Genomic DNA, 57,671 nt, shown 5'->3' on the forward strand with positions numbered 1-57,671 from the left:
TTGAATGCACATTTCAAGCAAAATTTGCTCAATTTTTGCCACCAAATGTTTGGGATAATAGTCATCCTCATACATCTCTGCCAAAAAGTTGTGATTTTTTAAGGTTTGATTGTTTAAAGTATCTTTGTTTGGCATGGAGTTTCCTTTTAATCGCGGTAAGTTTATCATAAGAGATTTTGTATCAAAAAAACAAGTCATATAAAAACCGATAACTTACTGAAAATTATCGGTTTTTATATGATGATTTATGCTTGATTTAAAAAACTCGGCAAAGATTTATTCACTTCTTCTAGCTTTTTGAGCTTCTTTTTGCCCAGTCCGCCCAAAACTTCACAGGCGTGTCTTAGACGTGCCAAAGTCATGTCCGCCCCAATCACATACATAGAATTCATCACGGGCGTGGAGCTGGTAGAGCCTGCAATCGCCACAAAAAACGGCTGCATAAAATCTTTAAGTTTAATCTCAAAATGAGCTGCCAAGCCTTTGAGCGTGGCATAAATATTCTCTTCGCTCCACACAGGCAAGCTCTCCAACTGCCAAGTGGCAAGGTAGAGAATTTCTAAGAGTTTGTCATTATCTAGTGATTTGTGGGTAAAATCATCTGCACTGATGTTTGGCAGATTTTGAAAATAAAAGCCTGCCCAGTTTACCGCATCTGACAAAACGTTAATGCGTGGGGCAATGGCTTTGGCAATGGCGGTGAGTTTGTCATCATTGCTTGCCCATGCCAAAATCTTAGCCTTTAATTCGTCTGCACTCATGGCACGAAGATACTCGCCATTGAGCCAGTAGAGTTTTTCAACATCAAACACAGGCCCACCCAAAGACACTCGCGTGATGTCAAAGCTTTCTATCATCTCATCAAGGCTAAATTTCTCCGCTTCGTTTGGCAGGCTGTATCCCATACGCCCCAAATAGTTAAGCAGAGCTTCGGGGAGCACGCCTGCGTCCCGATAATAGGTAATGGACGTGGGGTTTTTACGCTTAGAAAGCTTGGATTTGTCAGGGTTACGCAGCAGTGGCATGTGGCACAGCACAGGCATCTCCCAGCCAAAATATTCATAAAGTAGCTTGTGTTTGGGGGCAGAGTTAATCCACTCTTCACCACGAATCACATGGCTGATTTGCATCAAATGGTCGTCCACCACGTTGGCTAAATGATACGTTGGTAGACCATCTGTTTTTAGCAAAACTTGCATATCCACCGTCTCCCACGGAATGCTAATCTCGCCACGCAGCATATCGCTAAACACGCAGTCGCCTTCGGTTGGTACACGCATACGAATGACAAAGGGTTTACCACTTTCTGCCAGTTTATCGCTCTCTTCACGGCTTAAATTGGCATAACGCCCATCATAACGCACAGGCAGGCCTGCCGCTTCTTGCTGTTTACGCATTTCATCTAGCTCATCAGGGGTGCAAAAACAGCGAAAGGCATAACCTTTGTCCAAAAGCTCTTGGGCGTACTTTTTGTAAATCTCGCCACGCTCGCTTTGGCGATAAGGAGCAAACTGACCACCCACATCAGGACCTTCACTCCATGACAGCCCTGCCCATTTTAGGGCGTCCAAAATCATTTGTTCAGATTGGGCGGTGGAGCGAACTTGGTCGGTGTCTTCAATACGCAAAATAAACTCACCGCCTTGGGATTTGGCAAATACCATATTAAACAGGGCAATGTAGGCAGTGCCAACATGGGGAAAGCCTGTGGGGCTTGGGGCAATACGGGTGCGAATTGGGCGTGTCATAAACTTATCTCAATGAATATTTTGGTATATTATAGTCAATTTTGATACCATTGTGGCAAATTTCTAGGATAATTCATCTATTTTACCAAACCAAACAGCTCTTTTATCTAAATAGCACTTATGGCTTAACTGATGATGAAATTGATGTTTGCACACTCATCACACCCCAATTATCCAAGGTGTTATATCTTTATTATCAATAACTTGGGCAAACCATGTCATAAATCACACCCAAGACAACCTATTAGCCCCAAGTGAGCTTTATTTTTCAAAAAAATGGTGATTATTTAGTATTTTATGCCAAAAATCAAAAAGCGTGCATTTGGGGCATTCGCCAAGATGAGTTGTCGTTGGATAGTCCACCTGTTTATCACCATGATGATGAACAAATTTGGCAAAAAGAGCATGGGACGTTGAGTGATTTTGTATCTTATGGCAGATGTACAAGTAGTGTTTGGCTTGTCTTATAACAATGAAGAATTTATCGCGATTGATAGCAATGCCAAAGCTATGATACAAAGCCAATTTAGAAAAGTATGGGGCATTTGTTTATTGGCTTGGCATAGAAATGTTTGGTAATCGTGCTGATGATGTGATGATATTTGGCAAAATGATGGTGATTATGATGTGGCGTACGACTCAGCAGTCAAAGAGCAATTTGATGAGCTTGATAAATACTTAGGGCAGTTAGATTTATCTTCACGACAATGTCTTAGACTAATGTCAATCTTGCCCCTATTGGCAAATGGTCAGACAAATCAGACCACGGCACACCGCCATAAACTTGGGCAGATAGCACCCTTAGATGACGCACATAAATGCGGTCAAGACTGAGCATGGGTAGCTTAGCAGGAAAAGTGGCAGGGTGTTTGCCGTATTTGCTATAAAACACTTCGTGCAAACCCAACCGCCCCAAAAACTGCCCTGACTTTTTTGCCCAATCATTAAAATCCCCCGCCAAAATCAGTGGCTTATCTTTATCAATCTCACTGGCGATATACTCGCTGATGGCTTGGTATTGTTTGGCACGGTCGCTCTCTAACAGATTTAAATGAGCGTTTAGCACCACCACTGGTACGCCCCAATCACTGGGCGTAATCTCACTATGTAGCACGCCACGCTTTTCCAAGGCAGAGACGGTGATATTGACATTGTGTTTGGGGTCAAGGCGGTGGCGTGATAGCGTGGCGTTGCCGTGATGTCCGTGTCCATAACTGGCGTTTTGTCCATAGCTGTGCGACAGCGACAGATACTCGCCAAACCAATCATGTTGTGGGTTGTCAGGATATTCATTAAAGGCAATCGCACGTTTTAGATTTTGCCCTTGTACTTCTTGCAAACACAAAACGTCTATGGGCAAATCTGACAATGCCTGCCCCATGCTTTGCAATTTAACCAAGCGGTTTAAAGGCGACATGCCTTTGTGGATGTTATAAGAAATGACGTTAATGGGAGTCATGATACAGCAGATAAAACATAAGATGACGCATAAAGTATCATCTTATGGATATGATGGCAAGATGGTTTATTTAATGCCACACTTAGTAGCGAGTTACCAAAGCAATATCATCTTGTGCCAAATCTTGTGGTAAAAACACCACATCACCGCCATGACTTGCCACCAGCTCAATGATATCACTCACCACATCATCAGTAACGCCATCACCTGCTGGGTCGTCTGCCAAAGTTAGGCTTTGCATGCTTTCATCAACCAGTGCAGGCTGAATGTAACCAATACGCACATACAAACGCTCGCCCAATCCTTGATAAGCTGACTGATAAATGCTTTGTAAATCGGTACGTAATAGCCCACGAGATTTAGCAAGCCCAATGCCTTCTAGGGACTGTTTTTGACGCTCATCGTGATAGGCTTTGACTGCGTCTTGCACGCCTGCAATGATATGTGCTGACGAGCCGTTTTCTAAGTCAGTGATGTTATCAGCTGAGCCTGCAATGATGTCAGGACGGTCGCACACGTCTTTATAAAACGAGATGTTGCGGGCATCACCCACCACAAACAAGGGGATTTTTTCGCCAGATTTGCCAATCAGCTCTTGAACACTCTTATCCACACGATTTAAAAACTCTTTGAGATAATTATCTTCGTTGGAAGCGGCTGAACGGTCTGCCCCACTGGTGGTGTATAATGTGGTGTTTTCAATCGGAAACGGCAGGTTATCAAACACGCCACGCTCTTGCTCAGGACTGTTTTGGTCAAACTCACGCACCACACGGTCATTAACCGCTTCTATCAGGCGAGCGTGCGTGCGAGTTACCACCACCACATAATAATGCACCGCATGGCTTAGCTCACGCACCAGCTCTCGGGTGGCAAATTTTTTGTCCACCACCACACGTGGCGTAACATCTAAGGGCAAACGCAGCACTTGAACGTCATCTTTGGTGGCAAAAATCGCCAAAGTATCCAAATTATAATTATGGTCAAAGTCAGTCAAAGCGTCTTGGATTTTTGTCATCAGCTCATCGCTGGTGCGTTTGTCATATTCGCCAGTCAAACGAGCAGACGCATCAGATAACGCATTTTTTAAAGCAATGGGGTCTTGCTCATTTTGTGGGTGGGTGCGATGCGTTTTAAGTAGTACCGACAAGGCGGGGTCAGCAGTTACTGCACGCAAATTTTTTAGGGTGTGTTTTAGGTTGACAGTCATCATAACTCCTAGTTGTGTCAATGTCCAAAAGAAAATACCTAATCACAGCTTCATACTGTTAAAACCACTATAACAAAAAATCCCTACGCTTATGGTGGCATTGTATGGCTTTTTTATCACAGACTCTAAAAAACTGTTGATAATAAGTAATATACGCTCACATTGACTTGTAAAATCACCCATCGCCCCCATTTACCGTCCAAAACAAGGCAAACCCAACGGACACAAAACATGATAACATTTACTAGCCCCGCCTTTGATTCACGTTTACAGTTGGTGGATTTTGACAAAACCGATGCTGGCACACTAAGCACACTCATACACCAAGATTTACAGATGGCTGATGAGTTTTTGGATGCCCTGCCCGCCACTGACGACCCACAAGTTGCTCTTGATGTGATTAACCAGTTTAATCGCCTAATGCTGGCTCTAAATCGCAGTTTTGGCGTTTTGTCGCACCTAAACAGCGTGGTCAGCACCGCCGACATTCGCACCGCTCATCATGAAGTACTGCCAAAGCTGTCCGCCTTGCACACCAAAACGGGGCAATCAGTGGCACTTTATCAACTATACAAATTGGTTGATGGCGACAAAAATTTACTCAAAGATGCCACTTTGGCACGAGCCATTGTGTTATCTTTACAAAGTTTTGAACTGTCTGGCGTGGGCTTAGATGATGATAAAAAAGCCCAGTTTGCCAACATTGCCAGCAAACTATCCACACTCTCTGCCAAATTTTCAGACAATGCCTTGGATGCCAGTCAAGCCTTTGCCCTACCCTTGACCGAGCAGCAGCTATCAGGCATTACCCCAACAGGACTAGCCCTACTAAAATCAGCAGGCGATGCCTACAAAGCCAAGCACCCAAACACCGTCCTTGCCACCGACTATGTCGCCACGCTGGATGTGCCAATGTATCTGGCGGTCATGCAGTACGCCGATGACAGAGCCCTGCGTGAAACGCTTTATCACGCCTACAATACCAAAGCAAGCGACCAAAGCACCTTTGGCTATACACAGTTTGATAACAGCCAAATCATGAGCGAGATTTTGTCGCTACGCCAACAAAAAGCACGCCTTTTGGGCTTTGATGACTACACCCAAGTCTCCTTAGCCACCAAAATGGCAGACAGCAAAGAAGAAATTGAAGCGTTTTTGCTGGATTTGGCACACCACGCCACCGCCTTTGCCAAAGCTGAGCTTGCCGAAGTGAGCATTTTGGCAAAAACGCTTGGCATAGATAACGTTGAGCCTTGGGACGTGCCGTATTTGAGCGAAAAAATCCGTAGCGAAAAATACAACCTAAACAGCGAAGAGCTGCGCCCTTATTTTCCTTTGCCTGTGGTGCTGTCAGGGCTGTTTGGTATCATTGACAAACTTTTTGGTGTACAATTTGTAGAACGCACCAGCGAAGTGCCACGCTGGCATACAGACGTGCAGTTTTTTGAGCTTATCCAAGACGGTCAAGTCATCGGCGGCATTTATTTGGATTTGTTTGCTCGCAATGGCAAACGTGGCGGAGCGTGGCTATCCACTTTCCAAGACAAACACAAAGACCAACATGGCGAGAGTCTGCCTGTTGGCTTTATCGTGGGCAATTTTTCGCCTGCGGTGGGAGATTTGCCAAGTTTGTTAAGTTTTGATGAAGTAACCACCTTGTTTCATGAGTTTGGTCATGGGCTGCATCATCTTTTGACTACCGTCAGCCTAAGCGATGTGGCAGGCATTAACGGCGTAGAATGGGACGCGGTGGAGCTGCCCAGTCAGTTTATGGAAAACTTTGCCATTGACAAGGACGGTATCGCCCTTATCAGCCGTCATGTCCAGACAGGTGAGCCACTGCCCCAAGACAAACTAGACGCCCTAATCAATGCCAAAAACTTCCAAAGTGGGCTACAAACCTTACGTCAAGTTGAGTTTGCTTTGTTTGATTTACGCATTCATGGGGCAGATTTACGCAGCTATGATGATATTTTGGCAACACAAAACGCTGTCCGCTCTGATGTTGCGGTCATCATCCCACCTGCCAACAACCGCTTTGCCAACACATTTAGCCACATTTTTGCAGGGGGCTATGCGTCTGGTTATTATTCTTATAAATGGGCAGAGCTGTTGTCAGCGGATGCGTTTAGTAAGTTTGAAAACAACCCAAATCTTGCCACACAAGGCGTGCTTGACCCCGCCACAGGGCTTGCCTTTAAAAGCGAAATTTTGCAAAAAGGCGGTTCTCGCCCTGCCAAAGACAGTTTTGAAGCCTTTATGGGTCGCCCCAAAGACGTCAATGCCCTACTCAAACAAAGCGGTTTTGTTCACTAAACTGACACTTAGACCAACCCTTTTGTCAGGTTGGTCAAATTTGGAAATACTATGCGTTATCAATCCAATCGTCCAAAACGCCAATTTTTGGCAGGGGTAAAATGCTCATCGTGTGGCACGCTAGATAGCACGGTGCAGATACAAATCTTTGAGCCTGCGTTTGATGAATATATTGAATGTGTGCAGTGTGGGCATAGTGAGCGTCGTCCTACCGCCGATGATTTACCAAACATACACAGCGAAAATGACCATAATGGTGTAAGTGTTGTGCGATTTGTGCCAAAATGAATTTTTTGGCATATTTTTTGCTATAAAAATAACATCTTTTATGGATAAACTTGTATTTATTTTATTATTGTGGGTTTGCTGATAAACACCACTCATCATCAGCCCAAGCGAAAAGGTTTATTATGTCAGACCAAAAAAATACCACCGAGACACCAAATATAGATGACTACCTTCTTAACATTGATACAGAAGGCAGTAACGCCCCATCACAGACGATGGAGCAAGGACTGGACATGGATTTTTTAAATCAGTTAGGTGGCGACAGCCCTGACATCTCTACCCAGCCTGATAATACCAATCAAGATACCCCTCTTGATGAGTTTGACTTAGACAGTTTGGAGCTAGATAAGCCAAATGAACCCATGTCGTCTGATGATTTTTTGAACAACAGTTCTGCACCCACCAACGAACCAATGGCTGATTTTTTAGCCACAAGTCCCCAAAATAGCGACACCGACAAAGAAGCTGTTGCGGTTGCAGGTGCAACTGGTTTGGGCGTTGCATTGGCAAAAACTGCCAGTACCGCCAAAAACACACAAAACACAACAGATGACACCAAAAAAAGCAAAGGCTTTTTTAGTGGGCGATTTGGCAAAAAAGAAAAGCCCGCCCCACAGTCTGCCCCAACTGACAGTAGCGAAAATCTGACTGAAACCCTACTGGCAAATAAAGCCCCAAAAAAAGGCTTATTTAGCCGTCTTAACAAAAAAGAACCCACCACAAAGGCAGAAGCCCCCAAGACAGCACCTACCAAAGAAAGCACAAAAACCTTTGGTGGTTTTGGTAAAAAAGCAGACGCTGCCAACACACAAAGACCATCAAGAGCATCCAAAACACCCAAAACCACACCACCTAAAAAAACAGCAACCCCTGATGCCAAAAAGAAACAACAGCTACTTCTTGGTGCCTTGTTGTGCTTGGTGTTATTGGCGGTTGTGGCATATTTATTTTTAAATAACAACACCCCAGAGCCAGCCCCCATCGCCACGCCTGACCCCGCTCCTGCTCAGGTAGAACCAACGCCAGATGAACAGACACAGAGTATTTTGCCAGAGAACAATATTCCTGCGGTGAATCCTGATGAGATTTTAAATGCTGAAATTCCATCAGACCCTGCATTGGTCAAAGAAGAGATTGACCGCTTAAATGACACAGGGGCAAGACTTGATGAGCAAGGCAAAATCATTGAAGAACAACTGACGCTGATGGAAGATTTGACGACTGCCAAAGCTGAGCAAATCGCCCTGCTAGAAAAGCAAATCGCTGAACTAGAAAAGCAAAAAGCTTCTGTTGGTACGCCCGCCCCAGAGCAACCTGCCACCGCACCCCAACCGCAACCGCAACCACAGCAATAAAAAAATAGCCCATCTGGGCTATTTTTATGAGCTCAAAACTATAAGATGCGTATGGCTTGCTCGTTTTTTTGAAGCGCTTTGCCTTCTAGGACAGATTTGGCAACTTGACGCTCTTTGTCCGTCTCAAAACCTGAAATGTGCCAACTTCTGCCCAAATCAGCAATGATGAGCGTGGTATCTGTCAGTGTGATTTGAGCATTATTGGTAAGCTTGATGTGCTGACCGTTTGTAATAAAGGCATGGTTTTTGATGGTGATTTGACCACTTGCAACATGACTTTGATATTGTAAACGGTTTTTGTAGATATTAAATCCAAAAATCAGCACCGCAAATACCGCCATCACACCAATCGTTATTTTTACAGGCATGGTCATTGCCACCACCGCCACCACAACAGCAAGCACAATCAGCCCACTTGCCATCATAAAAAGCGGATTTTTATCCTTACCAACCAGCGTGATGGACACACCATCATCAACAACTTTTAGCATGACAAGCCCAATGTTTGCTGTTGCAGTTTAAAAATCTCTTGAATGCCCACTTCGGCAATATCAAGCATGGCATTTGCTTGCTGACGAGTAAAATGCTTATCTTCTGCCGTGCCTTGAATTTCAATAAATCCGCCTGCTTGTGTCATCACCACATTTAAATCAGTATCACAAGTAGAATCTTCGGCATAGTCCAAATCCAAATACACCTGTCCATTTTTAATACCCACCGACACCGCACCAACCAGCCCAATCAGTGGGTCAGCAGTCAGCTTTTTGTTTCGTTGCAAGTCATTTAGTGCATCAATCAATGCCACCGCAGAGCCTGTAATGCTTGCCGTGCGTGTGCCACCATCTGCTTGTATGACATCACAGTCCACATAGATGGTGTTTTCGCCAAGTTTGGACAAATCCAGCATGGCACGCAATGACCGCCCAATCAGACGCTGAATCTCTTGGGTACGCCCTGACTGCTTGCCACGAGCTGCTTCTCGTTGCGTGCGAGTGCCTGTGGCCCTAGGAAGCATGCCATACTCAGCAGTCAGCCAGCCTTGACCTTGCCCTTTTAACCAACGTGGCACACCTTGCTCTATACTGACGTTGCATAATACTTTGGTGTCGCCAAACTCCACAAGCACCGAACCTTCGGCGTGTTTGGTATAATGACGTGTAAAGCTAATGGGGCGTAAAGCGTTTAAGGGGCGGTTATTTAGTCGCATAAGTTCTCTTTTGATGGTCGTTTATCGCTATTGTAAACCACAAAAAGCCTTTTGACAATTCTCAAAAAAACATTACAATACAATTAAATCAAACCCATCACAAGGACATCTCATGACCGCCCCTTATTTGATTTTTGACATTGAGACCATTCCTGACTTGGTTACGGGACGTGTGCTGTACGGCATAGACATAGAAGATGATAACGATGCCCAGCAAGCACTCATCGCCACACGCCAAGCCGAAGCAGGTAATGATTTTATGCTTTTGCCTTTGCATAAAGTGGCGTGTTTGTCATTTTTGTGGGTGGAGAATAACCAGTTTACTTTACGCTCCTTGTCGCTTGAAACCATGAGTGAAAAGGAAATTTTAGCCACCTTTTTAAGAGCCTTCAAAAAAAATCCCACACTCATCTCATGGAATGGTGCAGGTTTTGATTTGCCTGTACTGCTATATCGCATGACCCATCACAAACTCAACGCCCAACCCCTTGCCAATGCAGGTGTTGGAAAATATGATTATCTAAATCGTTATAGCGAAAAACACATTGACCTGATGGATAAATTTAGCTTTGGCACATGGGGCAACAAACAAAAACTAGACACCATCGCCAGTTTGTGCGGTTTTGCAGGCAAAGGTGAAGTAGATGGTTCACAGGTTGTGCCAATGGTTCAAAATGAAGCGTGGACACAGCTTACCACCTACTGCGAATCGGACGTGTTAAACACATGGCTGATTTATCTAAGATGGCAAATATTAACCAGTAAAGTTGCCCCAATGGCATTTGAAGAGCAGATTCACCAAACCTTAGATTTTATCAGCACACTCAAAAATCCAGATGACACGCCAAGACATCCTAGATTTTTAGAGCAAAAATAGTAGCAGTCTTGCCTTGACATCAATGGTGATTGTGATGGCTGTGGTCGTCATGATGACCTTGATGATGGTGAGAATCATGAGCATCGTGATGACCGTGCATTAGGTGCATGACCGTAGGCGACAACATCACAAACAGTCCAGACACCAACATGACCGCCCCACTAAACTTACGCAGGTTAAATGCTTTGACTTTGCTTTGTAGCCACGATAATGCCGTTCCTGTCAAAACCAACATCGGCAACGTCCCTATCCCAAACGCCATCATAAACAGCATACCCATACCACTAATTGAGCTGGTCGCTGCGACGCTCATTGCCATCACCAACGCTCCATAGACCAAACCACAAGGCAACAAACCCCACAGCAGTCCTGCTGATAACGCTTTGGGAATGCTATCCATTGGTAGCACCTTTTGGCGAATGGGTGCTAAGGCATTCCAAACCCCCAAACCAAGCCTTTCAAGGCGATTTAAAAACGGCACACCCAACATCAGCAAAGATGCAAACACCAATGCCAAACCAAGCACAATGCGTGGCAGGGCGTTATTTGTCAAAAACGGTGCCAACACTTCTTGACCAAACAAACTGGCAAACAGCCCAAGCCCCATATAGCTCATTATCCGTCCAGTGTGATAAGTCGCTATCAGCACACCACGTTTTTTGGGGTTCAGTGATTTCATAGAAATCCCAAACGCCGTAACAATACCCCCACACATACCCATACAGTGCGGTGAACCCAAAAACCCTATCAGCAAAGCAGGAATTAATAAAGTCATACTCATTGGCTATCTCTTATTTATTGACTGGCGTATCGCTTGTCTCTATTTGTCGTCTTGATTGACGGTCATCTAGGATAATCTGGTCAGGTGCGTTATCTAAATCTTCAAACTGATTAGATTTTACCGCATAATAAATCGCCCAAATTCCCACCACAAAAAGCATTAAGCTCAGCGGAATGAGCAAATAAATACTAATCACAACAATCACCCAATTATTATTTTCATGACACATATGGTGATTTACAAGAACTAAATCACATCTACCATTATAAAACCAAAAACACACAAAAACCACCAAAAACATTGGCTTGTGCCAAAAAAATCCCCAATTTTTATGATTGAAAAATAACCATTATTTTACTAAATCGTAAAATATTGTAAATTTATTAGCCAAAATATTAACAAAAAAGTGTATTTTTTACCATTCATTCAACAAATCAACACCGCTTGTCTTGACTTTTTCTCAAACTACAATAAAGCAACAAATCCGCCACTTTTTGTACAAGATTAACGCACGAATAAGTGTTAAAATTACTAGCATAAATAATCACTTAGCTCATTTTTTGTCATACCAAAAGAAGACCCATCATGAATCATCTATGGACGAACTTACCCCACTTTTTGCGTACGGCATCATGGCGTGCGACAACTTGTGCGTCCTTATGTCTTGTTCCGATGATGGGGGGATTTGTGGCAGGCTGTGCAGACACTCAAAACGCCAAGCAAATCCACGCCATACAGCATCCATCAGAGGCTGAGTTTTCACCTTTGGCAACTTTCACCGCCCCAAATCAAGTCGTCATACAAGGTCAAAAAAACGCCTTGATACATTTTATGGCAAAAAAATGGCGATTAAAAAACATCAATCACATTCCCGTTGGTCAAGAAGTCATTGTTGATTTAAGCCATTTTACCCAATCAACAGGGGTGGTTCATACTGATTGTGATGAGATTTTTTTTGAGATGGACACTCAAAAGGTGCTTTCAGGCAGTCTTAGCACCATCAGTTTAGAACGTAAAATGAAAGATTGCACTCATGATTTGGGAGATGACATCATGCGAATTTTGGGAGATTTGCACAGTTTTTCTCACAAAGACGGTGTACTGACCTTGATTAGTCTCAAAGACAAAGTAGAGCTGGTGGCGATAAATTAACCTACCCATTTACCCAAAAATCTGCTAAACTCCTTATGTGAAGTCCACAAGGAGTTATTATGAAAGTTGTTGCTATTTTTATTGATGCTGATAACATCTCTGCCCACTATTCCCAAGACATCATCACAACCGCCAAACGTTATGGCACAATTAGCATAAAACGTGTTTATACCAACTGGATAAAAACTCAAACTCACACTTGGAAAGATGAATGCATCAAATATGGACTAAGTGCTGTTCAACAATTTGACCATCTTAGTGGCAAAAACTCCTCCGACATGGCGGTCAGCATTGATGTAATGGAAGCCTTATTTACCAAGCAGATTGATGTATTTTGTTTGGTATCATCTGACAGCGATTTTACGCCTTTATGCACCAAACTTCAAGAATATGGCAAAACAGTCATTGGCATGGGTGGTAAAAATGCCTCCAAATCACTCATCAATGCCTGTCATGAGTTTCATTATCTCACCAAAAATGACATTCCGCCACCGCCTGTGTTTGTCAAACCCGTAGATGCTCACCACCAAAAACACCGTCCCAACCCCAATAACGACCAAAGACTCATCAAAGCCATCATGCAAATGATTAACGAATATGGCAATGATGGCAAGCTGACCACCGCAAAACTTGGGCAGACACTGCGTGCACAACACCCCAACTTTAACCCAAATTTCTACGGTTATGATAAAATCGGTGAGCTGTTGCGTGTGATGAAAGATTTTGACGTTGAAAACGTTGGCTCTACTCAGTATGTCAGCCTGCACCAAGCCAAAACGGTCAATCTGCCTTATGACGAAATGACGCCATCTGCCACCATACAATCTGCCACAGATGCAACCGCTCTTTTCAAAGACACCGTACTTACCAACGCACTGTCTAATGCCATCGCCCTGCACCAAGACGCAGATGGCTGGGCACCTTTAAATGATGTAGAACCTTATTTAAATGACACTTTTGGGATTTTAAGCCAAAATTATGGCTACGCTAATATCAGCGACCTACTAAAAAATCTCTCCATGCTCTTTAACACCAAAAAATATGCTGGCGTTTATTATGCCCAAGACAAACGCACCACCCCCACCCAAAAAACCGCCATCTCAAATGCTCGCCTGCCGACCGATGAGCTCCAACAAGACACCCATCTTATCCAAATTCTGCGTCAAGGCATCCGAAACCACGCTGATAACCACGGCTGGGCAAGCTGTGCAAATGTGGGTAAGTTTATGCGTGAACATCAGCTCTCCCCAAAAAACTATGGCTATCGCAATTTGACCGAGCTGGTCAAGGCATTGGACATTTTTGACATTAAAATTGACAACAACGCACACTACCTAAGCGACCCTAATGCCAAACCCAAGCCCACACCACCTGTTACACCAGCAAGCTTTGAGCATGAGCAAGCAGATGACACCAATACGCCAATCACACAAGAGCTGTTGTCTTTATTGAGTGAATCAGATGACGACGAGGACTTAAACGACATTGTCAAAGACATCATCAGCACCCTAAGCCCTGATGGCGACTGGGTAAGAGCTTCTAGCGTTACTAGCCACCTACGCCGACGTCATGAAGTCAAAGCAAGTGATTTTGGTTTTAGCACATTTGCTGAGCTTTATGAGCAGTTAGATGGCATACAGTGCCAAAAACAAGGGCGTGTCTTACTCATCAAAACCATCTAAATCAAAAAACAGTTGCCACAATGGGCAGAGTTTGAGAAAATAGACACTTAAATGAATGCTATTTAAGCAAGTTTCATTTTCTCATCTGAACTTATGCCCAAATCGGGATAACTGACAAAAAGAGCTGACTTTTGAGTTTATCATCATTAAAAATCCAATCTCTGCCCAGATTTTCGCTCAACTTTGCCGCTAACATCATGGCAAGCTTGCTTATGCTCATCGGTTCTATCAGAGCCTTTGAATGGGTTAAGCCAAGTTTTAGTCAGTTTTTACTGTTTTGTGGATTAGCATTAAGCTCTAACATCTTGTTTTCTTGGCTGGTTGCAGATACGGGCAGTCATTTTAACAAACAAGGTCTGATTGGTTATTTGATTTGGCCAATGGTCATGCTGATTGCTGGCATTGTTTTATCCAAACGCTATCAAAACGACACCTTGTTATTTGTCCCTGCAATACTGTGGCTGACTGCTGACACCATGTTGATTTTGCTCCAAAGTAGCATTCAGTTTATGGAGCTGCAAGGCTGGTTGCCAATTTGGACATACGACATCATCGCCATTTCATTCATGTTATTATTTGTGTGGCAAACGGCGTCTTTGTTTTGGGTGTTTGCAAAAAAATTAGGCTGGCGGTGGTGGGAGCAGGTCAGTATGCTCATCGGAGCAGTTGCGATGCTGTGGGTATGGCAACAAAACATCAAAGACCAGCCCATTTTTAAAACCGATGACACAGCCCCAACCATCAGCGAAACTGCCTTTTATGTTCAGCCACTTATCCTAACAGAACAGTTATCCGCCCTACAAAAAAACAACGAAGGGGTCAGCGATTGGTATTTTGTTGGCGTAGCAGGTTTTGGCGGTCAAAATGTTTTTATGAATGAAATCAATAAAGCTCGCCAGCTTTTTGATGTTCGCTTTGGCACGCAAGGCAAGTCCATCACGCTCATCAACAACCCCAACACATGGCAATCTGAACCCATTGCCAGTCGCACCAGTTTAGACAAAACATTAAAACACTTGGGACAAACAATGAATCCCAGTGAAGATGTGTTATTTTTGACCATCAGCTCTCATGGGGCCGTGTCAGAAAGTGGAAAGATTTTGGGGGATTTGGTGCTAGATAACGCCCCTTTGGAGCTTGATGACATTGACCCTGATTGGCTAAGACAGGCTTTGGACGACTCAGGCATACGCTGGCGAGTGATTGTGATTTCAGCGTGCTACTCAGGAACTTTTATAGAAAAACTTAGCTCACCAACCACCACCATCATCACCGCTTCAAGAGCTGACCGTGCGTCTTTTGGGTGTAGTGATGATGCGGATTTGACCTACTTTGGGCGGGCATTTTTTGCCGAAGCCCTAAGAGACACCACCAGTTTAGAAGACGCTTTTAAATACACCACCGAACGCATTGCCAACCGTGAAGCTTTGATGGGGTTTTCTCCCAGTGAGCCACAAATGGTGTCAGGCAGTCTGATGAAAAATGCCCTACCTGAATTTGAAAAAGCACTATTTATCCAAGACAATGTTGAGCTTGGTGATGACAAAAAATAGATTATTGACGTCTTTGTAAAAACCACATTCCAAACAAAGCACTCACTAAAATGGGCAAAATTGCCATCACCAAAGGCGATATGCCACTTGCTAATGCCACAAAGCCCGATAAATCTGTCAAATAACTAAATAGCAACCCTGTCAAAAGTGCCATCACCACACGAATGCCTAAGCCTTGTGAGCGAAGCGACCCAAACACAAAGGACGATGCTACCAACACAAGCGACAGCACCGCAAAGGGGGACAATAGCTTTTGCCAAAACGCAAGCTCATGACGAAGCGACCGCCCACCTTGCTCACGCATGAGTCTTTGGTGAGCATACAAATCCGACAGCGACAAATCATCGGCATCTGTGGTTAATAAATGCACATCTGTTGGAGCAATTGACAAAGCAAGCTGACTGCTGTCTTGATGTTCACGCACCACCCCTGCCCCATCAATGGTGATTTGACTGACATTATTTAGCCGCCATGTGTAGCCATCTTGGTTTTTGCTTTGGTATGTATGCTGGTATTCACCTGTTTGGGCGGTGAGTGCATGGGTAAGATTGGCATGATTGTCCAAATGATAGCGTTTGGTTTGCCCCAGTTTGCCTGTGTTGTCCGCATAACTGATATAAGTAATGTCCATGCCATCATCTTGACTGTTTACTGTCCAATAGCCTTGTACTGAAATCAGCTTGGTATCAGCGACATGACCGGCAATGGCGGATGCTTTTTGATTGGTAATTGGCAAAATAAACTGGTTTATCCCAAGTGATACCAACACAAACAAAAAAGCTGGCAACATCGTCCAACCAATAATCCGATAAATGCTCACCCCACCTGCTCGCATGACCACCAGCTCACTGTTGCCCGCCAATAGCCCGAGCCCTATTACCGCCCCAAGTAATGCCCCTGTGGGGATAAACTGCACCAAAAAATAAGGTGAGCGATACAAAATAAATTGCAAAGCATGAACAAAAGTATAAGTATCTGACAGATTTTCAAGCTCAGACAGATACGCAAACACCATCTGCAACAGCCACAATCCGACCACCGCCCCCACCATTGCCAACAATGCTGAGCGTATCACATAACGTGGTAAAATTCCCATCACATCGCTCCTGTTGCTTTATCTGCCTGGGTGTGAGCAGACAGCCTAAGTCTTGCCATCAGGTGTTCATGATAATTCAAATAAACCGCAAACATCATCATCGCCAATACCGCCACAGGATACACCCAAACACCGATTTTGCCTTTGCTGATGGTTTCTTTTAAAGAGATGAGTATCAAAACATTTGCCACAAAAATAAAAATCGCAGGGATAAGTTTGAGCCACCTACCTTGACGGGGGCGTACAGTGGCAAGCGGTGTGGCAAGCAGCACAGCAATCAGTATCAAAAATGGTAAAGACAAACGATAACCCAGCTCAGCATAAGCATCATCATCAGTGCGAACAAAAAGCTCTGTGGTAGGCACGCCTTCTATTTTCATGGATTTTGGGTCTTTGTCTGTATTTGCCACCAAGCTGATACGATACCGCCCAAAACCCACTTGACTGTATTCACGGGTCTGGCTGTCCACTTCGTATCGGCGACCTTCATGCAAATCCAAACGCACCACACCATCATCGCTATCTACTTGGGTGGCGGATTTGGCATAGATGATGGCGTCCTTTTGGCTGATGAATGCTTTGGGGATTTTATCAGTTAAATCAGTGGTTTGGGTGCCTGAAATATCATCTACGTTGTCTTTTTTGGCGGGAGTTTCTATCAGTGAGCCTTTGCCATTCATGCTGATGACAATCACGTCTTTGAGATAATCTTTGTTTTCGCCCACTTCGCCAACATACAAATGATAATCACCACTGCTGATAAACTGTTTTGGGCGTATCAACTCAAAAATCTCCACCACCGACTGCTCTTGCCATAAATTTGTCGCCTTTGCCACGCCCCACGGTTTACCTACAAGCACAATCAAACCATGTATGATAAACACAATCATCACCAACGGCAAAATCTGTCTTGACAATGCCCCACGGCTGATACCCCCTGCATTTAACACCGCCATTTCATGGTCAGCATACATTCTGCCAAAAACAAGCATTAGCCCAATAAAAAACGACAAGGGTAAAATCAGCTCCAAAAAGTAGGGCAGATTGTAACCAATGAGCGTCCATAACACGCCCACATCTAGCCCACCTTCGGCAGCGATACCAAAGTAGCGTATCAAACGCCCACCCAAGAGCATGACTACCAAAAACCCCAGCACAAGGGCGGTAGTCATGGCAACTTGATTTATCATATAACGGCGTAAAATCACAACCCATTTCCAACAAATAAATCATTTATTATAACAAATTTTACGTTACTTTTAAAAATTCATACAAAAAACCGCCCAAAAGAGCGGTTTTATTTGACTGACGGTGTATCAAAAACTATCGGCTGGCACCCACACTTCACCCGTCATCAGCCGTCTTGCACTTCGGCTCATAGACACCTTTTTGGCAAGCCATTTGCCGTCCACGCACTCAGACTGACCACCAACCAGTAACGTACCTGATGGGTGTCCAAAACGCACCTCAGATAAGGCTTGTCCGCCTGCCGCTTCATTGACAATCGTTCCCACAATGGTTGCCGCCGTACCAATCGCCACGCTTGCCGTTCCCATCATCGCATGATGCAGTTGCCCCATGCTCATCGCTCGTGCTAAAAGGTTAATCTCGCTTGCCTTGACCTGTTTACCGCTAGACGCTGTGTAGTCGGTGGGAGGTGCCACCCAAGCGATTTTGGGTGTGTGCTGGCGTGTCTCAGCTTCTTTCACATCTGAAATCAAACCCATTTGCACCGCACCATAGGCACGCACTTTTTCTAATTTGGCTAAAATTTCGCTATTGGTATTGATGTCTTTTTGTAGCTCTGTGCCTGTAAAACCCAAATCAGATGCTCGCAAAAAGATGGTGGGAATGCCTGCGTTGATAAAGGTTACGTCAAACTCGCCCACATCAGGCACGGCAAGGTGGTCAATCAAATTGCCAGTGGGAAACATATCGCCATCAGCGTCCACAGGGTCAATAAATTCAATCTTAACTTCTGCGGCGAGGAAAGTTACGCCGTCTAGCTCAAAATCGCCAGTTTCTTGTACTTGACCATCGGTGATAGGCACGTGGGCGATGATGGTTTTGCTGATGTTTTGTTGCCAAATTTTGACTTCACAAATGCCGTTATCAGGGATTTTGGCTTTATCCACCAAGCCGTTCATGATGGCAAATGAGCCAACCGCCGCGGTGAGATTGCCACAGTTGCCCGACCAGTCAATCATTGGCTTGTCAATCGCCACTTGCCCAAACAGATAATTGACATCGTGGTCGGCTTGGTCTGACTTGGATAAAATCACCACTTTGGACGTACTTGATGAGCCATTGCCCAGTCCATCAATTTGCTTGCCGTAGGGGTCAGGACTGCCAACGACACGCAACAAAAAGTTATCTCGTGCTTGCCCTGCCACTTGGCAAGGCTCGGGTAAGTCGGATAGTTTAAAAAATGCACCTTTGGAAGTACCGCCACGCATGTAGGTGGCTTTGGCTGATGTTTGCATAAAAACTCCTTTGCTGGTGAAATGAATTATTTTGCCAATTTTAAAATATTTCTGGCACCAAATAATACAATGACAAAGACAATCATGCCAATGATTAAATCAGGATAGCTAGAATGAGTCAATAACGTCAATGCTCCCGCCGCTATCACACCGATATTGATGATAATGTCATTGGATGTAAAAATCATGCTGGCTTTGATATGGGCTTCTTTATTTTGATTTTTGCTCAGTAGATATAAGCACAGCCAGTTTGCAATCAATGCCAAAAATGCCGTGCCAATCATCAGTTGATAATTGGGCAGCTGCTCAGCACCGATAAAACGCCTAATCACTTCTATCACCCCAAATAACGCCAATATTATCTGCGTTATCCCCGCCAAAAATGCCACACGTTTTTTATACGCCAGCGTCATACCAATGGCTGATAGCGCCAATATATAGACAAAGCTGTCCGCCAGCATATCTAAACTATCAGCAATCAGCCCCATAGAATTAGCAAAAATACCAACCGAACACTCTATGATAAAAAATACAAAGTTAATCATGAGCACTTGATATAATAATCTTTTTTCTAAGTGCTCATCAGGCTTATTAAACACTATCTTATCAACAATCACTTCGGTGGAAATGATATGACTATCAAAATTAAGCGGTTCAAGTACTTGTAAAATCGTTGTATCTTGATTATCGTGATAGACGGTTAAGCACCGCCCAGCAATATCGAACTGTAATTCATAAATATCAGATACATCTTTTAAACGCATGCGAATGAGTTGCTCTTCGGACGGGCAGTCCATTTTGGCAATGTTAAAAATGGTCTTTTTCATCTATTTAGTGCCTTGTTTTGATTAGGTTGGCTCAAATAAATCTGTGTTTATATTGCTGCTTGGTAATTTTTGGATGGTTTGAGTAAATTGATTAGGTTAAAATTTACCTTTGGAAGTACCGCCACGCATGTAGGTGGCTTTGACTGATGTTTGCATAGCTACTCCTTAACTGTTTTAACATTATCATTATTTTGACCATCTTTACCCTGATTATCCACACCATTTTGCTCGCCAACAGTACGTTTAGCTATCGCCTGATGTGCCAAGTTATGCTCTCGCTTACCAACGGCAATCACATAGACCACCAGCACCTCATCAATCACTTCATAAACCAAATGATAACCAATAGCTTTTAGCTTGATTTTTAGCGATTGATACTGCCTGATAATCATGCTGATGGTACATATGGATTTTCTGGGCGTTCAGCCAATTTTTTAGCAAATTGAGTTTGATATTGGGAGCAAGTTTTCACCATTCTTTTTGAGTTTGCGGTATAAATTTAAGCTCAAAAGTCATCGCTTCACAATTCATCTAGCGTTACCGAAACAGCTTTATTCAATCCTTTGTTCGTTCATCACACAAGCGATTAAGCTTAATACCATCCAATAACTCCATCATTTTTTCAAAAGTTTCACTAGGTACAAGATAGGCTGATAGCGTGTTGTTATTTACAATCACAATTGGTTCGCCCATTGCTTGTTCAATTAAGGCGGATGGATTACGTTTGATTTCAGAAATACTGGTGATTGGCATGCGTATAAAGGTTGCATAATTTCCCTAATTTTGGTTGAAATTTATTGCTAATTTTAGTATAGCTTTTTGGTTTATTAAATCATTTTACAAACCAATCTTAATTTTACAAAAACTCAGCTTCTTTAATCTTACCATCCTCAATTAAAACTTTCATGGATACATCGCCAATTTGATTTAAGCCTTTTTCTCTTTCCAAAAGAAATTCTTTAAATTGTTTTATTTCATAAGTTCTGCTTTGAAAAAATACTTGGTTTGCTTTGTCTGTTGAATCAAAATTCGTGATTGATTTACTATTATTTTTAATTAATTTAATATGATTTTCTAGGTTTTCAAATAATCCATTAAAATAATTTCTCGATTCTAAAACAAAATCTTTTGTTATATCAAAATAATAATTATCTTGGTCTTTTTCCAACTTTTCCAATAAATAATTTATGGTATAAATTGTATCTAGACACATGATATTTTGCTGAAAATAATCTTTAAATTTATTAAATTTTTCATAAATTTTTTCCAAATCTTTGGTATTATTCCTATTGAAAAAAGTATCAAATTTAATTGATATAATTTCATTAGATAAAACTTTTAAATCTACCTTTAAATGCTCATAAATACCGGCAATTATTGTATAATGATTTTTTAACGATATTTTTTCAGAATCAGGGATATTCTTACCTTCTCTAATCACTGTAAATATGCGATGACAATCTTTATATGCTGATATTATTTTGGCATTTCTTTCATCTTCTTGAAATTTAAAAACTTTATTTACCAAAGATGCAATTTCATCTAACTTTTGACTAATATCCGCCAAATGTTTTTGTGCTAAAATCGTTGAGGCGAAACCCATGACAAGATTGGCATTAACCATAGTTGTCAAATTATCTGGTTGAAAAATCCTTACATTTTCTAAAATACCAAAATGCCCATCTTGATTATATCCATGAACCATACCACGCAAACCATGACCATCTTTTGCAGATGTTAATTTATCCAAGCTAATATTTAAAACAGCATAATTGTTATTCATGGTTTCATGCTTAATGATTGCTGTTGGTAAATTACCAAACATTTGATTCAATGCCGTAATATTTGTTTTATCCAACTTTTCTTTCATTTTATTATTATCAATATCTCCTGTAAAATAGCGGATATTTATAACTGATTCTTGCGATTCATTTACCAACAAATCTTTAACTTCACTATATTCAATTTTATTATATTTTTGGTATTTTTTCTTTAACCAAATTATTTGAAATATAAAAGGCAAAGTTATTCTATCAGCACTAGCACCGTCTGTAAATGCCATTATTTCTATTTCTATGATGGTTGATAATAATTTTCCTAGAAATGGTATATTTAATAACTCCTCCAAATTTTTATAATTTTTCCTTTGAAAATTAGAAATTTTTTCAAATCTTTTTGAAAAATCTAGTGATAAATAATTATTATCAAAACAACTTAATAATAAATCATTTTCTTTTTCATTCAAAGATTTTTTATCATTAATTTCAATCAAATCCTTAAATGTTTTTTCTATTAAGGATTTTTTCAGATTAAATATATTTGAAAAATTGATTCTTTCTGCAATTATCAAACTAACTTTTCGAAAAACAATATACTTTGTGTATATCTCATTAAAAATTTTGCTATACGAGACATTATTGTCTGTAAACTGATTCATGATTGTATTGCCTGCAAATTTGTAAAATTCATCTACCAATAATTCTATGGCTGATTTATGATACATAGGTGTGTTGCTTTTCTCTCTCAAAAGCACATCTTTAACCGTAGAGTTTAGGGCAATTCTACCATTACCAAAGTCGGTGAGTATGTCTACCAATTCATCCACATATTGCTTATCAACAGTTAATAGAAAATCGACCAATTCTTGCTTTTCCATAAAAATCCCTAATGATTTGGTTTTGACATATTTTAGCACAGCCAATACTCTGTAACTATAAACTTATTTATAAAAAGGCGTAAAAATTACGCCTTTTTAAACATCTATTTTAGATTGCTCACCCCTTCAAAAACTCCCCCGCAAATTGCTGTAACACCCCGCCTGCTTTATAAGTCTTGACTTCGGCATCGCTGTCTAGGCGGCAAGTTACAGGCACTTTGACCACATCACCATCACGCTTATTGATAACCAAAGTCATCTCACAGTGTGGGGCAAGCTCACCAACCACGTCATAAGTTTCGGTGCCATCAAGTCCAAGCGTGTGGCGAGTCGTGCCGCCCTTAAACTGCAAAGGCAACACGCCCATACCAATCAAATTGGTGCGGTGAATGCGTTCAAAGCCTTCTGCCACAATGGCTTCCACGCCTGCCAAACGTACGCCTTTTGCTGCCCAGTCTCGGCTTGACCCTTGTCCATAGTCCATTCCGGCAATGATAATCAGTGGCTGTTTGCGATTCATATAGGTTTCAATCGCTTCCCACATACGCATGACTTTGCCGTCAGGCTCAACACGAGCCAGCGAGCCTTGACGGGTGGTGCCGTCATCATTTTTGACCATTTCATTAAACAGTTTGGGGTTAGCAAAGGTGGCACGCTGAGCGGTCAAATGGTCGCCACGGTGGGTGGCATAGCTGTTAAAATCTTCTTCGGGCAAGCCCATTTTTGCCAAATATTCACCCGCCGCCGAGCTTGGCAAAATGGCGTTTGATGGCGACAAATGGTCGGTGGTGATGTTGTCAGGCAAAATCGCCAAAGGACGCATGCCTTTTAAGGTACGCTCGCCAGCGAGTGCCCCTTCCCAATACGGCGGACGGCGAATGTAGGTGGACATGGATCGCCAGTCATACAGTGGGCTATCCGCCTTTTGACTGCGGTCAAGGTTAAACATCGGAATGTAAACTTCACGGAACTGTTCAGGCTTGACGTATTTGGCGACAATGTCGTCAATTTCTTCGTCGCTTGGCCAGATGTCAATCAGGCGAATTTCTTTGCCGTCCACCACGCCAAGCACGTCTTTTTCAATGTCAAAGCGGATTGTCCCTGCAATGGCATAAGCGACCACCAGCGGTGGGCTTGCCAAAAAGGCTTGTTTGGCATAAGGGTGAATGCGTCCGTCAAAGTTGCGGTTGCCTGATAATACGGCGGTGGCGTACAAATCACGGTCAATGATTTCTTGTTGGATTTTAGGGTCTAAGGCACCACTCATGCCATTACAAGTGGTACAAGCAAAGGCGACAATACCAAAGCCCAATTTTTCAAGCTCAGGTAACAAATTGGCTTCTTTTAGATAAATTTCCGCCACTTTTGAGCCGGGGGCAAAGGACGATTTGACCCAAGGTTTGCGAGTTAAACCAAGCTCGTTCGCCTTTTTGGCAAGTAAGGCAGCGGCTACGACATTGCGTGGGTTTGATGTATTGGTACAAGAGGTAATCGCTGCGATAATCACCGCCCCATCAGGCATCAGTCCATCAGTACGGTTTTCTACCACGCCTGCAATGCCTTTTGCTTTTAAATCAGCCGTTGAGACACGAGCGTGCGGATTGCTTGGACCTGCGATGTTGCGAGTTACGCTAGATAAATCAAAGCTCAAAACTCGCTCATACTCTGCTGTTTTTAGGCTATCCGCCCACAGTCCTGTATGTTTGGCGTAAGTTTCAACCAGTTTCACCTGTTTATCATCACGTCCTGTCAATCTTAGATAATCAATAGTTTGCTGGTCAATGTAAAACAACCCTGCGGTCGCTCCGTATTCAGGGGTCATGTTGGAAATCGTGGCTCTATCGCCGATGGATAAATCGCTCGCCCCTTCACCAAAAAACTCCACATACGCCCCAACGACACGCTCTTTACGCAAAAACTCGGTCAAAGCAAGCACAATATCAGTGGCGGTAATGCCTGCCTGTCTTTTACCTGTTAAATGCACGCCGACAATGTCAGGCAATCGCATCATGGATGGCAAGCCAAGCATGACGCATTCGGCTTCTAGTCCGCCCACGCCCACACTAATCACGCCCAAAGCGTCCACGTGGGGCGTGTGGCTGTCTGTGCCCACACAAGTATCAGGATAAGCCAAGCCGTCTTTGACTTGTACCACAGGCGACATTTTCTCTAAGTTGATTTGGTGCATAATGCCGTTGCCAGCAGGGATTACGTCCACGTTCTCAAAGGCGGTCTTTGTCCAGTTGATAAAATGAAAACGGTCATCATTTCGGCGGTCTTCAATGGCACGGTTTTTGGCAAAAGCGTCAGGGTCATAACCACCATGCTCCACCGCAAGTGAATGGTCTACAATCAGCTGGGTCTGCACCACAGGATTGACCTTGCTTGGGTCGCCCCCTTGCTCAGCGATGGCGTCTCGCAAACCTGCCAAATCCACAAGGGCGGTTTGCCCCAAAATGTCGTGACACACCACACGGCAAGGATACCAAGGAAAATCGGACGTGCGTTCACGGTTGATGATTTGTTTTAACGCGGTGGTGAGTTCGTCTTTATCGCTCACTTTTCGCACCAGTTGCTCTGCCAAAATGCGTGATGTATAAGGCAGTTTGTCATAAGCGTTTGGCGTGATGTCATTGATGGCTTGACGGGTGTCAAAATAATCAAGCTCGGTGTTAGGTAGGGGTTTACGGTATTGGCTATTCACTGTCATATTGGCTACTCCGTGGTTAATAAACTTAGTTTACAAAATAAATTTTGCCATAATCTATTGGCATATCTATGGGCAGGGCTGTCTTGCTTTGGGTATTTAGCAGTCGTATTTTTTCCATTGCCAAATCTAACTCACTTTGCTGATGTGTCAATTCATCAATGATGACAAAAATCGGCGATGACATTTGATGGATTTTTAATAAAAATTGATGATAAGACGTTAAAACTGTTTGCGATTGCGACAAGACATTGCCGCCCATGCGTCCATACACATACGTCTCACTTTTACCGTCTGCATAAATCAGCTCATGTTTGTGATATCTGTCTTTACTGATGTCATCTATTGATTGTTTGCTGATGATTAAGCTACATAACGACATATTTTATTTTCTTTATTTAAATCATGACTGGCATTTAAAATTTACGATGTTTAACGCTTGGTCGCCACCACAAACAGCCTTGGCAATGCCAATAAAATACAGCCATCCGCTTGAGTGGGATAGGCTTGACTAAGTGCCTGCACATACTCATCAATAAACGATTGCTGTTGGTCATCATCAAGCTTTGCCAAATACGGACGCATTGCCGTACTGCCAAACCACTGGGCAATACTTGCCACACTTGGTAACACATGATAATAAGTGGTACGCCAAATATCCACACCACAGCCTGCTTGTGTCAAAACGCCATAATAATCATCAACGCCCAACATCACAGGACGCACCGCCACATCGGACAGCTTGGCACGCCATTTGGGATGATTGGCAACATCACGCATCAAACGGTGCGATGGCTCATTTAAATTATCGGGCATTTGCACCGCCAGCACGCCACCATCTGCCAAATTTGCCACCAACCTAGGCAACAGTTCACGCTGGTTAGGCGACCACTGCAAAGACGCATTAGCAAAAATCACATCTTGGGGCGTATCTGCCTGCCACTGATGAAAATCAGCTTGGATAAAGCTAACTTGTGGCAATCTGGCTTGGGCGGTTTTTATCATGTCTGGGGAGCTGTCTACACCGATAATGTGAGCATCTGACCAGTTTTTGTACAAAAGCTCGGTGCTATTGGCAGGACCACAGCCCAAATCGGTGATAAAACGCGCCTGATGATGAGCGATAAAAGCCAGTAGCTCCTTGGCAGGGCGAGTGCGTTCTTGTAAAAATTTGCTGTATTGTTTGGCGTTCCAGTCGTTCATCATCACTCCTATTGTCAAATCTAAATCCATTATCAGCGTGGCTGTGTAACTTCATAAAACACCCACTGCGACTGTGCCAAAGGGGCATTTTGGCATGGTTGCATGGACAAGGTTCGCCAGCGATGGCTTGGGTCAAAGGTGGCATCAGAATCCGCCCCTGCTGTTAAGCAAAGCCCAGAGCCAACAAGCTCAATACGTCCATCCTCACGATAGTTAAAATGCTGTAAATATTGGCTCTCCAAAAACGGACTACGCTCACCACACGCTCGTGGCATGACCGCCGCCCCAGCCAGTACGCTTTGATTGACCCCTGCGGCGGTGGCACAGGCGTTATAAGCAGGAAAGCGGATTTTGCCGTCCGCTTGCCATGTTACCGCTTCATCTTCGTACAAGCCGGGTTTGCAATTATGCACCGTCATCGGCATATCAAAACGAACGTACTTGCCAGAGCCTAAAATATCCAAACAATAGCCATCATCACGGTCAAGATTGTTTGCCAAACGCAGCTGCCCGATTTTGTCAATCGGTGGCGGTGTGTGCTTGGTTTTGGTTTGGGGCTGTTTGGCACACGCCATCAAGGGCAAAACTAGTGATAACACACACGCCATCAGCACAGGATAAGAAAAAGATTTCATACATTACTCATCAAATTGATTAAAAGTGCTGATTGTAGCAGGTTTGTTGGCTTTGTACTTAATCACCAAACCACAATTATAAAATTAACAGATAATTTAAGTTAAACTGTGTTTGTCAGTTATTTTGACAAACCCACCAAACAAACATTAAAACACAAGTTTCATTAGCAAAGCTAATAATCCGAATATTCTTTTAAAGATTTAAATTCATAAGGTGGATTAAACAAATCCATTTCATTGCCATATTTATCAAACCAGCCTGTGCTTATCATACCAATGCTTTCATCGGCATCACGCTGGGCGATATTATAACCAACCAATTGACCTTGATTATCATAAAAGCCAGTTTTGGCGGTGTCGGGGTCTAGCCATTCGCTCTTTCTGGTTTGCACCAAACACAATTTCCCATCTATCAAGCGATAATCTTCACTGCCATTATCTGTATATTTTCTCATGCCAATGATGGTAATATAATCCGAAGCAAAAACAACATCTGCAACTTGTTTGCCTTGACTGTCATATTCACACATTTCATCTTGAATGACATTGTCATTCAAATCTAAAATCAAAACTCGTTGAGCTATGCCATCTTCATTTCGGTATAGGATTTTTTTAAAATCATCGTATGTTAAAATCTCTACTTGCATATCAGTTTAAATATTAAAACCAAGTCAAGACACAGAAAATTAGGTGTTTGCCAGCCAATCAAAACAACTTATAGCCAAAATAGGCTACCCTGTGTTGAGTAGCCCATTTTTTTATTAGCGTTTTTCCATCTCCACAAACGCCAAATCATCAGGACCTGTGTAGTTGGCAGATGGACGGATAATTTTGCCATCAGCACGTTGTTCTAACACATGAGCTGACCAACCAGTCGTACGGCTAATCACAAACAAGGGGGTAAACATCGCTGTCGGTACACCAAGTTTTTGATAGCTGACCGCACTAAACCAGTCAAGGTTGGGGAACATTTTTTTCTCATCCCACATCAAGGTCTCTAAACGCTCAGCAATGTCAAACAAACGCATATCACCAGTCTCAGCCGATAAGTCTTTGGCAACTTGTTTAATGACTACGTTGCGTGGGTCGCTGATGGTATAAACAGGGTGTCCAAAGCCAATGATGATTTCTTTTTTGGCGATACGCTCACGAATGTCAGCTTCTGCTTCGTCCGCATTGCGATAGCGTTTTTGAATGTCGTACGCCACTTCGTTAGCACCACCGTGTTTTGGACCTTTTAAAGCCCCAATAGAGCCTGTGATACACGAGTAAATGTCCGAGCCTGTGCCAGCAATCACACGACTGGTAAAGGTGGACGCATTAAACTCATGCTCAGCATATAGGATAAGTGAGATGTGCATGGCTTTGATGTGCGACTCGCTTGGGCGTTTGCCGTGGAGCATGTGCAAAAAATGTCCACCAATGCTGTCTTCTTCGCTTTCAACGGAGATACGCTTGCCATTATGGCTGTATTGATACCAGTACAGTAGCATAGAGCCAAGAGATGCAATGAGTTTGTCAGCGATATCACGAGCCTCACTGGCAGGCTGGCTTTCACGCTCAGGGTGCACACAGCCAAGCATGGACACGCCCGTACGCATCACGTCCATGGGGTGCGTGTGAGCAGGTAGGCTTTCTAACACTTCAATCACCCGAATGGGCAAGCCACGCAAAGATTTGAGTTTGGCTTTGTAGGCAGCAAGCTCAAATTTGTTGGGCAAATGACCATGAATTAAGAGATGTGCCACTTCTTCAAACTCACAATGCTTTGCCAAATCCAAAATGTCATATCCACGATAAGACAAGTCATTGCCTGAGCGACCAACGGTACACAGGGCAGTATTGCCGGCTGGCACGCCAGAGAGCGCAACGGACTTTTTGGGTTTGAAGGTGGGGGCTTGGGTGGTGGTTTGGTCTGTCATGATAAACTCCTTGTTTGACAGGTGGGCTGGTATTAAAATTAATACTGGCGATAATCCAGATGATTGTTAAAGGGTGCATTTTAAAATAAAACACCCATTCACAGAATGATTGTAAAAGATTTGCCCAAAGCACGCAAGGGCAATATTGGTTATTTTTTAGTGGCAAATAAATTATCTAACTTTTGCTCAAAATCATGATAACCCAAGAAGTCATACAATTCAGCACGAGTTTGCATGCTATCCACCACATTTGCCTGCGTGCCATCTCTCATGATGGCTTCATAAACATTAAGGGCTGCTTTGCTTGCCGCTCTAAATGATGACAGCGGATATAACACAAGCGACACGCCATTATCAGCAAGCTCTTGTTGTGTATAAAGTGGCGTTGCCCCAAATTCGGTGATGTTGGCAAGCACAGGCACGCCCACCGCTTCGCTAAATTGTTTATACATGGCAAGGTCAGTGATGGCTTCGGGGAAAATCATGTCCGCTCCAGCTTCCACGCATGCCACCGCACGCTCTATGGCAGACTCCAAACCTTCCACCGCTAGGGCATCAGTGCGAGCCATGATGACAAAATTTTCGTCCACACGAGCATCTGTTGCTGCTTTGATTCTGTCCACCATTTCATCTTTGGCAACGATGGCTTTGTTGGGGCGGTGTCCACAACGTTTTTGGGCAACTTGGTCTTCAATATGTACCGCCGCCACGCCTGCTCGCTCAAAGTTACGAATGGTGCGTGCAATGTTAAACGCCCCACCCCAACCCACATCAATATCCACAAGCAAAGGCGTATCAACATTGTCCGTGATACGGCGAGCATCAATCAGCACATCTTCCATGGTAGTAATGCCCAAATCAGGAATGCCGTTTGAGCAAGCCGCCACACCACCGCCTGACAGATAAATGGCTTTAAAACCACTGGCAGTCGCAAGGCGAGCAAAGTAGGCATTAACACAGCCAACAACAGCTAAAGGGTTGGATTGGGCAACAGCTTGGCGAAAACGCAAACCTGCGGATTGATTACTCATGGCGATTATCCTTAAAACTTTTAACCAAATATTTTATCAAGTTGCTGTGAGCATGATGGGTTTAGTATAACGATAAATGATGGGTTTGTCTTGTAAAAATTTTGGTTAAAAAATACACAAATGCAAGCAAAAAATCTTTGATACTATTTGTTTTTTGCATATTAAATAAGAAATTTTACATAATATATGAGATGTTTTATAAAAAATCTGCATAGTTTTCAGAGATATTGAGAATTACTCTTGATAAATTGAAATGTTTTGTTACAAATTTGCTGAATATGCCATCTTTTTGTAGCTAATGTTTTGTTCATCATATACCGCATACACGGCGTGTAGCAGTGCTTTGATGTGAGGGTGCGGGTCGGACGCTTTGGTGTTTAGATAAATGGGTGATGTGGCATGAAAATGGCTGATGGGACGATAACATAGCTCTTCACTGCGGATGCTTTTTAAACCATCAGGAACAATGGTAATCCCCACACCGACTGACACCAAGCCCAAAGCAATCTGAATATCACGGGCTTTGGTGGTCTTTGTGGGCGTCAAATGGTGTGTATAAAATAAATGCAAAATCGGGTCTTGACTGTGGTCAGGAGCAAGCGTTAAAGGCGTGCGATGATACAAAATTATCGTCTCTTCTAACAACTCAGACAAACTTAGGGGCGTCTTGTTTTTTACCAAAGGGTGCGTGTGGGGTAAAGCGACCACGAGGCGTTCATCTCGCAAAAATATCTGATGGATAAAGCGGTCATGGCACGCAAATCGCCCAAATCCCACATCAATTTTACTTGATTTTAGGGCATAGACTTGTTCATCAGAGCCAATCTCCATCAACCGCACGTCTAAATTTTGGGCGTGCTGTTTTAAGGTTGCCACGATTTTTGGCAGCAGTCCATACAGCACCGAAGCAACAAAACCAATGGTTAATACGTCCGTCTTTTTGCTGTTAAAATTTTGGGTTAATGTGATGGTTTGTTTAATGTCATCTAGGCTTGGTGTGATATGCTCCAAAAAAAACCACCCTGCATCCGTCAATCTCATGGGGCGATGATGGCGGTCAAACAGTGCCACACCAAGCCTGCTTTCAAGTTGGGAGATGTGGCGTGAAAGCGTGGGCTGTGAGATGTTTAGAGCGTGGGCGGTCTGTGAAACATTGCCTGTGTGAGCCAGCTCAATAAATGCGGTCAGTTGGTCAAGAGAGATAGTCATTTGAGTCTCATTGTTTTTGGTCATTTTATCACAACTATTGGCAAATTTACGCCCCAATTTATCACACCAACGCCCCAAAATATGCTAAAATCCAAACAATCCCTTTTTATCTGCAAACAGGAGTTTGTATGTCAAAATCCCCCCTGACTTTGAGTGTTTTAGACACGTTTAATCCAAAAGCCACCAAAAATCCCCCCCACCTAGTGCTATTTGCTGACAAAGACGGTAAGATTTTAGGCAACCTAGATGGCGAGCATATCAGCCGTGCCAATGCTCTTATTAAAGCGTCCGCCTTTAAAGGCACACTAGGCAGTACAGTCAGCGACCACGCCTTAGATAGCGGCTATCCCTTGACGGTTGTCGGTGTGGGTGCATTAGACAAACTGGCAAACAACATCAAAAAACTTGGTAAGCCCACCTACGCCGCCATCAAATCTGCCAAAAAAGCGGTGATTTTATGGGGTGATACCATTTGCCAAAAACACTTTGGGCAGTTTGTATTAAGCCTGCTTGGAGCAAGCTACCACTTTGGCTATCAAAGCGAAAAACCCAACAAAGACACCATCAGCCAAATCACCTTTATCAATAATCAAGCCGATAATGATTACGCACAGGTTTTGGAGCTGACCCAAGCGACCTTTGTTGGTCAAAGTTTGGCTCGCACCCTTGCCAACGAAGCACCCAATATCTGCACCCCAAGTCATGTCGCCAAAATCGCCAAACAACTTGGCAAAGACCATGCTGACAGCGTGAATGTTCAGGTACTTGGCGAAAAAGAGATGCAAAAACTTGGCATGGGCTGTTTTTTGGCGGTATCCAAAGGCTCAGAACAAGAAGGTCAGCTTGTGGTGATTGAGTATTTTGGCAAATCAAACAAGAAAAAAGGCAAGCTAAAAAATCCCATTGCCCTTGTTGGTAAAGGCATCACCTTTGACACAGGGGGAATTTCTTTAAAACCTGCTGCTGGCATGGACGAGATGAAATTTGACATGGGCGGAGCTGCTGGTATGCTTGGCACGATTAAGGCAGCTTGTGAAGCCAAACTTCCCCTTGATATCGTGGTGGTATTGGCTTGTGCTGAAAATATGCCATCAGGCAGAGCCACTCGTCCCGGAGATGTCGCAGTCGCCATGAATGGCATGAGTGTTGAGATTTTAAATACTGATGCCGAAGGTCGCTTGGTGCTGTGTGATGCCCTATGCTACACCCAAGATACCTACACACCACGCACCATCATTGATGCTGCCACTTTGACAGGGGCGTGCGTGATTGCCTTAGGTAGCGTGCGTTCAGGTTTATACACCAATGATGAAGACACTTTGTTTGCCCTACAACAAGCCAGCGAAACATCGGGCGACCTTGTGTGGCAAATGCCCCTAGATGATGACTATGACGCACAGCTTAAATCCCCCATCGCTGATGTGCAAAACATCGGTGGACGTGAAGCCGGCTCAGTAACGGCGGCGTGTTTTCTAAAACGCTTTATCAAAGACAACCAAGCATGGGCCCACTTAGACATCGCAGGCACAGCATGGCAAAGTGGTGAAAATAAAGGAGCAACAGGTCGTCCTGTGCCTTTATTGATGAGCTATCTATACAGCCAAATCTAACCTTAAAAAGCGATGACTGATGTTGTCGCTTTTTATTTTTATCACACACAAAAAAAACAGCCATGATTTCATGACTGTTTTTTTTGGTATTATATAACCATCTGCTTAGAATGCCAAGTGAGCACCCACACCCCAGACACTTGCATCAGAGTTTAGATAGTTATAAGTAGCTTCTACACCTAAGTTTTTGGTTGGTTTAAAGCCGACACCCACGCCACCTGCTAGGCTGGTTTTATCAGTTTCGTGGCTGTAACTGTTATCACTGATACTTTTGTCTTTGACTTCGGTTTTTGCCACACCCAGTTTACCTTTCACATAGACAGGCGTGTTCGCAAACTGATAACGGTAAGTGCCATAAGCACCATAAGTTTTGGCTTTTAGTTCGTATTCAGTGCCATTAAATTTATATTTATCGCTGTCAGCACCTTGATACTCTGCTTCAATACCAAGATTTTGGTCAAAGTTGTAACCACCATAAACACCATAAGCAGTCAAATCACCTTTATGACCTTGAATGCGGTCAATGTCAAACTGACCTGCTTTAACACCCACATAAGGCTCACCTGCATTGCCATAGCTAATCTTAGCATTAGCACTTAGCGTCATGACTGATGCAGCAGTTAGAGCTAGGATTGCTTTTGTTAGAGTTTTCATCTTCTTCTCCTAAATGGTGCAAGCACCGAGTTGTGATGGCAAGCCATCGTTTTGTTGATGGATTTATAGTAACAAAATATTTCTTAAAAATTGTGCGTCTTTATAGATGAATATGTAAAGTTTTGCAAAGATTACAACTTTTTCGCCCAAAAATTCGCCAAATTATTACAAAGACCGCTCTATTATTGCAAAATAAGCCAAACATTACGCAAAAATTGCGTATTTCTCCAAAAATAACGTAAAATAGGTCAGTTTTTCTTTGATTTTTGATTAAAAACGAGCAGGTCATCATCAAACAAGTATGTTGATTAAAAAATTTTAGAAAAATTCACCCAACATGACCCAAGTTTGACATTTTTTGTTACAAATTAAAGGCATTTATAAACTGGGCTGTTACATTCTTATTGACGATTTAGGAGCAAGCATGGTTGTTCAATCCCCCAAAAAACTCATCATTTTTGACCTAGATGGCACATTGATTGATAGCGTGCCTGATTTGTCAGTGGCAACTAACCAAATGTTAGCCACACTTGGGGCAAACGCTGCTGACACAGAGCAAGTGCGTACTTGGGTGGGCAATGGCTCTTTAAAACTGACCGAGCGAGCATTGGCATGGGCAGGACTGCCAACCGACATGTATGCGTTAAAACAGGCACATCAGCTGTTTTTGACCGCTTACCAAACCCACATCAAAACCCATAAAACGTGCGAATACCAAGGCGTCAGTATGGGGCTGGACAGACTCAGACAAGCAGGACTGATACTGGCGATTGCCACCAACAAACCGATTGCTTTTGTGCCAGAGATTTTGACAAATATGGGTTGGACAGATAAATTTGCTTGTGTGCTAGGGGGTGATAGCCTGCCTACCAAAAAGCCCGACCCCGCCCCACTTTTGCACATCTGCAACAGCCTAGATATAGGCACAGCACAAGCGGTGATGGTTGGCGATTCGGTCAATGACATACAAGCAAGCAAATCAGCAGGCATGACCGCACTGGCACTTAGCTATGGCTATAATTATGGCAAGCCCATCGCTGATAGCAATCCTGATGCGGTATTTGATGAGTTTGGGGTATTGGTGGATTTTATCTTACAAAATTTGGTCAAATAAAAAGGGCAAATCGCCCTTTTATCATAAGTATCTGTCATCAAAATAGCACACTTCATCAAATGCCATGTGGGTTTTTTGGCTAAAATACCAACAAGTATAAGGTCGTATATTTAACTCACCTTCATAGTACTGGTTTTCTTGGGCTTCATTTAACAGCACAAAAGTCTTTGGCATACGCAGTCTGATGTTGGCAGGTTTGCCATTTAAATTTGTCCATGATTCATCTTCGATGGCTTCTCCGTGCTTATCAACCATCAGCTCATCATTAGCATCTGTCTTAAATGTTGTGCCAGCATCTAAGCGGATTTTACCATAGCCTTGTACGTTAAAACTCCAACCATAACCACCACCATACATATTACCATGCTCAAAGCCACTTGCCAGACAGATTTGTTGTTTGAGTACCTTGCCGTCTTTTAAAATGGCACAAGGCAGTTTGACATTATCATACTCGCTGGCACCTGCTAACGCCATCTGACCAAGCCCCAAACCAATGCTAGCAACGACCATTGCTTTTAACAACTTCATAAACCACTCCTTTTGTTGGGTAATTTGGCGGTATTTTTATTTTATGGCAAAAATTTATCAGTTGGTGTGATGATATTGTTAATTTTTGTCAATCAGCGGTAGCTGAGTGCTTCTGCCAAATGCGACACGCCCACCTGCTCTTCCCCTGCCAAATCGCTGATGGTACGAGCAACTTTTAACACACGATGGTAGCTTCTAGCAGACAGATTTAGCCGTGTTTGGGCAGTGGCTAATAGTTGTTTTTGGGCAACGCCAAGGGGAATAAAGCGGTCAATCTCACTTGGCAAAAGCTCGCTGTTGGCTTTGCCTTGGCGGTCTATGGCGATTTGCCTTGCTGTTATCACACGATGACGCACGACAGCAGATGATTCGCCTTGTGGGGCATTTTGTAGGTCATCTATCGGCAAAGCAGGCACATGAACGTGTAAATCAATGCGGTCAAGCAATGGTCCTGACAGTTTGTCTTGGTAGCGTTTGATTTGCTCAGGTTTGCAGCTGCAACGACCTGACGGGTCGCCATGATAGCCACATGGGCATGGATTCATTGCCCCCACCAGTTGAAAATTGGCGGGATATGCCACTTGACTGTTAGCACGACTAATCACAATCTCTTTGGCTTCTAAGGGCTGACGCATGACTTCTAGGGTTTTACGGTCAAATTCAGGCAATTCATCTAAAAATAAAACGCCATGATGAGACAAAGAAATCTCTCCGGGCTTAGGTCGTGAGCCACCACCTGACAGTGCCACAGCACTCATGGTATGATGACAAGAACGAAACGGTCGCACACCAAACTGATACGCCACGCCTGCCACCGAATAAATGCTCGCCACTTCTAGGGCTTCATCATCGCTCAACGGTGGCAATATGCTTGGCAATCTGCTTGCCATGAGCGTTTTACCAGAACCAGGTGAGCCTTTAAATAGCATGGAATGTCCGCCTGTGGCACAAATCTCCAAAGCTCGTCTTGCGTGGTGCTGACCTTTTACATCAGCCAAATCCAAAGCATAAACTGGCAGGGCTTTTTTGGTTGGTTTGGGCGTAGGAGCAAGTTTATCATCAGCACTGCCCATGCCACAGACAGCATTTAAATGGCGACATACTTGTGTCAGATTATCCGCTCCCAACACAATGGCATCCATCGCTTGCAGTGCTTCATCTGCATTAGATTTAGGCACAAACAACGTACGGCTTGACTTTATCGCACAAGCCACTGACAAAACTCCTGTTACGCCACGCAAATCACCATTTAAAGCGAGCTCGCCAACAAACTCAAAATCATCGAGCACGCTTGCATCAATCTGACCACTGGCTGACAAAATCCCAATGGCAATCGGCAAATCAAGCCGTGAACCATCTTTGGGCAAATCAGCAGGGGCAAGGTTGATGGTGATACGCCGATTTGGAAAATCAAAACCACTATTAATAATCGCTGAACGTACACGGTCTTTGCTTTCACGTACGCTGGTCTCTGGCAAACCCACAATCGTCAAAGCGGGCAAACCTTGTGAAATATGCACTTCTACCGTAACAGCAGGTGCAACCAAACCAATGACGGAGCGAGTATGGACTTGGGCAAAACTCATGGGATACTTATCATGTTAAAATTTATACAATCGCTTTTTGGTAAACGTCTGCAAGTTCGGTCAAATTCACCGCATATTGCACGCCTGCCACATGGGGGCTGATGTAATTTTGCAAAGTCGCCATGACACACCCCACCAACTTCGCCTTAATCTCATCAGAGCGACCTTTTAAAATACACAAATGAGCCACAACAAAATGCTCGCCGTCTTGGTGTGTGCCATCATTACCAAAACCAATCAGGTAACCATCAGTGCGATACAAGCGACTTTTGATGTCTTTGCTGTGTTTGAATTGACCGCTTTGGTATAAAGCAGTATTGAGTTTAAGTAGCAACTCTGTTTCATCTGCAATGGGCAAATGTTTAGAAACTTCTAAGGTCAAATGTGGCATGATGTTCCTTGTTATGTGTACTAATTCGGCTTGACCGCCACCAACACTCGCACGCTGTCAGGCACCAGTGACAGATGACTAAATGCAGACAGCCCTTGGGTTTTCATGTCGTACAATGCTTTAATCTCATCATCACGAACATTAGGATTGATGGCTTGTAGTCGTTGCAATCTGCCAATCTCTTTGTCCATATATTCGCCAAACTGACTGCTGGCAAGCTGCCCAATATCAGCAAGCTGTCCGCCTGCCAAGCTTTTGGCTCGCTTAGATAGCTCACTGATGAGCGTTTGGCGGGCTTTGATGACTTGGCGGGCTTTGGTTTTGTCAAGGCGTTCTATGAGTGGCAACAGTTTTTCGGTGGTGGCAACGTTTGTCAAATCACTGCCATTTTCAGCAATCAGCACTCTGATGACTTGTTTTGACAAATATGCAGATAAATTAAGATGACTCGGAGCAACAACCTCCACACGAAACTGACTTTCCACCATCAGTGTGCCTTGGGGTATGGCAGATGAGCGAAGCAAAGCAACTTGGGTGTTGCCAAAGGTGCCTGTTTTTATCATCTCAATGATACTGGTGATGAGTGGGTGCTCCAAAGTCATATAAGCAATGTCTTCACGAACCAATGCTTGTTTGCGGTCAAAGGTCAAAGTCATGCCTTCTTCATCAATCGGCAAAGCATCCACACCTGTGCCCTCGCTTTGACTGGCATCAATGGGATGTATCACCCATGAGCCATCTCGTTGCACGCTATAATCCACGCCTGCTGCTTCTAAATAATTTGCTAAAAATACTGGCAAAAGTGGCGTTTTATCAAGCTCATGCATTGCATCACAAATGCGAGTTGCCACGCTGGGGCGACATGAATTATACTCCAACAGACGGTCTCGCCCTTGTTGTAGCTCATCTTCCAACTGTAAACGCAGCGTAGTCGCTTGTGCCACCAAAGTCGCAAACTCATCAGGCGTGCCTTGCCCTTCTAATAGGGGCTTTAACTGGGCAATAAAATGTTCTTGCACCGTTTGGGCGGTGGGGCTGATGTGATTAAAAATGTTTAAAGCATGGTCATACCAATGATACAAGCGTTCTTGGGCGGTGTTCATGATAAATGGCACATGAATGACGATTTGGGCAATTTGCCCAATGCGGTCAAGCCGTCCGATACGTTGCTCCAAGGTGTCAGGGTTGGCAGGCAAATCAAACAACACCAAATCTTGGGCAAACTGAAAATTACGCCCTTCTGAACCAATCTCAGAACATAGCAAAATTTGAGCTCCGTGCGTGTCCGCAAAATACGCCGCCGCTTGGTCTCGCTCCAACAGATTCATCTGCTCGGTAAAAATCGCCGTCTTAATGCCAGCATGCAAACGTAGCACCATCTCCAAACTTTCAATGGTCGCCCCAGAACGAGCAATCAGTAGCACTTTTTTGTGTTTTAGCTCACCTTTTAATAAACCCATCAGCCACGGCACTCTTGGGTCAGTTTCTAGCCATGAACCATCAGGGGAGCTTTCTTCGCCCCACAACTGCTGTCGCAGTTTGCCCTGTGTGTATAGGGTGTTTTGCCAAGCGGTTGGTAGCGGTAAAGGATAAGGGCGTGCCACTCGCCCAAAAAATCCTTGCACGCTATCACGTGTATTGCGAAACAGTACCCGCCCTGTGCCGTGGCGGTCAAGCAGCTCATTAAGCACAAGCTGACGGACACGGTCATCATCATTGATGTTTGCCAACTCATCTGATGTAAAATCAATCAGCCCTGCGATGGCTTGGATTTGTTTTTGGCTCAAAGGTTGATTGTCAATCAGTACTGTTGCCACACTTGCCACATCAGCAAAAGCATCTTGACTGGCTAAAAAATCATCCAAATCATCAAAACGGTGCGGGTCAAGCAGCCTTAGACGGGCAAAATGACTCTCCACCCCAAGCTGTTCAGGCGTGGCGGTCAAAAGTAGCACGCCATCAATCACACTTGCCAGACTCTCCACCAGCTCATATTTATCATTACCGCCCACATCCATGTCCCATGCCAAATGGTGAGCTTCATCTACCACCAACAAATCAAAGTCCGATGCGTAAGCTTGTTCATACAAATCAGCATGGTCAAGCAATAAATCAATACTGGCAATGATGAGCTGTTCTGTGCCAAAGACGTTTTCATTGGGGTTATGTTCTTTGATAGATGCAGTACGCACCAAATCAAAAATGGCAAAATCCAAATTAAACCGCCGTTTTAGCTCAATCAGCCATTGATATTGCAAGCTATCAGGCACCAAAACAAGCACACGTTTTGCCTTAGCAGTGATGAGCTGCTGATGAATAATCAGTCCTGCTTCTATCGTTTTGCCCAGTCCCACTTCATCCGCCAGTAGCACGCGTGGTGCAAGGCGTTTGCCCACTTCATGAGCGATATATAGCTGATGGTCAATGATGTCCACCCTAGCCCCAATCAGCCCACGCAAAGGGTGGCGTGAATGTATGGCGGACAGCATTAACGCATCTTGACGCAGATTATACCATTCGTTGTTTTCAATACGCCCCGCCAAAAGTCGCTCCAAAGGCTTAGCCAGCGTGATGTTCGCCCCAAGTCTGGTCTCCATGAGTGTCTTACCACAAGTTAGGTGGTATTTCATCACATTGGCAATCTCTTCACAATGAGCGACAATAAACTCATTGCCATCTTGGTCAGTAATGGCGTCCCCTACACCAAACACCACACGAGACAGCAAGGCAGATGCTTTGGCATAAACACGAGTTTCATCACTTTGGGGAAACAGGATATGAACAGAACGTTCGTCCATATCAATGACCACCCCCAGCCCCAGACTGCTTTCGGTGTCGGAGAGATAACGCTGACCTATGGCAAATTGATTCATGATTGACCTTTTGTTTATTTTTATATAAACTGTCTATTTTACTAAAAATGAGACCTTTTTACACTTAATTTTTTAAGTCGCCCCACTCTTTATTAAGACCATCACCCCACAAAAATCACCCATTTAATTTTATTGATGATTGTATCCATTATAAACCCCTAAAATACTGCATTAAACACGGTATCATTACCCCAAACCAAGCGATTTATTGTATTTTATTTGTACTTTTTATATAATAAAAGTATAGATAATGTCCGTGCTTTTAAACCAAAGGGGATGATGATGAACAAATTATTAATGTTGATGGTTTTAACAAGCCTGAGCGTGGGCAGTGCTTATGCTGCCGACTGGACGCCTTATTTGTCAGACATTAAGCACAACTGCAACGTAGAAAAAATCCACAACACGCTATTTACCCAAAGTTTTGCCAACAAAAAACTACCCCAAGCCCTACACGCCGACCTTGTCAAACGCACAGGCAAAATCAACCCTGACAGTGCGTCAGGCGAAGTGGTATTACAACTTAAAAACGCCACCGCTTTTGGGCAACCCCTAACCAAAATCAGCTATATGGTAGGAGACAGCCAAGCAGAATGGCATTTTTATTTTGCCAATGATGGTTTTATGAAATTATTGCCTACTTTTTATACAGGCGAAGGCAAACACACCAAACCAGCAGGCACACAGCATTTTTGGCTACTTGAATTTAAATACGCAGATGATGACACTTTTAAGATTGCCCACACTCACAACCGACCTTATAAAGACGCTGGCAAATGGTGGGATGACGAGCTAAACATTACCTCAAGCGATGATGAACATCTCATCAAAGGCTATCAAACCACCAAAACAGGCTTTGTCTTTGGTACAAACTTTGCCAACACCACTTTGAGCTTTAATCCACAAACCAAAACCATCAGTTGTGAAAGTGCTTATCAATAATCACGTTCATCATTTATCACAAGGCAAAAGCCATGAAAAATTTTGTTGCTGATGGTGGTCGCCATCAGCAATGTCGGTCAATAGAGAAAGGTGCTTGCCACGCTCCGTTTTAAGCATCAAGACAGCAAAACATGGTGGCAAACATAATGATGTCTTTCATATTCAAAACACCAGCAAAGACAACTATTTGATAGGCTATCAAACCAACAAACAGGCTATTGCTTGACAACTACTTTGCCAACACCACTTTGACATTTCATTCACAAGCCAAAACCATCGGTTGTGAAAGCTTTGGGGATTGATAAGCTCATCATTAAGCGTTTTTATGCTGATTTGGTGGGTTTTGTTTGACATTGGTGCAAGTGGGAAAATTTACCCAATCAGCACAAACTCTTATCAGCCATCAGTCGTCTTAGTGTTGGCGATTGCCTTGCACAAATTTACCCTTTATCACCGTCTGTGTCTGCCAAATGTATCAGCCATAACACAAAATAACGTTGCGTTTTTTGTGATAATCATTGTATATTAAATACACATCCACCAACCCCAACCAAATCAGGACATCTCATGAAAGCGGTATTTTTAGACCAAGCAACTTTTTCACCCGAAGTCGCCCTATCCACCCCAGATGGGGTCAGCGAATTTGTGCGTTATGACAGCACCCCAAACGACTCTGACACCATCATCGCTCGCACCATTAATGCTGACATCATCATCACCAATAAAGTCATCATCAGCCGTGATGTCATCGCTCGCCTGCCAAAACTTAAACTCATACAGCTTACCGCCACAGGCACAGACAATGTAGATAAAACCGCTTGCGATGAGTTCGGTGTGGCTTTGTATAATGTGGTGGGCTATTCAAAAGACAGCGTGCCTGAACACACTTTCATGCTCATGTTGTCTGCCATGAGAGCAGTTAAAGATTATCACAACAAAGCCACTGACGGCAGATGGCAAGCAAGTGGCAAATTTTGTCTGTTGGATACGCCCATTTTTGATTTGGCAGGCAAAACGCTTGGCATTATTGGGCGTGGGGTCATCGGTCAAAAAGTTGGGCAAATTGCCAGTGCCTTTGGTATGACTGTCTTATATGCCGAACGCCAAGGCAAAGCCCCAAGAGATGGCTACACCGCCTTTGATGACGTACTGGCAAATGCTGACATCATCAGCTTGCATTGCCCGCTTAATGATGACACTCGCCATCTTATCAATACCGACACCATTGCCAAGATGAACCAACGCCCACTCATCATCAATGTCGCTCGTGGAGCGGTGGTGGATACTCATGCGATTACATCTGCCTTAGTAAATGAGCAAATTTTAGGTTATGCCACCGATGTGTTAGAACAAGAGCCCCCTGCCGATGAGCCATTATTTGCCCTAAAAGACCACCCTAGGGTCATCATCACGCCGCATAACGCATGGGGCAGTCTGTCCGCCCAACAGCGTATGTGGGATATTGTCTGCCATCAAGTTGGCAAGTTTATCCAGTCGCATCAGCCCCATCATTAACACAAAAAAAGCATTGGCACACACCAATGCTTTTATCAATTTTAGTCTGTTTAGATGTTTTGGATTTTTTCACGAAGCATGGGCAGATGACGGCGAGAAACTGCCAAAGTCTCACTCATGCCACGAAAACGCACTTGGTACTGACCGCTATCCACGGTTTCCAATAAATCCAAATAATCCAGATTAATCAGTGCATTACGGTGAATGCGAAACATCATGCCTTCAAACTCTTGCTCTAAGTCTTTGAGCGTTTCATCAATCAGCACCATGCCATTTTTATGGCGAACTTTGACATACTTTTGGTCAGCGGTAAAATAATACACATCAGCCAAAGCAATCAGCTCCACACCACGATGCGTACGGGCGGCGATATATTGACGGGGGCGTGCCGTCTTGCCTTCTTTGATGTTTAAAGTGGTTTGCTGGGCGGCGTTAAGACGGCAGGCTTTTTCCAAAGCGACTTTTAGGTCATTTTGATTGACGGGGATAAGCAGATAGTCCACCGCACCTGATTTTAAGGCGGTTAATGTGGAAGTAACGTCATCAAGTCCTGAAAAGATAAGGGCAGGTGGGTTATTAAATTCACGATTTAGCACTTGATAAAAATCATGTACATTTGGGGCGTGAGCACTTAGCAGCACCACATCAGGCTGACGCACTTTAATCTCAGGGATAATCTCGTCCAATCGTTCTAATTGAGCAGTAACTTCATGACCTAGGCTCTCAACAAGACCTGCTAAATGCTTACGCACGGCCAGTTCAGAATCGCAAATGATGACTTGCATATAAAACACCTATAAAAAATAAAAAATTATTTCATGGTTTTAATTCAATGACCCAGTCAGGCAATTTCCCTAAAACTCACATTTAAGAACAACCACCAAAAAGGAAGTATGTTCACCATTTAATAAACGCATTCTGCACTTTTACAAAAGGATAACAGAACACACCATAAAACCGATAAAGTCTATAAAAACTTGGCGTTAATGGATTGATTAATAATTGAGCATTTTAACGCAATGCTACAATCAGAACCAATTTAAAGCCGTTCGGTTACATTTTTATTTTAGACCACCTTACAAAGGGCAACAAACTTCCGATGTGTGGTTATATTTATGTCCATGCAATAACTATACCAATTTTTTTTTAAAAAGCAAATATTTTAAAAAAACTTTACAAACTGATGAAAAAATAGACATTTTTTCTTTGATAATTGGTGGCAAACTGTGGATAACTGGTTGTTTTGGTGGATTTTTTATAAGAAAAAATTCAACTTATCAAAAATATTTTTTGTGTAAAATACAAAAAAACCAACCCATCAGCCCTGATAAATTTCCTGCCAAAAAATGAAATATGCTAAAATATGGCAAACTTTTTTGTGAGAGACACCATGACCAACTTAGCCCAAACCGCCCAAATGTGGGGTGGACGTTTTAGTGAAGCGACTGATGCTTTTGTCGCTGAATTTACCGCTTCGGTAAACTTTGATAAACGCATGGCAAATCAAGACATACAAGGCTCCATCGCTCATGCCACCATGCTCGGGCAATGCGGCATCATCAGCCAAGACGAAAGCCAGCAAATCATAGAAGGTCTCACCCAAATCCAAGGCGAGATAGAGCGTGGTGAGTTCGTCTGGTCGGTGGCCTTAGAAGACGTTCACATGAACATTGAGAGCCGTCTGACCGCACTCATTGGCGATGTTGGTAAAAAGCTACACACAGGACGTAGCCGTAACGACCAAGTGGCAACCGACATTCGTTTGTATCTGCGTGATGAAACTGATAAGATTGTAAGTTTGATTGGCAAACTACAAATCGGACTGTTGGATTTGGCAGAAAAGCACACCCACACCATCATGCCAGGGTTTACCCATCTGCAAACCGCTCAACCTGTGTCGTTTGCTCATCATGTGATGGCATGGTTTGAGATGCTTGTCCGTGATGGTGAGCGATTTGTTGAGACAAGAAAACGCATTAACCAAATGCCCCTAGGCTCGGCGGCTTTGGCAGGTACGACTTATCCGATTGACCGCACAATCACTGCCAAACTTTTGGGCTTTGAAGGCATTTGCCAAAACTCACTTGATGCGGTAAGCGACCGTGATTTTGCTATTGAATTTACTGCCAATGCGTCCATTTTAATGATGCACCTATCTCGCATGAGCGAAGAGCTAATACTGTGGATGTCGGCACAATTTGGCTTTATTCACATTCCTGACCGCTTTTGTACAGGCTCATCCATCATGCCCCAAAAGAAAAATCCTGACGTGCCAGAGTTGGTGCGTGGTAAGGCAGCTCGGGTATTTGGACAGCTCACCACCCTACTGACACTCATGAAAAATCAGCCACTTGCTTATAATAAAGACAACCAAGAAGACAAAGAACCGCTCTTTGACTGTGTGGATACTTTGACAGGCTCACTACTTGCCTTTGCTGATATGCTACCAAACATCACCCCAAATGCGGACAATATGCGTACTGCCACCATGAAAGGCTATGCCACGGCGACTGATTTGGCGGATTATCTGGTCAAAAAAGGTCTGCCGTTTCGTGATGCTCATGAAGTGGTGGGTTCTGCGGTGGCACTGGGCGTGGCAAAAGGCGTGGATTTGAGTGAATTATCGCTTGAAGAATTAAAAGAATTTAGTCCGCTTATCGGCGATGATGTCTTTGAATGCTTGACACTAGAAGGCTCACTCAATGCTCGCAACCATATCGGTGGTACCGCCCCAAATCAAGTGCTATTGGCAATAGAGCGAGGACGGGAAAGACTGGCAAAAATTTAATCATGCTGTTATGATATATTTACCGTCAATGATAGATTATTGGCGGTATTTTTATACCATCAAACCACAAGGACACACCATGAATAATCACTTTGAGCAAGAATGTCAAGCCCTAGCTGAAAAAATCATCAAACAACAAGAAGTCATGAATACCATCTTAACAAAAAATAACAAACTCAACATCATTCCCCATAAAGACTTAGAAGACCTTAAAGACTGTTACCAAAAAAATGATATATTGTTACATAAATTACAAAGCAAAGAATTTGAGATTGCCATTGTGGGATTGGAAAAAGCAGGTAAATCTACATTTGCCAACGCTTTGATAGAAAGTAATATTTTGCCATCTGCCCCTGAACGTTGTACATTCACATCAACTCGCCTAATTCATGGTAATGATGAAGCAAAGGTTACCTTTTATACCGAACATGAATTTAACGACATATTTATCAATTTATTAAAAGAAATTAATTATCCTATCGATAACACAACCAGTTTTCACAACTTATCTGTTTCTCAATTTGAAAGATATTTTGAAAATCTAGAACAAAAAGACAATCAGCTGTACAAAAATCATGTTGGAAAAACTGATGAAGAAATCAAAGACATTTTAAAATATCGCAAGGAGCTGACATTAACAGGAGAAACGAAAGGTTTTAATGGCAATCAACTAGAAGGTGAAGAATTTCAATCTTATATCCGAGGTCAAAAAAGACAGAACGAATCAAGCGGTCTTAGCGAAACGAATACTGCTCGCCCCAGAAGTGTTAAAAAAATAGAAATTGCATCATCTAAATTAAAACAGTTGAGTACCGCCATTATTTATGACGTACCCGGATTTGACTCGCCCACAAAAATCCATATTCGCCAAACCGAAGAACGCTTAAAAAATGCCGATGCCATCATCATGGTAACCAATGTTGGTAGAAATCCGAGTATTGTTGGCACATCACTCAGTGTGATTAACAAAAATACTGATGAAGATGGCATTCATTTGCGAGATAAATTATTTGTCTTTGGTAATCAGCTTGATACCGCTAATAGTGAAGAGCAAGCCCAAGGCAATGAAAAAATTTTAAAAGCTGATGTTGAAAAATACAAAATTGGCACAGCAAGTCGAGTATTTGTTGGCTCTGCTTTAAAATACCTAACAGAGAAAAATATCGCCAAAGATAAGTATCATGAAAACTATGCCATAGATTCAGGCATTGATGCGATTCGAACATCTTTAATTAATTATTATGAAACAGAGCGTTTTGAGGTTTTAAAGCGAAGAATTGACAAGAATCATCAATCATTATTGTCTTTCTTTGAAAAAATTATTAAACACTCAGAAAACACCTTCGCTAACGATAATCCACCATCCAAAGAAAGCGAAAAAAACTTAATCACCAGAGAAGAAAGTAAACGTATAGAAAAATCCATCAAAGAGGAATTAGAAAAATTTAAGTACGAATTAAAGATAGAGATATTTGATAAAAGTTTATTTTCAAAAAAATTTGCAGAAGACATACAATCTGGTGATTTTTTTACAAAAGTTACAGAGTACGATATAGAGAAAGCTGAAATCTCATGTAGCGAAAGTATTACAAACAACTTAGAGATAGAACGCATCAACAACAAACTGCGAGAGAGCCTACATAAAAAATTTTTACAAGATTTTTGTTGGCTTATCAAAAACCTAACCAATGAAAAATCCAAAGAAATAGAAATTCGCTTATTAAGAATTTTTACTAATGCAGTCATGGGTCATCAGGCAAATCATGACACATCTCAAATCGTTGAGACCCAGAGCAAAAAAGTCATTCAAAAAATCACGGGTGATATTGCCCATAATGATGATAGATTTGATTATTTAATAGAACGCTTTTCTCGTAATATTTTTGATATATTAATGGCTTACCCCCTAGGTGGAAACGACAGACTGCAAAAGTTTAATAGCGCCGAACAAGAGTTTAAATATTTAGACAGCTTTTTTAACAAAGGCAATGGCGAGCTAATAAACATTATCTTAACTCAAAATAAATCCCCTTTGGTAGATAGCACTAAAAACTTGGAGAGTGTTGTACATCAACTATATTCAGCAGCTAAATCATTATCGTCATCAAGTGCACGGGCTAAACAAACTACATTGGATTTAGAAAAAATGAAGCACCTTTTCAAAGGCAATGTAGTTTTGGGTGCCATTACAGCAGTAGAAATATTAAAAGATGTAAAAACCAGTAAAACTAAAACTAATGTTTTAAATGAGATTAATCAAGATATTGACAATCTGATTTTGATTTTACAACAAGCGGTTATTCCTGCAATTAATTTGGAGTTGGCATTTTTAAATGGTGTGGATAAACAAATAAAACGTCTTATTAATTCCACACAAGATACTGATAGTGAGCACGCTCGGTTGTTTAACCGCTTTATTGCTAATATCATTCCTGTAACAAAAAAATCAGAAATTGATAATATCAATGAAAGAATTGAGCTGCATCAACTAAGAATAAAACTGCTTGATGATATCAAAAATTTCAAATAGTAATAAGAAAATAAAGCATCTGGTTTTAGATGCTTTATTTATATTGATAAATTAAAGAGACTTTTATTTCAGTCTGCACGTAGCTGGGCTACCCACATCATGATAAGTAAAGATGGCTTCTGTGCCTTTTTGGTGCCATTCGCCACCTTTGCCATAGACACCTGTTTTTGACACATAACGCTCACCAGAACCTGAGACAGCGGCACTCATCAGCGTACCTTGACCATCAACAATCAGCTCAATTTGGTCTTCATTAATGCGGCGGACAACAGGCTCAGCATCATTGTTGCACACAAATTTTTGGGTGGTTTGAGTGTGCTGATGAGTGTGGTTGGGCTGTTGAGTATTTGGCTTGTTTTTGTGGGGCAACTGGGGCAAGCTGTTGCAACCTGCCAATGCTAAGGCAGCCAAACCAGTAATCAAAAGTGCTTTCATCATTTTTCCTTATTAAACAAAAAGGTGCAAATAAACATAATTGCACTGCTATTCTAGAAAAAAGCAAAATGACTTACAAGAGCCAATTACATTTTTACCCAAGATAGTTACAATATCTTGATATTGCTTTATCAGGCATGATGATACCATGTAGCGTTACATTTATAAATTTGATTAAATCATAACGCACTCATACAAAGATTTGTTAAATTTAGGTCATTTTTATGGCGGTGGCATATTTTTCTGACATTTGCTATACTAAACTTTTTAGGAGTGCATGATGGAAATTTTCAACCCCAAAGCCAACCTTGTTTTTTGTCGCAAATACCAAGAAAACCTACCCAAACTTCCCAACCCACCTTTTCCCAATGCCAAAGGGCAAGAAATCCAAGACACTGTCTCAGCAAAAGCATGGGGCGAATGGCTAGAACTACAAACCATGCTCATTAACGAAAAACACCTAAGCATGGTGGACAAAGAAGCCAAAAAATTCATCGCTGAGCAACGTGAACTGTTTTTAGATAATGACGACTATGAACGCCCAGCAGGCTTTAAGCCCAAAAATGACTGATAAGCACAATCAATAAAACTTAAAAAATCGGGCATTTAACCCGATTTTTTTGATTTAACAAGACACCCCAATAATCCACTCTGTGTGATTGTCATCAGATTTATCCAAATCCGTACGGCGTACCAAAGGCTCGGTACAGCCACGTGGCTCAATATAAGCAGTCGCCAATGTTTGGGCAGTATTTAGGTCAATCGCTTGACCATCGTTGGTGCGAACATGAATATAAAAAGGTTGCTCAAGAACAACAACATAGCTGTCTAGCAGATAAGTGGTGCCATGTTGGTTAATTTTGGCATGATAATCTTTAAAGTGCGACATAGGTACGCCATCAACAAAAGCATCAGGTGCTAACTGAGTGGTTTTATGAACGTTTGTTTTTACCAATGCTGATTGAGTGGGTGTGCCAGCATAAGCACTTACAGTTACTGCCAATGCTGTCAGTAAAGCCATCATGTGTTTCATGGTTTCTCCTTATCAAGCCGAATATTTTGGGTCAGCCGCCGCCGTAAATAACACGTCTGTTGATGAGTTAAGTGTTGTTTCAGCAGAATCTTGCACCACACCGATAATAAAACCAATGGCAATCACTTGCATGGCGACATCATTGGGGATATTAAACAAACTACATGCTAGTGGGATAAGCATTAGTGAACCACCTGCCACACCTGATGCCCCACAAGCACTGACTGCTCCCACAATGGCAAGTAGCAACGCTGAACCAAAACTTACTTCAATCCCCAAAGTATGAGCTGCCGCCAAAGTCAGCACATTGATGGTGATGGCAGCCCCTGCCATGTTGATGGTCGCCCCAAGCGGAATGCTCACCGAATAGGTATCTTCATTCAGACCCAATTTACGAGCCAAATTCATATTAACAGGAATATTTGCTGCCGATGAACGTGTAAAAAACGCCGCAATACCAGACTCACGCAAACAAGCAATGACCAAAGGATAAGGGTTTTTACGAGTTTTTAAAAAGACAATGAGCGGATTGGCAACAAGGGCAATAAACAACATACAACCCACCAATACCTGCAAGAGTTCTCGGTAGCTTTTTAACACATCAAAACCTGTTTTTGCCACAGTACTCGCCACCAAACCCAAAATACCAAAAGGAGCAATGGCAATAATCCAACGCACAACATTAGTAATCGCACCTGCCAAATCCATGACCACTTGGCGAGTGGTGTCTGTCGCCCCACGCAAAGCAAAACCAATCAGTATCGCCCATGTCAAAATCCCCATGTAGTTGGCATTCGCCAAAGCATTGATGGGATTGGCAACCAAATTCATCAGCAGGTTGGTCAAAACTTCTTTTAAGGTTTTGGGGGCGGATTGCTCCACCGCCGTTTGAGCGGTCAGTCCCACAATCTCTGTGGGAAACACAAAACTTGCCACCACCGCTGTCAATGCTGCCAAGAAAGTTCCCATCATGTACAAAATCAAAATGGATTTGATGGGCTTTGTTTCGCCCTGCGTGCTTTTGTAGCCTGCAATGGCGGACATCACCAAACAAAATACCAACACAGGAGCAACTGCCTTTAACGCCCCCACAAAAATATCACCCAAAATCCCAAGACTTGCTCCAACAGAAGGCACAAGCCAACCTGTCAGCACCCCCAAAATCAGCCCCAGTATAATCAGTGGCACAACGCCCACACTCAAATAAGTGTCCACAATTTTACGCATAGATTTGCCTTATTTATTCAAAAAAATAATCATTTAAAGCATTAATTTTACAATATTGTTACTATCATTGGGTAATTTTTATCATAATTTTACAAAAAATCTTTTTAATTTGGCGTGTTTGCCATAAAAAACCCACCGAAGTGGGTTTTGTTTTGTGATAATTTGATTTTGGCTTATTTTATCTTGGCACGATATTTAACCACCGCCGTGCCACCCAAACCAACATCTTCAATCGTCCAACGCAGTGCTTTATAATCAGACAAAGGCAGATTTTGTACCTGCCCATTAGCACCCTTTACCCGAATTGGCATACGCACAAAACGATTGCCATCCATACTGGCACTGGCGTGTTGTGGCATGACACCGCCAACAAGTTCCAAGCCATCAGCAATGCTGAGTGTTACGTCCATTTTACGCACTCTATCGCCTGTATTGGTAAATAAACCTTGATATTCCAGCACATCACCTGCTTGTACAGCCGTGCCAAGCGTTACAGGAATAAGCGTTTCTACGCCGTTGTTGCTTTTAACCACAAAGGCATTTACCACCGAAATAAAATCCGCCGAATCATCAGCGGTTTGCGTGCCAAGAGCATTTGTTGTGGCAGTATTTGCAGAGACGTTTAATGTGGGAGCATTGGGTTTGGCGATAGGATTGGCAGTATAACTGACTGTATCAGTAGTGGGATTTGGAAGCATGGCATGGGCTGACATACCACAGATTAAGGCAAAAACAGACAAATAACGCATGAGATTTCCTAAAAAATTAATGGTTTATAAACGGTCAAATATCATAGCATGAAAAATTAAAGCTTTCGTTAAGGGTGCGTTTTATTTGTGTTAAGACACATTGTTCAACCCACTCACAAAATCAGGTGCTTTGCCTGATAATCATTTTGTTATCAACGCATCTTAATTATCTTGATTGGGAAATGTGGGTATTTTTGGCAAATTTATAGTAAAATTGAGATTTTTACATCAAAGCCATGCCATGACCCAAAATCCAATCCATTGGTTTCGCCATTCTTTGCCTTATATCAACACCCACAGGGGCAAAACTTTTGTTATCATGATGGGCAGTGAGACGGTCAATAGCCCCAATTTTACCACCATCACCCAAGACATCGCCTTGCTACACAGTCTAGGCATTCGTTTGGTGTTGGTACATGGGGCAAGGCATGAGATTGATGCCACATTGGCAAATACGTCTATTGCAAGTGGCTTTTATGATGGGGTGCGTATCACATCCGACACTGCCATCACCCATGTGGTCAGTGCTGTGGCAAATGTGCGTACCAATATAGAAAGTCGCTTTTGCGGCGGATTGAGCAACACCCCCTTACATGGCTCAAAAATCACCACCATCAGTGGCAATTTTATCACCGCCAAACCCTTTGGGGTGCGTGATGGCGTGGATTATTTGCTGACAGGTGAAGTTCGCCGTGTGGATAAACACGCCATCAGCCACAACTTATCACAAGGTCATTTGGTCATCATCAGTCCGCTTGGATTTTCATCAACAGGCGAGCTTTATAATCTTGAAGCTTTTGATGTGGCAAAATGTGTCGCCATCGCTTTAAATGCTGATAAACTCATCATTTTTAATCAAGAGCAAGGTGTGTTTGTCAAAGGCAAACTCATCAAAGAGATGACCGTCAGCCAAGCCATGAGCCACCGCACAATCCACCCTGCCTTACCGAATGCCATCAGTGCTTGTCAAGCAGGCGTATCTCGGGTGCATTTGCTTAGCCATCATGATGATGGGGCATTATTAAAAGAGCTGTTTACCACAGATGGCTACGGTACGATGATAAGCCAAAACCCTTTTGATGCCATCAGATACGCCACGCCTGATGACGTGATGGGCATCATGTCGCTGATTAAACCCCTAGAAGAGCAAGGCATTTTGGTCGCTCGCAGTCGTGAACGCTTAGAAGAAGAGATTGAGTTTTTTTGTGTGATAGAGCGAGATGGCAAAATACTCGGCTGTGCTGGGCTGTACCCTTTGGATAATGACAGTGCAGAGATAGCCAGCGTTGCCATAGACCCCAATTATAGAGATGGTAACCGTGGGGCAGATTTGCTCAAATTTGTAGAAACATGGTGTTTATCACAAGGTCGCCATCGTTTATTTGCCCTAACCACACGCACTTTGCATTGGTTTTTGGAACGTGGGTTTTGTGAAACCACACCAAACTCCCTCCCCCCCAAACGCCATCAGGCATGGCATAATGGCAGAAATTCCAAAGTGCTACTTAAAAAACTTGGAGACCATCTTGTTTAGCATTTGTTATTTTTCATCAAACCCCAACCCACCAAACAAGCAATCCCTGCCCAAATCAGCCCAAAGCTAAGCAACATACCCACACTAAACACACCACCTAGCACCGTTACTGACAGCAAAAACAACAGTGCAGGCTCAAAATACCCAAGCATACCAAACAGACTGGTTGGCAGCAAGCGGTTGGCTTCTAAATTAAACTGCAACGCCAGCACGCTAATCACCCCAAGCCCCACCGCTTTGGCAAATAACGCCCCACTGCCCAGCACTTGCCCCCATGCCGCATCATTGTTAATCAGCACCAACAAACACACAGGAGCAATGAGCGACACATCAAGCCACAGCCCTGTCAAAGCTCGCACGCCTTGCTTTCGGCGTATCACATAATAAATCGGATAAGTCAAACACACCCAAAAAGTCGCCAAACTCACCTGACCTGTTCGCACAATCTCAAACGCCACACCAAGCCCAGCCAGCCCCACCGCAATCCATTGCAAACGTGCCAAACGCTCACCCATCAATGCCCCCACCATCACCATCACCAGTGGAAACAAAAAATAGCCCATAGATACCGCCACGCCATGCCCATTAATGGGAGCCCACATAAAAAGCCAAAGCTGACTGGCAAAAATCGGTGTTGGTAACAACAGCCAAAACCATGATTTTAGCCCCTTGACGGCTTTTAAATCAGCAATCACTACCCCAAATTTACCACTTATCAACAAAAATAAGCCCAAACAAGCCCACATCATCACCATTCGCCACAAAAACACGTCCGTGCCTGATAATGGTGTCAGCCACTTGCCATAAGCGTATAGCACCCCAAACAGCACATTGGATAATAACGCCAGCACAATCCCTGTGGTGAGTGTGTTTTTGGTGGGGTGGATTTTTGGAGTAATTGTGGCGTGGCTTGTGCTAGACGTATCGCTTTGCCCCAAAGTTTGGGGGGCTTGTGTGGTGTTTTGATAAATATTGGTCATGATGGCTCTGGGTATGTGATGGCAAATACAAAAATTGCTTTGGCAGATTTAAACCGTCTGAGTAAATCAAATGAATGCTTATTATAAAAATTTTATTTGTGATATTTTTAAAATTTTTGGCAAATTTATGAGAAAATTTTGCAAAAAATAGCTATTTTTGATAAAATTTTGCAAATTTCTCACCCATCATTACCATGACCATAGACGACACTGACAAAGCCATTTTAAACTTACTCCAAGACGATTGCACCTTACCACTAAAAACCATCGCCGAACACACAGGCACGTCAGTTGCCACCACCCAAAGACGCATCAGTCAGCTTTGTCAGCAAAAAATCATTCAAAGACAAGTCGCCATCATTGACCCCACCAAAGTTGGTCATCATTTGACAGTATTGGTATTGGTTAAAATGGCACATTCCAACACGTCCATGCAACATCGTTTTGAAAGGCTGATGAATGGCTCGCCACAGGTGATGAGCTGTTATGAGATTTCTGGGGATTATGATTTTATCTTGATGGTGCACAGTCCATCCATGCAGGACTATCACGCCTTTACCCGCAGTATGCTGACAGGGGAGAATAATGTCGCTCATTTTAACAGTCAGTTTGTGATGAACTTTGTCAAATCTGGCACAAAAATAGAACTTTAATTTGGAAAAATCATGAAACACATCAACATCATCACTGTGCTTGTCTGCCTAACTTTACTTAGCGCCTGCGACAAAAGTGCCACCGAACACAACCTAAGTCGCAACAACCCCCACGACTTAACCGCTTTGGTAGATGAGCTGTCTCAACATACAAATAACACCACAGATACCCCTGACATACAGCCCATCATCACCCCTGATGGCAAAATCAAGATAGACTTATCACACATCAAAACCACCCAGCCAAAAGCTGATTTGGCAAGCTATGATTATCCGATTGCTCTTGACACCCAAGCGGTCAAAAATTATGCCAAAGCCCACCATATCACCAACAAACAAGCCCAGCACAGTTTGGTGATTGGCATGGCAAGCCCCGAAGTATTGGGCAAAGTGCTAGACCAGTTAAAAGATGGCAAATACCTAGGTCATCGTCTGACAGATGGTGCTGATATGACACTCATCATCAACACCACGCCTGATGTGGTGGCAGACAGCTTTGATTATGTGTTTGCAGATAATTTTGGCAAAGGGTTGGTGTTACCTGTCATCATTGAACCTGCCATACCAAAAAAATAACCAAATAACATTTTATAAAAAGAGCTAATGCTTGCCATTGAATGATGATTAATGGCAACCAATTAAAACTTCCCAGAACTCCCAAATCAGGCTAAACAAGACATCAATCCATTTTAAACATTATTCACATTATTGTTCTCCTGAATATTGCTGGGATTTTGTAACAGCACATACATTGGCACACCCAAAACGTTTGCTAACTTACAAATATTTATCAGAGCGATATTACGTTTGCCACGCTCCACGCCACTTAAATAACTACGCGCGATGCCACTTTCTAATGCCAATTTTTCCTGAGAAAAATTTTTTTGTTTTCTAATCTCAACCAACCTTAAACCAAAATTTTTCAATGGGTCAGTGTGCATACTTTTACCTTTTTCATCAATCAAAAAATTAAAATCTCATCTTAACCAAAGATGACTGATAAGATAACGCTCTATAAGTACACGCTAAAAAAGTACACGCACTATAATTGACATTTTTAAAAATTTTGTTTATCATATGACCAATGTTACTTAAAGTGGTCATTTTGGTTTTTACGGAGTTTTTATGAAAAAATATAAAGTCAAATATCAAATTGCTGGTAGCTCTGCTTCATATTCATTAACCGTAACTGCCAGTAGTATGAGCCAAGCCAAAGAGCAAATTAAAGCACGCTATTCTGGCAAGCCAATTAAATTTTTATACGTTGTAGAATGCTGATTTAAACTTTAACCTCGTTATCAAAAAGGATAATCGTGATGACTGACAAACTTATGACTTGTAAACATTGTGGTTCTGATTCTGTTGTAAATATGCCCACTAAGGCAATGGGCGGTATTGCAGCAGGCGGTTTGGTTGGTAGTGTCGTACCAGTCATTGGCACTGGACTTGGTGCCATTATTGGTGGTGCTGCTGGTACTATTGCATCTTTGGTTTCAGATTCCAATTCCTATATTAAAGTATGCACCAAATGCAAAAAGACCAATTAAACCCCTAATATATCGGTTAATCTTAACCCAAACAAAAACCCAAATCCTAAGATTTGGGTTTTTTATTAAGCCAATCAGCCTGCCACCACAGGAATTTTACCGATTTTGGCTTGCCAGATTTTGGGAGCGGTGGCGTGTACCGATGTCCCATTGCTATCTACCGCCACCGTTACGGGCATATCCTTGACTTCAAACTCATAAATCGCTTCCATACCCAGCTCAGGGAATGCCACCACTTTGGCATTTTTGATGGCTTTGGACACCAAATATGCCGAACCACCCACCGCCATGAGATACACCGCTTTGTTGTCAGCGATGGCTTCACACGCTGCCTTGCCACGTTCAGATTTACCAATCATACCAAGCAAACCTGTTTGTTCAAGCATTTGACGGGTAAATTTATCCATACGTGTGGCAGTCGTTGGTCCTGCTGGTCCCACCACTTCATCACGCACAGGGTCCACAGGTCCAACGTAGTAAATCAGCTTGTTGGTAAAGTCCACAGGTAGCGTTTCGCCACTGTTGAGCATGTCTGTCATGCGTTTATGTGCCGCATCTCGTCCTGTGTAGATTTTACCGCTTAATAGTAGCACATCGCCTGTTTGCCATGTCGCCACTTCTTCTTTAGTTAAGGTATCCACATTGACACGTTTGCCATTATCAGGATTGTAAGTGATGTCAGGATACACACTCAAATCAGGCGGCGTTAAGCTGGCAGCACCACTACCATCTAGCTCAAAATGAATGTGGCGAGTGGCGGCACAGTTAGGAATCATTGCCACAGGCTTGGACGCGGCGTGCGTGGGATAATCTAGGATTTTGACATCTAGCACGGTGGTCAGACCACCCAAACCCTGAGCTCCGATGCCAAGGGCATTAACTTTTTCGTAAAGCTCCAAACGCAAACTTTCAGTGGTGGACAGCTCCACGCCGCTGTCAGCTTTGGCTTTGAGTTCATGGATGTCAATGTGGCTCATCAGGCTTTCTTTGGCAAGTAGTGTGGCTTTTTCTGGCGTACCACCAATGCCAATGCCCAAAATGCCCGGTGGACACCAGCCTGCCCCCATCTCTGGAATGCTCTTTAATACCCAATCCACGATACTGTCTGATGGGTTGAGCATGGCGAGCTTGGATTTATTTTCAGAGCCACCGCCTTTGGCAGCACAAGTAACATCTACTTTATTGCCTGCCACAATCTCCATGTGAATGACTGCAGGGGTGTTATCACGAGTGTTTTGGCGTTTGCCTGCTGGGTCAGCCAACACAGACGCACGCAAGGTGTTATCAGGGTGGTTATAAGCACGGCGAACGCCTTCATTGACCATCTCTGCCACGCTCATATCACTGTCCCACACCACGTCCATGCCCACCTTTAAAAATACGGTGGCAATCCCTGTGTCTTGGCAAATGGGGCGATGTCCTTCGGCACACATGCGGCTATTGACCAAAATTTGGGTCATGGCATCACGAGCAGCAGGGTTTTCTTCACGTTCTAAGGCTTCGCTTAGGGCTTTGATATAATCGGTGGGGTGATAATAACTGATGTACTGAAAAGCATCAGCAATAGAATTGATAAAATCATCTT

Annotated in this window: 56 protein-coding genes (2 of these 56 cut by a window edge); 20 read left to right on the forward strand and 36 right to left on the reverse strand. The window is 43.0% G+C overall.

Features of this window, described 5'->3' with window-relative positions; all coding sequences use genetic code 11:
- Both CEW93_RS08260 and gltX read right to left on the reverse strand, forming a co-directional pair.
- Positions 1 to 135, reverse strand: the 5' portion of a protein-coding gene (locus CEW93_RS08260) for a DUF5713 family protein (protein ID WP_089538487.1). It extends 222 nt beyond the left edge of the window; the window shows 135 of its 357 coding nt (coding positions 1-135); its start codon is at positions 133 to 135; its stop codon lies beyond the left edge, outside the window.
- 110 nt (positions 136 to 245) lie between these two features.
- The gene (gene gltX / locus CEW93_RS08265; protein ID WP_089538488.1) at positions 246 to 1,748 is read right to left on the reverse strand and encodes a glutamate--tRNA ligase; all 1,503 of its coding nucleotides are present in this window, start codon (positions 1,746 to 1,748) and stop codon (positions 246 to 248) included.
- Between the two features lie 254 nt (positions 1,749 to 2,002).
- Here gltX and CEW93_RS08270 point away from each other — a divergent pair, with 254 nt between their 5' ends.
- Positions 2,003 to 2,218 (forward strand): hypothetical protein, encoded by a 216-nt coding sequence (locus CEW93_RS08270; RefSeq protein WP_089538489.1) that lies wholly within the window; start codon positions 2,003 to 2,005, stop codon positions 2,216 to 2,218.
- Between the two features lie 242 nt (positions 2,219 to 2,460).
- Here CEW93_RS08270 and CEW93_RS08275 read toward each other — a convergent pair whose 3' ends face one another.
- Both CEW93_RS08275 and CEW93_RS08280 read right to left on the reverse strand, forming a co-directional pair.
- Positions 2,461 to 3,207, reverse strand: coding sequence for an endonuclease/exonuclease/phosphatase family protein (locus CEW93_RS08275; RefSeq protein ID WP_089538490.1), 747 nt, complete (start codon positions 3,205 to 3,207; stop codon positions 2,461 to 2,463).
- Between the two features lie 82 nt (positions 3,208 to 3,289).
- Positions 3,290 to 4,417 (reverse strand): hypothetical protein, encoded by a 1,128-nt coding sequence (locus CEW93_RS08280; RefSeq protein ID WP_089538491.1) that lies wholly within the window; start codon positions 4,415 to 4,417, stop codon positions 3,290 to 3,292.
- Between the two features lie 231 nt (positions 4,418 to 4,648).
- On the opposite strand from CEW93_RS08280, the gene CEW93_RS08285 reads away from it, so the two are divergent.
- The 3 genes from CEW93_RS08285 to CEW93_RS08295 all read left to right on the forward strand — a co-directional run bounded on the left by CEW93_RS08285 (position 4,649) and on the right by CEW93_RS08295 (position 8,376).
- Positions 4,649 to 6,733 (forward strand): M3 family metallopeptidase, encoded by a 2,085-nt coding sequence (locus tag CEW93_RS08285; RefSeq protein WP_089538492.1) that lies wholly within the window; start codon positions 4,649 to 4,651, stop codon positions 6,731 to 6,733.
- Positions 6,734 to 6,784: 51 nt separating this feature from the next.
- Positions 6,785 to 7,021 carry a YheV family putative metal-binding protein gene (locus CEW93_RS08290; RefSeq protein ID WP_089538493.1) on the forward strand — a complete coding sequence of 79 codons (237 nt, stop codon included), beginning with the start codon at positions 6,785 to 6,787 and terminating at the stop codon, positions 7,019 to 7,021.
- A gap of 122 nt (positions 7,022 to 7,143) precedes the next feature.
- On the forward strand, positions 7,144 to 8,376 hold the full coding sequence (locus CEW93_RS08295) for a hypothetical protein (protein ID WP_089538494.1): 1,233 nt from the start codon (positions 7,144 to 7,146) through the stop codon (positions 8,374 to 8,376).
- A gap of 38 nt (positions 8,377 to 8,414) precedes the next feature.
- Here the strand turns inward: CEW93_RS08295 and CEW93_RS08300 are convergent, their stop codons facing one another.
- Entirely contained in the window at positions 8,415 to 8,867 is a 453-nt protein-coding gene (locus CEW93_RS08300) for a hypothetical protein (protein WP_089538495.1), read from the reverse strand.
- The gene (gene rph / locus CEW93_RS08305; protein WP_089538496.1) at positions 8,861 to 9,583 is read right to left on the reverse strand and encodes a ribonuclease PH; all 723 of its coding nucleotides are present in this window, start codon (positions 9,581 to 9,583) and stop codon (positions 8,861 to 8,863) included. The genes CEW93_RS08300 and rph overlap by 7 nt, the downstream gene beginning before the upstream one ends.
- A gap of 112 nt (positions 9,584 to 9,695) precedes the next feature.
- On the opposite strand from rph, the gene CEW93_RS08310 reads away from it, so the two are divergent.
- Complete coding sequence (locus CEW93_RS08310) at positions 9,696 to 10,460, forward strand: 3'-5' exonuclease (protein ID WP_089538497.1); 765 nt, start codon at positions 9,696 to 9,698, stop codon at positions 10,458 to 10,460.
- Positions 10,461 to 10,479: 19 nt separating this feature from the next.
- On the opposite strand, the gene CEW93_RS08315 is transcribed toward CEW93_RS08310, so the two are convergent.
- A complete protein-coding gene (locus CEW93_RS08315; protein WP_089538498.1) occupies positions 10,480 to 11,241 on the reverse strand; it encodes a sulfite exporter TauE/SafE family protein in 762 nt (253 codons plus the stop codon).
- 10 nt (positions 11,242 to 11,251) lie between these two features.
- Positions 11,252 to 11,437, reverse strand: coding sequence for a cbb3-type cytochrome oxidase assembly protein CcoS (ccoS, locus tag CEW93_RS08320; RefSeq protein ID WP_186727942.1), 186 nt, complete (start codon positions 11,435 to 11,437; stop codon positions 11,252 to 11,254).
- A 389-nt stretch (positions 11,438 to 11,826) separates the two neighbouring features.
- On the opposite strand from ccoS, the gene CEW93_RS08325 reads away from it, so the two are divergent.
- From CEW93_RS08325 to CEW93_RS08335, 3 genes are all read left to right on the forward strand, one after another.
- Positions 11,827 to 12,393 carry a hypothetical protein gene (locus CEW93_RS08325; RefSeq protein WP_143822734.1) on the forward strand — a complete coding sequence of 189 codons (567 nt, stop codon included), beginning with the start codon at positions 11,827 to 11,829 and terminating at the stop codon, positions 12,391 to 12,393.
- Positions 12,394 to 12,452: 59 nt separating this feature from the next.
- A complete protein-coding gene (locus CEW93_RS08330; protein WP_089538500.1) occupies positions 12,453 to 14,075 on the forward strand; it encodes an NYN domain-containing protein in 1,623 nt (540 codons plus the stop codon).
- Between the two features lie 131 nt (positions 14,076 to 14,206).
- Positions 14,207 to 15,628, forward strand: coding sequence for a C13 family peptidase (locus CEW93_RS08335; RefSeq protein ID WP_255504037.1), 1,422 nt, complete (start codon positions 14,207 to 14,209; stop codon positions 15,626 to 15,628).
- 1 nt (position 15,629) lies between these two features.
- Here CEW93_RS08335 and lptG read toward each other — a convergent pair whose 3' ends face one another.
- From lptG to CEW93_RS08410, 15 genes are all read right to left on the reverse strand, one after another.
- Positions 15,630 to 16,724, reverse strand: coding sequence for an LPS export ABC transporter permease LptG (lptG, locus tag CEW93_RS08340; protein WP_089538502.1), 1,095 nt, complete (start codon positions 16,722 to 16,724; stop codon positions 15,630 to 15,632).
- A complete protein-coding gene (gene lptF, locus CEW93_RS08345; protein ID WP_255504038.1) occupies positions 16,724 to 17,932 on the reverse strand; it encodes an LPS export ABC transporter permease LptF in 1,209 nt (402 codons plus the stop codon). The genes lptG and lptF overlap by 1 nt, the downstream gene beginning before the upstream one ends.
- Positions 17,933 to 18,040: 108 nt before the next feature.
- Entirely contained in the window at positions 18,041 to 19,207 is a 1,167-nt protein-coding gene (gene prpF / locus CEW93_RS08350; protein WP_089538504.1) for a 2-methylaconitate cis-trans isomerase PrpF, read from the reverse strand.
- Positions 19,208 to 19,233: 26 nt separating this feature from the next.
- Positions 19,234 to 20,034, reverse strand: coding sequence for a cation transporter (locus CEW93_RS08355; protein WP_089538505.1), 801 nt, complete (start codon positions 20,032 to 20,034; stop codon positions 19,234 to 19,236).
- 158 nt (positions 20,035 to 20,192) lie between these two features.
- Positions 20,193 to 20,426: a type II toxin-antitoxin system RelE/ParE family toxin gene (locus CEW93_RS11085; RefSeq protein WP_370511948.1), complete on the reverse strand. Its 234-nt coding sequence runs from the start codon at positions 20,424 to 20,426 to the stop codon at positions 20,193 to 20,195.
- A gap of 163 nt (positions 20,427 to 20,589) precedes the next feature.
- Positions 20,590 to 20,787 (reverse strand): type II toxin-antitoxin system Phd/YefM family antitoxin, encoded by a 198-nt coding sequence (locus tag CEW93_RS08365; RefSeq protein ID WP_222432734.1) that lies wholly within the window; start codon positions 20,785 to 20,787, stop codon positions 20,590 to 20,592.
- A 103-nt stretch (positions 20,788 to 20,890) separates the two neighbouring features.
- Positions 20,891 to 22,690, reverse strand: a complete 1,800-nt coding sequence (locus CEW93_RS08370) for a hypothetical protein (protein ID WP_089538506.1) — start codon at positions 22,688 to 22,690, stop codon at positions 20,891 to 20,893.
- 118 nt (positions 22,691 to 22,808) lie between these two features.
- Positions 22,809 to 25,394: a Fe/S-dependent 2-methylisocitrate dehydratase AcnD gene (gene acnD / locus CEW93_RS08375; RefSeq protein ID WP_222432736.1), complete on the reverse strand. Its 2,586-nt coding sequence runs from the start codon at positions 25,392 to 25,394 to the stop codon at positions 22,809 to 22,811.
- A 31-nt stretch (positions 25,395 to 25,425) separates the two neighbouring features.
- On the reverse strand, positions 25,426 to 25,779 hold the full coding sequence (locus tag CEW93_RS08380; protein WP_089538508.1) for a hypothetical protein: 354 nt from the start codon (positions 25,777 to 25,779) through the stop codon (positions 25,426 to 25,428).
- A 50-nt stretch (positions 25,780 to 25,829) separates the two neighbouring features.
- Positions 25,830 to 26,600 carry a trans-aconitate 2-methyltransferase gene (gene tam / locus CEW93_RS08385; protein WP_089538509.1) on the reverse strand — a complete coding sequence of 257 codons (771 nt, stop codon included), beginning with the start codon at positions 26,598 to 26,600 and terminating at the stop codon, positions 25,830 to 25,832.
- 32 nt (positions 26,601 to 26,632) lie between these two features.
- Entirely contained in the window at positions 26,633 to 27,235 is a 603-nt protein-coding gene (locus CEW93_RS08390) for a hypothetical protein (protein WP_089538510.1), read from the reverse strand.
- Between the two features lie 173 nt (positions 27,236 to 27,408).
- Positions 27,409 to 27,882: a hypothetical protein gene (locus CEW93_RS08395; RefSeq protein ID WP_089538511.1), complete on the reverse strand. Its 474-nt coding sequence runs from the start codon at positions 27,880 to 27,882 to the stop codon at positions 27,409 to 27,411.
- Positions 27,883 to 27,996: 114 nt separating this feature from the next.
- Positions 27,997 to 29,157: a 2-methylcitrate synthase gene (prpC, locus tag CEW93_RS08400; RefSeq protein WP_089538512.1), complete on the reverse strand. Its 1,161-nt coding sequence runs from the start codon at positions 29,155 to 29,157 to the stop codon at positions 27,997 to 27,999.
- 149 nt (positions 29,158 to 29,306) lie between these two features.
- Positions 29,307 to 30,188, reverse strand: a complete 882-nt coding sequence (gene prpB / locus CEW93_RS08405; protein WP_089538513.1) for a methylisocitrate lyase — start codon at positions 30,186 to 30,188, stop codon at positions 29,307 to 29,309.
- Positions 30,189 to 30,449: 261 nt separating this feature from the next.
- Positions 30,450 to 31,397 carry a LysR family transcriptional regulator gene (locus CEW93_RS08410; protein ID WP_222432735.1) on the reverse strand — a complete coding sequence of 316 codons (948 nt, stop codon included), beginning with the start codon at positions 31,395 to 31,397 and terminating at the stop codon, positions 30,450 to 30,452.
- Between the two features lie 128 nt (positions 31,398 to 31,525).
- Between CEW93_RS08410 and CEW93_RS08415 the strand changes: the two genes are divergently transcribed.
- Complete coding sequence (locus tag CEW93_RS08415; RefSeq protein ID WP_089538514.1) at positions 31,526 to 33,007, forward strand: leucyl aminopeptidase; 1,482 nt, start codon at positions 31,526 to 31,528, stop codon at positions 33,005 to 33,007.
- 105 nt (positions 33,008 to 33,112) lie between these two features.
- On the opposite strand, the gene CEW93_RS08420 is transcribed toward CEW93_RS08415, so the two are convergent.
- Positions 33,113 to 33,661, reverse strand: a complete 549-nt coding sequence (locus tag CEW93_RS08420) for a porin family protein (RefSeq protein ID WP_089538515.1) — start codon at positions 33,659 to 33,661, stop codon at positions 33,113 to 33,115.
- 424 nt (positions 33,662 to 34,085) lie between these two features.
- Here CEW93_RS08420 and CEW93_RS08425 point away from each other — a divergent pair, with 424 nt between their 5' ends.
- The gene (locus tag CEW93_RS08425) at positions 34,086 to 34,775 is read left to right on the forward strand and encodes a phosphoglycolate phosphatase (RefSeq protein WP_089538516.1); all 690 of its coding nucleotides are present in this window, start codon (positions 34,086 to 34,088) and stop codon (positions 34,773 to 34,775) included.
- A 21-nt stretch (positions 34,776 to 34,796) separates the two neighbouring features.
- Here the strand turns inward: CEW93_RS08425 and CEW93_RS08430 are convergent, their stop codons facing one another.
- The 4 genes from CEW93_RS08430 to rapA all read right to left on the reverse strand — a co-directional run bounded on the left by CEW93_RS08430 (position 34,797) and on the right by rapA (position 40,153).
- Positions 34,797 to 35,303 carry a hypothetical protein gene (locus tag CEW93_RS08430; RefSeq protein WP_089538517.1) on the reverse strand — a complete coding sequence of 169 codons (507 nt, stop codon included), beginning with the start codon at positions 35,301 to 35,303 and terminating at the stop codon, positions 34,797 to 34,799.
- A 92-nt stretch (positions 35,304 to 35,395) separates the two neighbouring features.
- A complete protein-coding gene (locus tag CEW93_RS08435) occupies positions 35,396 to 36,889 on the reverse strand; it encodes a YifB family Mg chelatase-like AAA ATPase (RefSeq protein WP_089538518.1) in 1,494 nt (497 codons plus the stop codon).
- A 22-nt stretch (positions 36,890 to 36,911) separates the two neighbouring features.
- Positions 36,912 to 37,280: a 5-carboxymethyl-2-hydroxymuconate Delta-isomerase gene (locus CEW93_RS08440; RefSeq protein WP_089538519.1), complete on the reverse strand. Its 369-nt coding sequence runs from the start codon at positions 37,278 to 37,280 to the stop codon at positions 36,912 to 36,914.
- A gap of 20 nt (positions 37,281 to 37,300) precedes the next feature.
- On the reverse strand, positions 37,301 to 40,153 hold the full coding sequence (gene rapA / locus CEW93_RS08445; RefSeq protein ID WP_089538520.1) for an RNA polymerase-associated protein RapA: 2,853 nt from the start codon (positions 40,151 to 40,153) through the stop codon (positions 37,301 to 37,303).
- Between the two features lie 282 nt (positions 40,154 to 40,435).
- Here rapA and CEW93_RS08450 point away from each other — a divergent pair, with 282 nt between their 5' ends.
- Both CEW93_RS08450 and CEW93_RS08455 read left to right on the forward strand, forming a co-directional pair.
- Entirely contained in the window at positions 40,436 to 41,095 is a 660-nt protein-coding gene (locus tag CEW93_RS08450) for a hypothetical protein (protein ID WP_089538521.1), read from the forward strand.
- Between the two features lie 567 nt (positions 41,096 to 41,662).
- Positions 41,663 to 42,610: a D-2-hydroxyacid dehydrogenase gene (locus CEW93_RS08455; RefSeq protein WP_089538523.1), complete on the forward strand. Its 948-nt coding sequence runs from the start codon at positions 41,663 to 41,665 to the stop codon at positions 42,608 to 42,610.
- Positions 42,611 to 42,660: 50 nt separating this feature from the next.
- Here the strand turns inward: CEW93_RS08455 and CEW93_RS08460 are convergent, their stop codons facing one another.
- Entirely contained in the window at positions 42,661 to 43,395 is a 735-nt protein-coding gene (locus CEW93_RS08460; RefSeq protein ID WP_089538524.1) for a LytTR family DNA-binding domain-containing protein, read from the reverse strand.
- A 632-nt stretch (positions 43,396 to 44,027) separates the two neighbouring features.
- Between CEW93_RS08460 and argH the strand changes: the two genes are divergently transcribed.
- Together argH and CEW93_RS08475 are read left to right on the forward strand one after the other, a co-directional pair.
- The gene (gene argH / locus CEW93_RS08470) at positions 44,028 to 45,398 is read left to right on the forward strand and encodes an argininosuccinate lyase (RefSeq protein WP_186727946.1); all 1,371 of its coding nucleotides are present in this window, start codon (positions 44,028 to 44,030) and stop codon (positions 45,396 to 45,398) included.
- A gap of 79 nt (positions 45,399 to 45,477) precedes the next feature.
- A complete protein-coding gene (locus CEW93_RS08475) occupies positions 45,478 to 47,928 on the forward strand; it encodes a dynamin family protein (protein ID WP_186727943.1) in 2,451 nt (816 codons plus the stop codon).
- 63 nt (positions 47,929 to 47,991) lie between these two features.
- On the opposite strand, the gene CEW93_RS08480 is transcribed toward CEW93_RS08475, so the two are convergent.
- Entirely contained in the window at positions 47,992 to 48,363 is a 372-nt protein-coding gene (locus CEW93_RS08480; RefSeq protein ID WP_186727944.1) for an MliC family protein, read from the reverse strand.
- A gap of 280 nt (positions 48,364 to 48,643) precedes the next feature.
- Here CEW93_RS08480 and CEW93_RS08485 point away from each other — a divergent pair, with 280 nt between their 5' ends.
- Positions 48,644 to 48,934 carry an oxidative damage protection protein gene (locus tag CEW93_RS08485; RefSeq protein WP_089538528.1) on the forward strand — a complete coding sequence of 97 codons (291 nt, stop codon included), beginning with the start codon at positions 48,644 to 48,646 and terminating at the stop codon, positions 48,932 to 48,934.
- A 54-nt stretch (positions 48,935 to 48,988) separates the two neighbouring features.
- Here the strand turns inward: CEW93_RS08485 and CEW93_RS08490 are convergent, their stop codons facing one another.
- The 3 genes from CEW93_RS08490 to CEW93_RS08500 form a co-directional block, all read right to left on the reverse strand.
- Complete coding sequence (locus CEW93_RS08490; protein WP_089538529.1) at positions 48,989 to 49,396, reverse strand: hypothetical protein; 408 nt, start codon at positions 49,394 to 49,396, stop codon at positions 48,989 to 48,991.
- A 12-nt stretch (positions 49,397 to 49,408) separates the two neighbouring features.
- Positions 49,409 to 50,623 (reverse strand): serine/threonine transporter SstT, encoded by a 1,215-nt coding sequence (sstT, locus tag CEW93_RS08495; protein ID WP_089538530.1) that lies wholly within the window; start codon positions 50,621 to 50,623, stop codon positions 49,409 to 49,411.
- A gap of 173 nt (positions 50,624 to 50,796) precedes the next feature.
- Positions 50,797 to 51,372, reverse strand: coding sequence for a hypothetical protein (locus CEW93_RS08500; RefSeq protein WP_255504040.1), 576 nt, complete (start codon positions 51,370 to 51,372; stop codon positions 50,797 to 50,799).
- A gap of 241 nt (positions 51,373 to 51,613) precedes the next feature.
- Here CEW93_RS08500 and argA point away from each other — a divergent pair, with 241 nt between their 5' ends.
- Entirely contained in the window at positions 51,614 to 52,906 is a 1,293-nt protein-coding gene (argA, locus tag CEW93_RS08505) for an amino-acid N-acetyltransferase (RefSeq protein WP_089538550.1), read from the forward strand.
- Here the strand turns inward: argA and rarD are convergent.
- The gene (gene rarD / locus CEW93_RS08510; protein ID WP_089538531.1) at positions 52,903 to 53,886 is read right to left on the reverse strand and encodes an EamA family transporter RarD; all 984 of its coding nucleotides are present in this window, start codon (positions 53,884 to 53,886) and stop codon (positions 52,903 to 52,905) included. The two genes, argA and rarD, sit on opposite strands and share 4 nt — an antisense overlap.
- A gap of 194 nt (positions 53,887 to 54,080) precedes the next feature.
- On the opposite strand from rarD, the gene CEW93_RS08515 reads away from it, so the two are divergent.
- Together CEW93_RS08515 and CEW93_RS08520 are read left to right on the forward strand one after the other, a co-directional pair.
- Complete coding sequence (locus CEW93_RS08515; protein WP_255504041.1) at positions 54,081 to 54,539, forward strand: Lrp/AsnC family transcriptional regulator; 459 nt, start codon at positions 54,081 to 54,083, stop codon at positions 54,537 to 54,539.
- Positions 54,540 to 54,551: 12 nt separating this feature from the next.
- Complete coding sequence (locus CEW93_RS08520; RefSeq protein WP_089538533.1) at positions 54,552 to 55,115, forward strand: hypothetical protein; 564 nt, start codon at positions 54,552 to 54,554, stop codon at positions 55,113 to 55,115.
- A 113-nt stretch (positions 55,116 to 55,228) separates the two neighbouring features.
- Here CEW93_RS08520 and CEW93_RS08525 read toward each other — a convergent pair whose 3' ends face one another.
- Entirely contained in the window at positions 55,229 to 55,504 is a 276-nt protein-coding gene (locus CEW93_RS08525) for a helix-turn-helix domain-containing protein (protein ID WP_255504042.1), read from the reverse strand.
- 160 nt (positions 55,505 to 55,664) lie between these two features.
- Between CEW93_RS08525 and CEW93_RS10840 the strand changes: the two genes are divergently transcribed.
- Positions 55,665 to 55,817: a hypothetical protein gene (locus CEW93_RS10840; protein WP_186727945.1), complete on the forward strand. Its 153-nt coding sequence runs from the start codon at positions 55,665 to 55,667 to the stop codon at positions 55,815 to 55,817.
- Between the two features lie 38 nt (positions 55,818 to 55,855).
- Positions 55,856 to 56,086, forward strand: a complete 231-nt coding sequence (locus tag CEW93_RS08530) for a hypothetical protein (RefSeq protein ID WP_089538535.1) — start codon at positions 55,856 to 55,858, stop codon at positions 56,084 to 56,086.
- Between the two features lie 74 nt (positions 56,087 to 56,160).
- Here CEW93_RS08530 and CEW93_RS08535 read toward each other — a convergent pair whose 3' ends face one another.
- A protein-coding gene (locus CEW93_RS08535) for a fumarate hydratase (protein ID WP_089538551.1) crosses the window boundary here: on the reverse strand, positions 56,161 to 57,671 show its 3' portion. 28 nt of this gene lie beyond the right edge of the window; only the last 1,511 of its 1,539 coding nucleotides appear in the window; its start codon lies beyond the right edge, outside the window; it ends in the stop codon at positions 56,161 to 56,163.

Origin of the sequence: Moraxella sp. VT-16-12, assembly GCF_002224245.2 — a bacterium.
Classification (GTDB): Bacteria; Pseudomonadota; Gammaproteobacteria; order Pseudomonadales; family Moraxellaceae; genus Moraxella.

What these genes read in the sequence shown, in the direction of transcription:
- gltX (WP_089538488.1), bottom strand. Translation starts at nt 1,748, where the DNA reads ATGACACGCCCAATTCGCACCCGTATTGCCCCAAGCCCCACAGGCTTT.
- CEW93_RS08275 (WP_089538490.1), bottom strand. Translation starts at nt 3,207, where the DNA reads ATGACTCCCATTAACGTCATTTCTTATAACATCCACAAAGGCATGTCG.
- CEW93_RS08280 (WP_089538491.1), bottom strand. Translation starts at nt 4,417, where the DNA reads ATGACTGTCAACCTAAAACACACCCTAAAAAATTTGCGTGCAGTAACT.
- CEW93_RS08285 (WP_089538492.1), top strand. Translation starts at nt 4,649, where the DNA reads ATGATAACATTTACTAGCCCCGCCTTTGATTCACGTTTACAGTTGGTG.
- CEW93_RS08290 (WP_089538493.1), top strand. Translation starts at nt 6,785, where the DNA reads ATGCGTTATCAATCCAATCGTCCAAAACGCCAATTTTTGGCAGGGGTA.
- CEW93_RS08295 (WP_089538494.1), top strand. Translation starts at nt 7,144, where the DNA reads ATGTCAGACCAAAAAAATACCACCGAGACACCAAATATAGATGACTAC.
- CEW93_RS08300 (WP_089538495.1), bottom strand. Translation starts at nt 8,867, where the DNA reads ATGCTAAAAGTTGTTGATGATGGTGTGTCCATCACGCTGGTTGGTAAG.
- rph (WP_089538496.1), bottom strand. Translation starts at nt 9,583, where the DNA reads ATGCGACTAAATAACCGCCCCTTAAACGCTTTACGCCCCATTAGCTTT.
- CEW93_RS08310 (WP_089538497.1), top strand. Translation starts at nt 9,696, where the DNA reads ATGACCGCCCCTTATTTGATTTTTGACATTGAGACCATTCCTGACTTG.
- CEW93_RS08315 (WP_089538498.1), bottom strand. Translation starts at nt 11,241, where the DNA reads ATGAGTATGACTTTATTAATTCCTGCTTTGCTGATAGGGTTTTTGGGT.
- CEW93_RS08325 (WP_143822734.1), top strand. Translation starts at nt 11,827, where the DNA reads ATGAATCATCTATGGACGAACTTACCCCACTTTTTGCGTACGGCATCA.
- CEW93_RS08330 (WP_089538500.1), top strand. Translation starts at nt 12,453, where the DNA reads ATGAAAGTTGTTGCTATTTTTATTGATGCTGATAACATCTCTGCCCAC.
- lptG (WP_089538502.1), bottom strand. Translation starts at nt 16,724, where the DNA reads ATGGGAATTTTACCACGTTATGTGATACGCTCAGCATTGTTGGCAATG.
- prpF (WP_089538504.1), bottom strand. Translation starts at nt 19,207, where the DNA reads ATGCAAACATCAGCCAAAGCCACCTACATGCGTGGCGGTACTTCCAAA.
- CEW93_RS08355 (WP_089538505.1), bottom strand. Translation starts at nt 20,034, where the DNA reads ATGAAAAAGACCATTTTTAACATTGCCAAAATGGACTGCCCGTCCGAA.
- CEW93_RS11085 (WP_370511948.1), bottom strand. Translation starts at nt 20,426, where the DNA reads ATGATTATCAGGCAGTATCAATCGCTAAAAATCAAGCTAAAAGCTATT.
- CEW93_RS08365 (WP_222432734.1), bottom strand. Translation starts at nt 20,787, where the DNA reads ATGCCAATCACCAGTATTTCTGAAATCAAACGTAATCCATCCGCCTTA.
- CEW93_RS08370 (WP_089538506.1), bottom strand. Translation starts at nt 22,690, where the DNA reads ATGGAAAAGCAAGAATTGGTCGATTTTCTATTAACTGTTGATAAGCAA.
- CEW93_RS08380 (WP_089538508.1), bottom strand. Translation starts at nt 25,779, where the DNA reads ATGTCGTTATGTAGCTTAATCATCAGCAAACAATCAATAGATGACATC.
- tam (WP_089538509.1), bottom strand. Translation starts at nt 26,600, where the DNA reads ATGAACGACTGGAACGCCAAACAATACAGCAAATTTTTACAAGAACGC.
- CEW93_RS08390 (WP_089538510.1), bottom strand. Translation starts at nt 27,235, where the DNA reads ATGAAATCTTTTTCTTATCCTGTGCTGATGGCGTGTGTGTTATCACTA.
- CEW93_RS08395 (WP_089538511.1), bottom strand. Translation starts at nt 27,882, where the DNA reads ATGCAAGTAGAGATTTTAACATACGATGATTTTAAAAAAATCCTATAC.
- prpC (WP_089538512.1), bottom strand. Translation starts at nt 29,157, where the DNA reads ATGACAGACCAAACCACCACCCAAGCCCCCACCTTCAAACCCAAAAAG.
- prpB (WP_089538513.1), bottom strand. Translation starts at nt 30,188, where the DNA reads ATGAGTAATCAATCCGCAGGTTTGCGTTTTCGCCAAGCTGTTGCCCAA.
- CEW93_RS08410 (WP_222432735.1), bottom strand. Translation starts at nt 31,397, where the DNA reads ATGACTATCTCTCTTGACCAACTGACCGCATTTATTGAGCTGGCTCAC.
- CEW93_RS08415 (WP_089538514.1), top strand. Translation starts at nt 31,526, where the DNA reads ATGTCAAAATCCCCCCTGACTTTGAGTGTTTTAGACACGTTTAATCCA.
- CEW93_RS08420 (WP_089538515.1), bottom strand. Translation starts at nt 33,661, where the DNA reads ATGAAAACTCTAACAAAAGCAATCCTAGCTCTAACTGCTGCATCAGTC.
- CEW93_RS08425 (WP_089538516.1), top strand. Translation starts at nt 34,086, where the DNA reads ATGGTTGTTCAATCCCCCAAAAAACTCATCATTTTTGACCTAGATGGC.
- CEW93_RS08430 (WP_089538517.1), bottom strand. Translation starts at nt 35,303, where the DNA reads ATGAAGTTGTTAAAAGCAATGGTCGTTGCTAGCATTGGTTTGGGGCTT.
- CEW93_RS08435 (WP_089538518.1), bottom strand. Translation starts at nt 36,889, where the DNA reads ATGAGTTTTGCCCAAGTCCATACTCGCTCCGTCATTGGTTTGGTTGCA.
- CEW93_RS08440 (WP_089538519.1), bottom strand. Translation starts at nt 37,280, where the DNA reads ATGCCACATTTGACCTTAGAAGTTTCTAAACATTTGCCCATTGCAGAT.
- rapA (WP_089538520.1), bottom strand. Translation starts at nt 40,153, where the DNA reads ATGAATCAATTTGCCATAGGTCAGCGTTATCTCTCCGACACCGAAAGC.
- CEW93_RS08450 (WP_089538521.1), top strand. Translation starts at nt 40,436, where the DNA reads ATGAACAAATTATTAATGTTGATGGTTTTAACAAGCCTGAGCGTGGGC.
- CEW93_RS08455 (WP_089538523.1), top strand. Translation starts at nt 41,663, where the DNA reads ATGAAAGCGGTATTTTTAGACCAAGCAACTTTTTCACCCGAAGTCGCC.
- CEW93_RS08460 (WP_089538524.1), bottom strand. Translation starts at nt 43,395, where the DNA reads ATGCAAGTCATCATTTGCGATTCTGAACTGGCCGTGCGTAAGCATTTA.
- argH (WP_186727946.1), top strand. Translation starts at nt 44,028, where the DNA reads ATGTGGGGTGGACGTTTTAGTGAAGCGACTGATGCTTTTGTCGCTGAA.
- CEW93_RS08475 (WP_186727943.1), top strand. Translation starts at nt 45,478, where the DNA reads ATGAATAATCACTTTGAGCAAGAATGTCAAGCCCTAGCTGAAAAAATC.
- CEW93_RS08480 (WP_186727944.1), bottom strand. Translation starts at nt 48,363, where the DNA reads ATGAAAGCACTTTTGATTACTGGTTTGGCTGCCTTAGCATTGGCAGGT.
- CEW93_RS08485 (WP_089538528.1), top strand. Translation starts at nt 48,644, where the DNA reads ATGGAAATTTTCAACCCCAAAGCCAACCTTGTTTTTTGTCGCAAATAC.
- CEW93_RS08490 (WP_089538529.1), bottom strand. Translation starts at nt 49,396, where the DNA reads ATGAAACACATGATGGCTTTACTGACAGCATTGGCAGTAACTGTAAGT.
- sstT (WP_089538530.1), bottom strand. Translation starts at nt 50,623, where the DNA reads ATGCGTAAAATTGTGGACACTTATTTGAGTGTGGGCGTTGTGCCACTG.
- CEW93_RS08500 (WP_255504040.1), bottom strand. Translation starts at nt 51,372, where the DNA reads ATGCGTTATTTGTCTGTTTTTGCCTTAATCTGTGGTATGTCAGCCCAT.
- argA (WP_089538550.1), top strand. Translation starts at nt 51,614, where the DNA reads ATGACCCAAAATCCAATCCATTGGTTTCGCCATTCTTTGCCTTATATC.
- rarD (WP_089538531.1), bottom strand. Translation starts at nt 53,886, where the DNA reads ATGACCAATATTTATCAAAACACCACACAAGCCCCCCAAACTTTGGGG.
- CEW93_RS08515 (WP_255504041.1), top strand. Translation starts at nt 54,081, where the DNA reads ATGACCATAGACGACACTGACAAAGCCATTTTAAACTTACTCCAAGAC.
- CEW93_RS08520 (WP_089538533.1), top strand. Translation starts at nt 54,552, where the DNA reads ATGAAACACATCAACATCATCACTGTGCTTGTCTGCCTAACTTTACTT.
- CEW93_RS10840 (WP_186727945.1), top strand. Translation starts at nt 55,665, where the DNA reads ATGAAAAAATATAAAGTCAAATATCAAATTGCTGGTAGCTCTGCTTCA.
- CEW93_RS08530 (WP_089538535.1), top strand. Translation starts at nt 55,856, where the DNA reads ATGACTGACAAACTTATGACTTGTAAACATTGTGGTTCTGATTCTGTT.